Origin of the sequence: Ramlibacter cellulosilyticus, assembly GCF_014297465.1 — a bacterium.
Taxonomy (GTDB): Bacteria; Pseudomonadota; Gammaproteobacteria; order Burkholderiales; family Burkholderiaceae_C; genus Ramlibacter; species Ramlibacter cellulosilyticus.
The window spans coordinates 1,045,306-1,098,480 of the sequence record NZ_JACORT010000001.1; the positions used below are offsets into that span (position 1 = coordinate 1,045,306).

General features: G+C 70.6%; 60 protein-coding genes and 1 pseudogene (1 of these 61 only partly in view). 32 read left to right on the forward strand and 29 right to left on the reverse strand.

Translation table 11 applies throughout. From position 1 onward, the window contains the following. The first annotated feature begins 42 nt into the window (after window positions 1-42). The 4 genes from H8N03_RS05230 to H8N03_RS05245 all read left to right on the forward strand — a co-directional run bounded on the left by H8N03_RS05230 (window position 43) and on the right by H8N03_RS05245 (window position 4,141). Window positions 43-1,017, forward strand: a complete 975-nt coding sequence (locus H8N03_RS05230) for a pentapeptide repeat-containing protein (RefSeq protein WP_187075037.1) — start codon at window positions 43-45, stop codon at window positions 1,015-1,017. Between the two features lie 153 nt (window positions 1,018-1,170). Continuing rightward, entirely contained in the window at window positions 1,171-1,650 is a 480-nt protein-coding gene (locus H8N03_RS05235; RefSeq protein ID WP_187075038.1) for a VOC family protein, read from the forward strand. 20 nt (window positions 1,651-1,670) lie between these two features. Continuing rightward, a complete protein-coding gene (locus H8N03_RS05240) occupies window positions 1,671-2,066 on the forward strand; it encodes a YciI family protein (protein ID WP_187075039.1) in 396 nt (131 codons plus the stop codon). A gap of 62 nt (window positions 2,067-2,128) precedes the next feature. Further along, window positions 2,129-4,141 (forward strand): hypothetical protein, encoded by a 2,013-nt coding sequence (locus tag H8N03_RS05245; protein WP_187075040.1) that lies wholly within the window; start codon window positions 2,129-2,131, stop codon window positions 4,139-4,141. 6 nt (window positions 4,142-4,147) lie between these two features. On the opposite strand, the gene yghU is transcribed toward H8N03_RS05245, so the two are convergent. Further along, complete coding sequence (gene yghU, locus H8N03_RS05250) at window positions 4,148-5,014, reverse strand: glutathione-dependent disulfide-bond oxidoreductase (RefSeq protein WP_187075041.1); 867 nt, start codon at window positions 5,012-5,014, stop codon at window positions 4,148-4,150. 33 nt (window positions 5,015-5,047) lie between these two features. Between yghU and H8N03_RS05255 the strand changes: the two genes are divergently transcribed. Then, a complete protein-coding gene (locus H8N03_RS05255; protein ID WP_187075042.1) occupies window positions 5,048-6,436 on the forward strand; it encodes an FAD-dependent oxidoreductase in 1,389 nt (462 codons plus the stop codon). 13 nt (window positions 6,437-6,449) lie between these two features. On the opposite strand, the gene H8N03_RS05260 is transcribed toward H8N03_RS05255, so the two are convergent. The 3 genes from H8N03_RS05260 to H8N03_RS05270 all read right to left on the reverse strand — a co-directional run bounded on the left by H8N03_RS05260 (window position 6,450) and on the right by H8N03_RS05270 (window position 11,446). Beyond that, on the reverse strand, window positions 6,450-8,606 hold the full coding sequence (locus tag H8N03_RS05260) for a DUF6351 family protein (protein ID WP_187075043.1): 2,157 nt from the start codon (window positions 8,604-8,606) through the stop codon (window positions 6,450-6,452). A gap of 448 nt (window positions 8,607-9,054) precedes the next feature. Then, window positions 9,055-10,116: a hypothetical protein gene (locus H8N03_RS05265; protein WP_187075044.1), complete on the reverse strand. Its 1,062-nt coding sequence runs from the start codon at window positions 10,114-10,116 to the stop codon at window positions 9,055-9,057. Window positions 10,117-10,165: 49 nt separating this feature from the next. Continuing rightward, complete coding sequence (locus H8N03_RS05270; protein WP_187075045.1) at window positions 10,166-11,446, reverse strand: M24 family metallopeptidase; 1,281 nt, start codon at window positions 11,444-11,446, stop codon at window positions 10,166-10,168. A gap of 95 nt (window positions 11,447-11,541) precedes the next feature. Here H8N03_RS05270 and H8N03_RS05275 point away from each other — a divergent pair, with 95 nt between their 5' ends. From H8N03_RS05275 to H8N03_RS05290, 4 genes are all read left to right on the forward strand, one after another. Next, window positions 11,542-12,036: a GNAT family N-acetyltransferase gene (locus H8N03_RS05275; RefSeq protein WP_187075046.1), complete on the forward strand. Its 495-nt coding sequence runs from the start codon at window positions 11,542-11,544 to the stop codon at window positions 12,034-12,036. Window positions 12,037-12,110: 74 nt separating this feature from the next. Continuing rightward, window positions 12,111-12,344 (forward strand): DUF2630 family protein, encoded by a 234-nt coding sequence (locus H8N03_RS05280; protein WP_187075047.1) that lies wholly within the window; start codon window positions 12,111-12,113, stop codon window positions 12,342-12,344. An 83-nt stretch (window positions 12,345-12,427) separates the two neighbouring features. Next, window positions 12,428-12,697 (forward strand): hypothetical protein, encoded by a 270-nt coding sequence (locus H8N03_RS05285; protein WP_187075048.1) that lies wholly within the window; start codon window positions 12,428-12,430, stop codon window positions 12,695-12,697. Window positions 12,698-12,713: 16 nt separating this feature from the next. Next, on the forward strand, window positions 12,714-13,010 hold the full coding sequence (locus tag H8N03_RS05290) for a hypothetical protein (protein ID WP_255428035.1): 297 nt from the start codon (window positions 12,714-12,716) through the stop codon (window positions 13,008-13,010). On the opposite strand, the gene H8N03_RS05295 is transcribed toward H8N03_RS05290, so the two are convergent. Then, on the reverse strand, window positions 12,944-13,147 hold the full coding sequence (locus H8N03_RS05295; RefSeq protein ID WP_187075049.1) for a hypothetical protein: 204 nt from the start codon (window positions 13,145-13,147) through the stop codon (window positions 12,944-12,946). The two genes, H8N03_RS05290 and H8N03_RS05295, sit on opposite strands and share 67 nt — an antisense overlap. A 194-nt stretch (window positions 13,148-13,341) precedes the next feature. Here H8N03_RS05295 and H8N03_RS05300 point away from each other — a divergent pair, with 194 nt between their 5' ends. Continuing rightward, a complete protein-coding gene (locus H8N03_RS05300; RefSeq protein WP_187075050.1) occupies window positions 13,342-14,280 on the forward strand; it encodes a Tim44 domain-containing protein in 939 nt (312 codons plus the stop codon). A gap of 41 nt (window positions 14,281-14,321) precedes the next feature. Beyond that, the gene (locus H8N03_RS05305) at window positions 14,322-15,233 is read left to right on the forward strand and encodes a LysR family transcriptional regulator (RefSeq protein WP_187075051.1); all 912 of its coding nucleotides are present in this window, start codon (window positions 14,322-14,324) and stop codon (window positions 15,231-15,233) included. Here the strand turns inward: H8N03_RS05305 and H8N03_RS26185 are convergent. Further along, a pseudogene (locus H8N03_RS26185) lies at window positions 15,196-15,775 on the reverse strand (ABC transporter substrate-binding protein). The gene H8N03_RS05305 and the pseudogene H8N03_RS26185 overlap by 38 nt on opposite strands. On the opposite strand from H8N03_RS26185, the gene H8N03_RS26190 reads away from it, so the two are divergent. Next, window positions 15,761-16,237 carry a hypothetical protein gene (locus H8N03_RS26190; RefSeq protein WP_255428036.1) on the forward strand — a complete coding sequence of 159 codons (477 nt, stop codon included), beginning with the start codon at window positions 15,761-15,763 and terminating at the stop codon, window positions 16,235-16,237. The pseudogene H8N03_RS26185 and the gene H8N03_RS26190 overlap by 15 nt on opposite strands. A gap of 51 nt (window positions 16,238-16,288) precedes the next feature. On the opposite strand, the gene H8N03_RS05315 is transcribed toward H8N03_RS26190, so the two are convergent. Continuing rightward, window positions 16,289-16,507 (reverse strand): DUF6494 family protein, encoded by a 219-nt coding sequence (locus tag H8N03_RS05315; RefSeq protein ID WP_187075052.1) that lies wholly within the window; start codon window positions 16,505-16,507, stop codon window positions 16,289-16,291. 179 nt (window positions 16,508-16,686) lie between these two features. On the opposite strand from H8N03_RS05315, the gene H8N03_RS05320 reads away from it, so the two are divergent. Both H8N03_RS05320 and H8N03_RS05325 read left to right on the forward strand, forming a co-directional pair. Further along, on the forward strand, window positions 16,687-17,043 hold the full coding sequence (locus tag H8N03_RS05320; RefSeq protein WP_187075053.1) for a DUF4148 domain-containing protein: 357 nt from the start codon (window positions 16,687-16,689) through the stop codon (window positions 17,041-17,043). Between the two features lie 98 nt (window positions 17,044-17,141). Further along, window positions 17,142-18,581: an NAD-dependent succinate-semialdehyde dehydrogenase gene (locus H8N03_RS05325; protein WP_187075054.1), complete on the forward strand. Its 1,440-nt coding sequence runs from the start codon at window positions 17,142-17,144 to the stop codon at window positions 18,579-18,581. Between the two features lie 153 nt (window positions 18,582-18,734). On the opposite strand, the gene H8N03_RS05330 is transcribed toward H8N03_RS05325, so the two are convergent. After that, complete coding sequence (locus H8N03_RS05330; protein ID WP_187075055.1) at window positions 18,735-19,046, reverse strand: GNAT family N-acetyltransferase; 312 nt, start codon at window positions 19,044-19,046, stop codon at window positions 18,735-18,737. Further along, window positions 19,043-19,477, reverse strand: a complete 435-nt coding sequence (locus H8N03_RS05335) for a DUF1810 domain-containing protein (protein ID WP_187075056.1) — start codon at window positions 19,475-19,477, stop codon at window positions 19,043-19,045. The genes H8N03_RS05330 and H8N03_RS05335 overlap by 4 nt, the downstream gene beginning before the upstream one ends. Before the next feature lie 149 nt (window positions 19,478-19,626). On the opposite strand from H8N03_RS05335, the gene H8N03_RS05340 reads away from it, so the two are divergent. Next, complete coding sequence (locus H8N03_RS05340) at window positions 19,627-21,843, forward strand: DUF6351 family protein (RefSeq protein ID WP_187075057.1); 2,217 nt, start codon at window positions 19,627-19,629, stop codon at window positions 21,841-21,843. A gap of 118 nt (window positions 21,844-21,961) precedes the next feature. On the opposite strand, the gene H8N03_RS05345 is transcribed toward H8N03_RS05340, so the two are convergent. The 10 genes from H8N03_RS05345 to H8N03_RS05390 form a co-directional block, all read right to left on the reverse strand. Further along, window positions 21,962-22,927, reverse strand: coding sequence for a Bug family tripartite tricarboxylate transporter substrate binding protein (locus H8N03_RS05345; RefSeq protein ID WP_187075058.1), 966 nt, complete (start codon window positions 22,925-22,927; stop codon window positions 21,962-21,964). A 34-nt stretch (window positions 22,928-22,961) separates the two neighbouring features. Then, window positions 22,962-23,363 (reverse strand): cupin domain-containing protein, encoded by a 402-nt coding sequence (locus tag H8N03_RS05350; protein WP_187075059.1) that lies wholly within the window; start codon window positions 23,361-23,363, stop codon window positions 22,962-22,964. 101 nt (window positions 23,364-23,464) lie between these two features. Continuing rightward, window positions 23,465-24,148 carry a hypothetical protein gene (locus H8N03_RS05355; RefSeq protein ID WP_187075060.1) on the reverse strand — a complete coding sequence of 228 codons (684 nt, stop codon included), beginning with the start codon at window positions 24,146-24,148 and terminating at the stop codon, window positions 23,465-23,467. Window positions 24,149-24,160: 12 nt separating this feature from the next. Then, a complete protein-coding gene (locus H8N03_RS05360; RefSeq protein ID WP_187075061.1) occupies window positions 24,161-24,397 on the reverse strand; it encodes a DUF1653 domain-containing protein in 237 nt (78 codons plus the stop codon). Then, window positions 24,394-24,891, reverse strand: a complete 498-nt coding sequence (locus H8N03_RS05365) for a hypothetical protein (protein WP_187075062.1) — start codon at window positions 24,889-24,891, stop codon at window positions 24,394-24,396. Before H8N03_RS05365 ends, H8N03_RS05360 begins: the two co-directional genes overlap by 4 nt. A gap of 111 nt (window positions 24,892-25,002) precedes the next feature. Beyond that, on the reverse strand, window positions 25,003-25,428 hold the full coding sequence (locus tag H8N03_RS05370; RefSeq protein WP_187075063.1) for a VOC family protein: 426 nt from the start codon (window positions 25,426-25,428) through the stop codon (window positions 25,003-25,005). A 119-nt stretch (window positions 25,429-25,547) separates the two neighbouring features. Further along, window positions 25,548-25,886: a GlpM family protein gene (locus H8N03_RS05375; protein ID WP_187075064.1), complete on the reverse strand. Its 339-nt coding sequence runs from the start codon at window positions 25,884-25,886 to the stop codon at window positions 25,548-25,550. Between the two features lie 28 nt (window positions 25,887-25,914). Beyond that, window positions 25,915-26,244: a hypothetical protein gene (locus H8N03_RS05380; protein WP_255428037.1), complete on the reverse strand. Its 330-nt coding sequence runs from the start codon at window positions 26,242-26,244 to the stop codon at window positions 25,915-25,917. Between the two features lie 17 nt (window positions 26,245-26,261). Continuing rightward, window positions 26,262-27,722, reverse strand: a complete 1,461-nt coding sequence (locus H8N03_RS05385; RefSeq protein ID WP_187075065.1) for an amidohydrolase family protein — start codon at window positions 27,720-27,722, stop codon at window positions 26,262-26,264. Between the two features lie 164 nt (window positions 27,723-27,886). Continuing rightward, entirely contained in the window at window positions 27,887-28,189 is a 303-nt protein-coding gene (locus H8N03_RS05390; RefSeq protein ID WP_187075066.1) for a hypothetical protein, read from the reverse strand. A gap of 119 nt (window positions 28,190-28,308) precedes the next feature. On the opposite strand from H8N03_RS05390, the gene H8N03_RS05395 reads away from it, so the two are divergent. The 4 genes from H8N03_RS05395 (at window position 28,309) to H8N03_RS05410 (ending at window position 32,806) form a co-directional block, all read left to right on the forward strand. Then, a complete protein-coding gene (locus tag H8N03_RS05395; RefSeq protein ID WP_187075067.1) occupies window positions 28,309-29,988 on the forward strand; it encodes an acyl-CoA dehydrogenase family protein in 1,680 nt (559 codons plus the stop codon). Continuing rightward, window positions 29,985-31,199 carry a CoA transferase gene (locus tag H8N03_RS05400; protein ID WP_187075068.1) on the forward strand — a complete coding sequence of 405 codons (1,215 nt, stop codon included), beginning with the start codon at window positions 29,985-29,987 and terminating at the stop codon, window positions 31,197-31,199. Before H8N03_RS05395 ends, H8N03_RS05400 begins: the two co-directional genes overlap by 4 nt. A 105-nt stretch (window positions 31,200-31,304) precedes the next feature. Further along, entirely contained in the window at window positions 31,305-31,766 is a 462-nt protein-coding gene (locus H8N03_RS05405) for a cupin domain-containing protein (RefSeq protein ID WP_187075069.1), read from the forward strand. A gap of 68 nt (window positions 31,767-31,834) precedes the next feature. Beyond that, window positions 31,835-32,806: a TRAP transporter substrate-binding protein gene (locus H8N03_RS05410; RefSeq protein WP_187075070.1), complete on the forward strand. Its 972-nt coding sequence runs from the start codon at window positions 31,835-31,837 to the stop codon at window positions 32,804-32,806. A gap of 125 nt (window positions 32,807-32,931) precedes the next feature. Here the strand turns inward: H8N03_RS05410 and H8N03_RS05415 are convergent, their stop codons facing one another. The 3 genes from H8N03_RS05415 to H8N03_RS05425 form a co-directional block, all read right to left on the reverse strand. Then, a complete protein-coding gene (locus H8N03_RS05415) occupies window positions 32,932-33,993 on the reverse strand; it encodes a lipocalin-like domain-containing protein (protein WP_187075071.1) in 1,062 nt (353 codons plus the stop codon). A 175-nt stretch (window positions 33,994-34,168) separates the two neighbouring features. Further along, a complete protein-coding gene (locus tag H8N03_RS05420; protein ID WP_187075072.1) occupies window positions 34,169-36,685 on the reverse strand; it encodes an FtsX-like permease family protein in 2,517 nt (838 codons plus the stop codon). Window positions 36,686-36,719: 34 nt separating this feature from the next. After that, complete coding sequence (locus tag H8N03_RS05425; RefSeq protein ID WP_187075073.1) at window positions 36,720-37,193, reverse strand: hemerythrin domain-containing protein; 474 nt, start codon at window positions 37,191-37,193, stop codon at window positions 36,720-36,722. 225 nt (window positions 37,194-37,418) lie between these two features. Between H8N03_RS05425 and H8N03_RS05430 the strand changes: the two genes are divergently transcribed. Genes H8N03_RS05430 through H8N03_RS05440 form a run of 3 tightly spaced genes read left to right on the forward strand, consistent with a single transcriptional unit; the run spans window position 37,419 to window position 38,705 of the window. Then, window positions 37,419-37,682, forward strand: coding sequence for a hypothetical protein (locus tag H8N03_RS05430; protein ID WP_187075074.1), 264 nt, complete (start codon window positions 37,419-37,421; stop codon window positions 37,680-37,682). Between the two features lie 49 nt (window positions 37,683-37,731). Next, window positions 37,732-38,124 carry a response regulator gene (locus H8N03_RS05435; protein ID WP_187075075.1) on the forward strand — a complete coding sequence of 131 codons (393 nt, stop codon included), beginning with the start codon at window positions 37,732-37,734 and terminating at the stop codon, window positions 38,122-38,124. Then, a complete protein-coding gene (locus H8N03_RS05440; RefSeq protein ID WP_187075076.1) occupies window positions 38,121-38,705 on the forward strand; it encodes a thioredoxin domain-containing protein in 585 nt (194 codons plus the stop codon). Before H8N03_RS05435 ends, H8N03_RS05440 begins: the two co-directional genes overlap by 4 nt. On the opposite strand, the gene H8N03_RS05445 is transcribed toward H8N03_RS05440, so the two are convergent. Both H8N03_RS05445 and miaA read right to left on the reverse strand, forming a co-directional pair. Continuing rightward, window positions 38,702-39,346, reverse strand: coding sequence for an ABC transporter ATP-binding protein (locus tag H8N03_RS05445; protein WP_187075077.1), 645 nt, complete (start codon window positions 39,344-39,346; stop codon window positions 38,702-38,704). The two genes, H8N03_RS05440 and H8N03_RS05445, sit on opposite strands and share 4 nt — an antisense overlap. Then, window positions 39,346-40,284 (reverse strand): tRNA (adenosine(37)-N6)-dimethylallyltransferase MiaA, encoded by a 939-nt coding sequence (miaA, locus tag H8N03_RS05450; RefSeq protein ID WP_187075078.1) that lies wholly within the window; start codon window positions 40,282-40,284, stop codon window positions 39,346-39,348. The genes H8N03_RS05445 and miaA overlap by 1 nt, the downstream gene beginning before the upstream one ends. A 119-nt stretch (window positions 40,285-40,403) precedes the next feature. On the opposite strand from miaA, the gene H8N03_RS05455 reads away from it, so the two are divergent. From H8N03_RS05455 to aroD, 3 genes are all read left to right on the forward strand, one after another. Further along, complete coding sequence (locus H8N03_RS05455) at window positions 40,404-40,790, forward strand: response regulator (protein WP_187075079.1); 387 nt, start codon at window positions 40,404-40,406, stop codon at window positions 40,788-40,790. Between the two features lie 158 nt (window positions 40,791-40,948). Continuing rightward, the gene (locus H8N03_RS05460) at window positions 40,949-41,101 is read left to right on the forward strand and encodes a hypothetical protein (RefSeq protein WP_187075080.1); all 153 of its coding nucleotides are present in this window, start codon (window positions 40,949-40,951) and stop codon (window positions 41,099-41,101) included. Between the two features lie 41 nt (window positions 41,102-41,142). Then, complete coding sequence (gene aroD, locus H8N03_RS05465) at window positions 41,143-41,925, forward strand: type I 3-dehydroquinate dehydratase (RefSeq protein WP_187075081.1); 783 nt, start codon at window positions 41,143-41,145, stop codon at window positions 41,923-41,925. Here the strand turns inward: aroD and H8N03_RS05470 are convergent. Beyond that, complete coding sequence (locus H8N03_RS05470; protein ID WP_187075082.1) at window positions 41,912-42,757, reverse strand: alpha/beta hydrolase; 846 nt, start codon at window positions 42,755-42,757, stop codon at window positions 41,912-41,914. The genes aroD and H8N03_RS05470 overlap by 14 nt on opposite strands. Window positions 42,758-42,907: 150 nt before the next feature. Here H8N03_RS05470 and H8N03_RS05475 point away from each other — a divergent pair, with 150 nt between their 5' ends. After that, window positions 42,908-44,902, forward strand: coding sequence for an Ig-like domain-containing protein (locus tag H8N03_RS05475; protein WP_222622805.1), 1,995 nt, complete (start codon window positions 42,908-42,910; stop codon window positions 44,900-44,902). Between the two features lie 219 nt (window positions 44,903-45,121). Here the strand turns inward: H8N03_RS05475 and mutL are convergent, their stop codons facing one another. Further along, window positions 45,122-46,954, reverse strand: a complete 1,833-nt coding sequence (gene mutL / locus H8N03_RS05480) for a DNA mismatch repair endonuclease MutL (RefSeq protein WP_187075084.1) — start codon at window positions 46,952-46,954, stop codon at window positions 45,122-45,124. Between the two features lie 46 nt (window positions 46,955-47,000). Between mutL and H8N03_RS05485 the strand changes: the two genes are divergently transcribed. Continuing rightward, the gene (locus H8N03_RS05485) at window positions 47,001-48,323 is read left to right on the forward strand and encodes an Hsp70 family protein (protein ID WP_187075085.1); all 1,323 of its coding nucleotides are present in this window, start codon (window positions 47,001-47,003) and stop codon (window positions 48,321-48,323) included. A gap of 9 nt (window positions 48,324-48,332) precedes the next feature. Further along, a complete protein-coding gene (locus H8N03_RS05490) occupies window positions 48,333-48,989 on the forward strand; it encodes a VTT domain-containing protein (protein ID WP_187075086.1) in 657 nt (218 codons plus the stop codon). Window positions 48,990-48,992: 3 nt separating this feature from the next. On the opposite strand, the gene mddA is transcribed toward H8N03_RS05490, so the two are convergent. Further along, window positions 48,993-49,772 carry a methanethiol S-methyltransferase gene (gene mddA / locus H8N03_RS05495; protein ID WP_187075087.1) on the reverse strand — a complete coding sequence of 260 codons (780 nt, stop codon included), beginning with the start codon at window positions 49,770-49,772 and terminating at the stop codon, window positions 48,993-48,995. A 117-nt stretch (window positions 49,773-49,889) separates the two neighbouring features. Between mddA and H8N03_RS05500 the strand changes: the two genes are divergently transcribed. The 4 genes from H8N03_RS05500 to H8N03_RS05515 all read left to right on the forward strand — a co-directional run bounded on the left by H8N03_RS05500 (window position 49,890) and on the right by H8N03_RS05515 (window position 52,686). Next, on the forward strand, window positions 49,890-50,597 hold the full coding sequence (locus tag H8N03_RS05500; RefSeq protein ID WP_187075088.1) for a TetR/AcrR family transcriptional regulator: 708 nt from the start codon (window positions 49,890-49,892) through the stop codon (window positions 50,595-50,597). 64 nt (window positions 50,598-50,661) lie between these two features. Beyond that, window positions 50,662-50,841, forward strand: coding sequence for a hypothetical protein (locus H8N03_RS05505; protein WP_187075089.1), 180 nt, complete (start codon window positions 50,662-50,664; stop codon window positions 50,839-50,841). Window positions 50,842-50,887: 46 nt separating this feature from the next. Further along, the gene (locus H8N03_RS05510; RefSeq protein ID WP_187075090.1) at window positions 50,888-52,213 is read left to right on the forward strand and encodes an aromatic ring-hydroxylating dioxygenase subunit alpha; all 1,326 of its coding nucleotides are present in this window, start codon (window positions 50,888-50,890) and stop codon (window positions 52,211-52,213) included. Continuing rightward, window positions 52,210-52,686 carry an aromatic-ring-hydroxylating dioxygenase subunit beta gene (locus H8N03_RS05515; RefSeq protein ID WP_187075091.1) on the forward strand — a complete coding sequence of 159 codons (477 nt, stop codon included), beginning with the start codon at window positions 52,210-52,212 and terminating at the stop codon, window positions 52,684-52,686. Before H8N03_RS05510 ends, H8N03_RS05515 begins: the two co-directional genes overlap by 4 nt. On the opposite strand, the gene H8N03_RS05520 is transcribed toward H8N03_RS05515, so the two are convergent. Further along, entirely contained in the window at window positions 52,683-52,907 is a 225-nt protein-coding gene (locus tag H8N03_RS05520; protein WP_187075092.1) for a YMGG-like glycine zipper-containing protein, read from the reverse strand. The two genes, H8N03_RS05515 and H8N03_RS05520, sit on opposite strands and share 4 nt — an antisense overlap. A gap of 252 nt (window positions 52,908-53,159) precedes the next feature. Continuing rightward, window positions 53,160-53,175: the 3' end of a YMGG-like glycine zipper-containing protein gene (locus H8N03_RS05525; protein ID WP_187075093.1), read on the reverse strand. It continues 191 nt past the right edge of the window; 16 of the gene's 207 nt are visible here — the last part of the coding sequence; the start codon falls outside the window, past its right edge; the stop codon is at window positions 53,160-53,162.

A 53,175-nucleotide genomic window follows, 5' to 3' on the forward strand; every position in this document is an offset into this window, starting at 1 on the left:
AAATCCCCAGCCTGCCTGCCCCGCCCCTCGGAGACCGCATCCATGCCAACCGACATCCCACCGGATCTCGAAGCGCGCTTCCTGGAGCAGGAGCACCGGATCGTCCGCGTGGTCCAGAACTTCTTCGACCGCACGAAGTGGCCCGCGGACGACCCGCGGCGCGCTGCCGCCAGGAACGCGTTGCTGTGGCGGGTGCTCGCGCCGGGGACCGCCGCCGTCGCTGCCGGCGGCATCGTGGCTGTTGCCACGCTCCTGGTGCTGGTGTGGCAGACCTCGCTGATTGCCGACCAGAACGAGTTCTTCAAGGAGCAGAACCAGAAGCTCCAGCAGCAGATCGATTTGCAGAGCGAGCAAGACGCCAGCCGCCGCCGCACGGAGATCATCGCGACGCTGTACGAGACGCAGATGGGAAACTTCGGCAGCCTGGTACCGCGTTCGAATCCGCGCACCCGGGCCGAAGCGGTCCTGGAGTTCGTGCAACTGGAACGATCGCGCATCGAGAAACTCAGGAAACGCGTGCCTGCATACCAGGCGGAGCTGAGCCTGACCCAAGGCAGGCTCGACGGCCTCAACCTGGACAATTCGGAGTTCCAGGGCATCGTGCTGACAGGCACGTTCCTGCAGAACACCTCGTTCAGCGGGAGCAATCTTGCGCGTGCCGATCTGCGCGCGGCGCAGTTCGACAGCACTTCGTTTCTCGGCGCTGATCTGCGCGAAGCCAACCTCGAAGGCACCAATCTCCTGCAGTCCTCGTTTGCCCGGGCGGACCTGCGCAACGCGAACCTCGGGTCCGCGAGCGTCAGGGGGTGCGAGTTCCTCGGCGCCGACCTGCGGGGCGCTCTGCTGACCGGGCTTCGCCACATCGGGCAGTCGGCTGGCTTTCGCTACGCGAACGTGGCAAAGGCGAAGGGCCTGACGGAGGCCGCCAGGAGCCAGTTGCTGGCGGCCGGCGCGGTCGAGATCGAACTGGATTCCGAATGGGCCGCATTCAAGAGCGCCAGGCTCCCGTCCAGGTAGGAGCCCCCTGTCCAGGGCTGCTTCCGGCCAGGCATCGGGGATCGAGGGAAAACCCTCCACTCCCCGTGTCGATTTCCTGGGACCTCCTTCGTCGTCATGACGGGCGAGCACACCGCCCGCATGCCCATGAATGACCCCCTTGGAGAAACCCCCATGCCCAGCAAGAACACCATCTGCCTCTGGTACAACCGCGACGCGCTGGAAGCCGCGCAGTTCTACGCGAAGACCTTTCCCGACAGTTCCGTCGGCGCCGTGTACCGGGCGCCGGGCGACTTCCCCTCGGGGAAGGAGGGCGACCTCCTGACGGTGGAGTTCACCGTCATGGGCGTTCCCTGCATCGGGCTCAACGGCGGGCCGGTGTTCCAGCACAACGAGGCGTTCTCGTTCCAGGTGGCGACCGACGACCAGGCGGAGACCGATCGGCTGTGGAACGCGATCGTCGGCAACGGCGGGCAGGAGAGCGCCTGCGGCTGGTGCAAGGACAAGTGGGGCGTGTCGTGGCAGATCACGCCGCGCGCACTCACGGCGGCCATCGCCGATCCCGATCGCGCCGCGGCGAAGCGTGCGTTCGAGGCCATGATGGAGATGACCAAGATCGACATCGCCCGGATCGAGGCCGCCCGCAGGGGCTGAGGACAGGAGGACGAACCAGGATGCCGACGACTTCTTCCACCAACGAATACCTGCTGCTGTCGCGGGGGCAGTGGGACGCCGGCAAGTCGTCCGCCGAAGTGCAGGCGGCCATCGACGCCTTCTATGCGTGGCACGCGGGGCTGGTCGCGCAAGGGAAGTTCCGGCCCGGCCAGCGCCTGGCCAAGGGCGCGAAGCTCGTCACGCGCACGGGGATCATGGACGGGCCATTCACCGAAGCCAAGGAGGTGATCGGCGGGTACTGGTTCATCCTGGCGGGCAGCCTCGAAGAGGCCGCGCGGATCGCGGCGGACAATCCCTGCCTCGCCTGCGGCCTGGTCTTCGAGATCCGCCCGATCGAGCCTGAGCAGGCGAGTGCCTGGCGCGAAGGGAACGAGACGCCGCCGACCTGGGGCTGAGCGCTTCGACGCACCGCAACACGTGCGTCGAGCGGGGCGGCTGCAGCAACTACAGTACCCCGATGCACCGATTTCCGGCCGCCCTCCTGCTCGCACTCTCCCTCGCCGCCCCTGCGGGCGCGCAACCGCAGGACCGGCCTCCCTTGCCGGAGCTGCTGCAGCGCGCTGGCGTCGCCCCCGGCAGCCGCGGCGCGCCCGACTTGTCCAGCCTCGACGCCTCCCCCACCCGCGACCAGCAACTCCCCTTGTTCCGCGCCGTGATGGCCGCGCCGCTCGATGCCCCGTACCGCGTCGGCATGCTTGCAGATTCCTTCCGCGGCGCGGTCGGTTCGCCGCGCGAACTGGTGGGCTGGGCGGGCGCACTCGGGGGCGTGCGCGTGGAGCGTCCGCCATTGGCCGCGATCGACGCTCGCCTGCGCGCCGCGCCCGACCCGCTGGCGGTCGGCCTGGCGTGGATGTCTGCGACGAAGACCGGCGCCGGCTGGGTTCCCGCATTGCCCGACCACGCACAACTGCCGAATCCCCTGCGTTACGAGCTCGCGCGCGTGCTCGCCGCCATGGCGCAGTCGCACGGCTTCCTGCAACGCGCGTTCGAGCGCCTGCCTCCGGGCGTGACGCCGCAGCTGCTGCGCCGGCAGGCCCTGCAAGGCCGGTTCGCGGAGTTCGAGACGCCGGACTACCGGAAGCTGGTGCCGCTCGTCGAGCGCGAAGCCCTTCTCGCCGGCATGCTCGATCTGGCGGGCGCGGTCGACCGCCTGCAGCGCTTCGTGAAGGGCGAGCCGGCGCTGCCCCGCGTCGCATGGTCGTTGCAGACGCCGTTCGGCGCGATCGTCGTCGACACGACCGGCCGCAACAACCGCCACCAGCTGAAGGACCCGCTGCTGGTGCTGGATGTGGGCGGCGACGACGAGTACGAATTCGAGGCGCCCAGCGACTCGCACACCATCAGCGTGCTCCTGGACCATCGCGGCAACGACAGGTATGCGACGGCCGCCTCCGGTGCGGACCCCTCGAGCACGACGCTCGGCTACGGCATCCTCTGGGATACCGAAGGCGACGACCGCTACCAGGGGACCGAACAGGCGCAGGCATCCGCGCTCTTCGGCGCGGCCTTGCTGGTCGACGGCGGCGGCAGCAACCGATTCGTCGCCAGCAGCCATTCGCAGGCCCAGGCGATTGCCGGCTTCGCGGTGCTGGCCAGTGCCGGCGGCGGCGACGACGCGTTCACCGCGCAGACCCACTCGCAGGCGACGGGCGGGCCGCGCGGTGTCGCGGTGCTGGTCGACGCCGGGGGCAACGATCGCTACACGCTGGACAACGCGCCGCTGGTGCGGCCTTCACCGCAGCTGCGCGATCGCAACACGTCGATGGGGCAGGGCGCCGGCTGGGGCATGCGCGGAGTGTTCTTCGACGGCCGCTCCACCGCCGGAGGCATCGGCCTGTTGCTGGACCTCGCGGGGAACGACCGCTACGAAGCGCAGGTCTTCGCGCAGGGCGTCGGCTACTACGAAGGCCTCGGCATGTTGCTGGACGACGGCGGCAACGACCGCTTCGAAGCGGCCTGGTACGCGATGGGCTCCGGCGTCCACGGCGCCGCGGGCATCCTGCTCAAGCGAGGCGCCGGCAACGACGCCTATCGCTCGACGCACGAGATGGTGCTCGGCTCCGGGAACGACCTGTCGGTCGGCGTGTTCGTGGACGAGGGCGGCGACGACGACTACACCGTCGGCCAGTTGAGCCTGGGCTCCGCGCACGGCAACAGCACCGGCCTCTTCGTCGACGGCGCGGGGAACGATCGCTACACCGTCGGGTCGCCCACATGCCGCGCGCTGGGCGTCGCGTACATGGCGGATTGGGGCAACGCGCGCGAGACCTTGCCCAGCCTCGGCCTCTTCATGGACCTGGGTGGTGGCGACATCTATCCGACGCATTGCGCGCGCGTGGCGAACGACAGCTTCTGGGCCGGCCCGCGCACGTGGCCCCAGCTCGACCTGCGCAGCGAGGCGGCAGCCGGCGCCGACGGTGAATGGCCGCTCCCCTTCGCGCTGCGGCTGCTCACGCGCCCCCTCAAGTGAGGGCGATCACGCGCCGGTCTTGTCCTGCGTCTTCGTCTCGAAGTCGCTGGCCGCGTGCCGCTCGTGCAGCTGGCTCGCGGGCTCGCCCCAGGTGCGGTTGACCATGCGGCCGCGCTGCGCACCCGGCCGCTGCGCGATCTCGTCCGTCCACCGCAGCACGTGGCGGTACTCCTGCACCTGCAGGAACTCGCCGGCGCCATAGAGCTGGCCCTTGGCGAGCGCGCCGTACCAAGGCCAGATCGCCATGTCGGCGATCGTGTATTCGTCGCCGGCGACGTACCGCGCTTCGGCCAGCCGCCGGTCCAGCACGTCCATCTGGCGCTTCACTTCCATCGCGTAGCGGTCGATCGCGTACTCGATCTTGCTGGGCGCGTATGCATAGAAGTGCCCGAAGCCCCCGCCGAGGAAAGGCGCGCTGCCCACCTGCCAGAACAGCCACGACAGGCACTCCGCGCGCGCCGCCGCGTCGCGCGGCAGGAAGGCGCCGAACTTCTCCGCGAGGTACACGAGGATGGCGCCGGACTCGAAGATGCGCACCGGCTGCGCACCGCTGCGGTCCATCATCGCGGGGATCTTGGAGTTCGGGTTCACCTCCACGAAGCCGCTGCCGAACTGCGCGCCTTCGCTGATCGGGATGAGCCAGGCGTCGTACTCGGCGCCGGCGTGTCCCAGCGCCAGCAGTTCCTCCAGCATCACCGTCACCTTCACGCCGTTGGGCGTGCCCAGCGAATACAGCTGCAGCGGGTGCCGCCCCACGGGCAGGTCCTTTTCGTGCGTCGGGCCGGCGACGGGACGGTTGATGCTGGCGAACTTTCCGCCGCTTTCCTTGTTCCAGGTCCAGACGGCGGGCGGGGTGTAGGCGGCTTCGGTCATGGCGGGCCAGTATAGGCACGCGATACTCGGCCCATGGGTGCATCCACGAAATCATTGGCGGCCGACGTGCTGGTGCTCGGCGGCGGCATGTCGGGCCTGTGCGCTGCACTGGCGGCCGCGGAGCAGGGCGCACGCGTGCTCGTGCTGGAAAAGGGCAATCGCTTCGGCGGGTCCATGGCCTTGTCGAACGGGATCGTCTGGTCGTTCAGTCGCAGCGAGGACGTGCGCGAGCGCCTGGCCGAAGGCGATGCGGCCCTGCAGGACCTCGTGGTGGAGCAACTGCCTTCCGGCCTGGACTGGCTGGTGGCGCACGGCGTGCAGCTGCAACCCACGCAGTACTACTTCGGCTACGGCCACGGGCGGCCGGCGAGCGGCCCGCAGATGGCCGCAGCGCTATGCGACGCGATCCGTGCGCGCGGTGGCGTGCTGGTGTCGTCGGCGGGCGTGCAGCAATTGCTCGTGCGGGATGGCGACGTCATCGGCGCACGCGCGTTCGGCGCGGAGGGCGTGATCGAGGCGACGTCGCGCTCGGTGGTGCTCGCCACCGGTGGCTTCCAGGGCAATGCCGAACTGCTGGCGCGCCACGTCAGCCCGCACGCGGAGCACATGTACCTGCGCGCCAACCCGTGGAGCACGGGCGACGGGCTGCTCGCGGCGCTGGACGCCGGCGCGGCGACCACGTCGGCGCTCGACACCTTCTACGGCCATGCCATGACGGCGCCGCCCGCACGCTTCGGCGCGGACCGGTTCCAGGAGATGAGCCACAAGTACGGGCCCATGGCGGTCGCGATCAACCTGCACGGGCGCCGCTTCGCGGACGAATCGGCCGGCACCGGCGAAGAGACGCTCAACATCGCCATCGCCCGCCAGCAGGACGCGACGGCGGCGTACGTGTTCGATGCCGCGACGGCGGACCGGCCGTACGAGGCGGGGCCGCTCGCGCGCGTGATCGTGGAACGTGCGCGCCAGGCGGGCGGCCCCGTGGTGCAGGCCGACACCCTGGAAGCACTTGCCGCACGGATGCAGGAGTGGGGCTTCCCGCCGCGCGAGGTGCTGCGCACCTTGCGCGAGTTCAATGCCGCCATGGAAGCCGGCGAAGGCGCGCTGCTGCATCCGCCGCGCCGTGGCGAGCCTTACGCGGTGACGAAGCCGCCGTTCACCGCGGCGCTGGTGCGCGCCGCGATCACCTTCACGTGCGGCGGGCTCAGCGTGGACCTCGACATGCGCGTCCTGCGCCGCGCCGCCTCGGTCTCGATGCTCCCGCTGGTGAAGGCGCCGGCCGACGAGCTGCAGGTGTCCGCCATCCCCGGCCTCTTCGCCGCTGGTTGCGACATCGGCGGCGTCTCCGGCCGGTCCTACATGGGCGGACTCGCGCAGGCGCTCGTCACGGGCCGCGTCGCAGGGACGCAGGCCGCGCGCTGAGCGCCTCGCGGTCTCATACGCCCGGCGCCCGCCCCTCGTCCGGCCGGCGGTAGTCGCACACGCCTTCCGGGAAGATCTTCGCCAGCCAGGCCTTCTGCGCCTCGGTGAAGGCCGTCGTGCCGTAGGTGCCGTCATGCAGGGCGGCGGGCAGCGGCTTCAGCGCGCACTTGAACATGTCGCCACGAAAGGAGTCCCCGGCCACCATGCGCGGGCTGGAGAGGATGGGGTAAGCCTGCGCGCAGGCGCCTTTCGCGCCGTCGTCGAGCACGCCCGCCCAGACGTCGTCACCCGCGGCGATGCGCGCACCGCCGGCGCCGAAGCACTGGTCCACGAAGCCGATGGCGGCGCGCTGCGCGTCCGTCTTCGGTGCGTCGGAGAGGTACTTGTCGAGGACGGCGAACGCCTCGTTCACGCGCGCGGGCAGGTCCTGCGGCGTATCGGCGAACCAGACCACCTGCCGCTTCCACGCGTGGCCGCCGTTGGCCTGCAGGCGCGCCCGCACGGAGAACGACTGGCGCGAGTTGTGCATGTCGAGCTTCGCCTCGAGGTAGGGCCGCAGGTCGATCATCGGGATGTCCAGCGTCTTGCCGGTGAAGACGTGGCCCGAGCTGTACGCGGCCCGCATCGCCCCGATGTCGCCGGACCGGCGCGGCGCCGGCGCATGCATGTCGGTGCGGCAGGTGGCGCTGCGGCGCATGTTGCGCGCGTCGAAGGGATCGTTGCGCGTGTCCCATTGCACGAAGTCGGGCTGCTCCTTCCAGCTGCCGGCGCACGCGTTGATGCGCAGGAACTCGTCGGCGGCGATCGCACCGCTGCGCAGCGCCGCCAGTCCGTACTGCACGCCCACGTTGTCCCAGGGGATGGGCGCGTAGCCTTGCGCGTCCGTGCCGTAGATGTTGGCCAAGTCGTTCCAGTGCGTCCACTTCACGCTGGCGAACGCGGCCAGGTTCCACCCGTAGCCGGCGGCGACCTGGAAGAAGCGCGGGTCGGTGAACATCGGGTTCAGCACCAGCGGCGCGGCGCTGCCCCAGCCCTTGATGCATTCGGACGAGCCTGGCGTGCGCGTGAGCGGGTTGATCTCCGTGTCGCTCGTCGCCAGCCCTTCGATCAACGAGCGGCGGCTCCACGTCGTCCAGGGCGATGCGGGATTGGCGCGCACGTCGTCCAGGAAGTACTGTTCCAGCAGGTTGCAGTCCGCGACGTAGATCGCCTGCGTGATCATGTCGGGATAGGACTGGATGGGAATGCCCGCATCGAACAGCCCCGGGTGGTTCTGCGAGTAGACGTACTGCTGCACGGCGCCGCCCGAGCCGCCGAGCGACACCGTGTACTTCGGCGCGCCGTAGGTCTGGACGAAGTGCTCCTTGACCTTCACCGCGGTCTCGCCCCCGAGCTGCAGGTTGTAGTGCACGCCGGTCTCGTTGCCGGAGGAGGCGGCCACCGCGTAGCCCTGCGCCAGCAGCGCCGGCACGATCACCTTCTCCTCGCTCCACAGGCCGCCGGTGAACATGGCCGTGCCCTGCTGGTGGCCGATGCCCACGCCGCCGCGCATGTAGTAGACGAGCTTGCGGTTCCAGGCCGTGTTGTCCAGGTCCTGCGGGGTCGCCGTCGTTTCCGGCTGCGGCGCGAGCATCGCGACGGCGTAGGCGAAGCGGTTGATCGTGCCCGCCTCGACGCGGATCACGAAAGGCCTGGCGACGCCGCCGACGCTGGTCATCTTCAGGTCCGCCGGGGGCGAAGTGAATTGCGTGGCCGGGTCGAAGCGCTTGAAGTCGCTGCCGTTCCAGTAGAAGTAGGCGAGCTGCGTCTTCACGCTGCACTGGCTGCTGTAGCCGACGACGCGGCTGTTGATGTTGCCCGGGATCTCGAACACCGGCTGGCCGATGCCGTCCTGGTTGTCCACCTCGGGCTGGCCGAGGTTGGATTCGAGCGTGCGGCAGATGAAGGGCTGCTGCTGCGGGCCGCTGTACGCGGTGGGCCCCGACGGCCCTTGTTCGCCCACCCAGAACTTCAGGCCTTCCAGCGAAACCTGTGGCTGGTGGCCGCGGCCACGCGCCTCGAGGGTGCTCGGCGCGCCGCTCGCAGCCGGAGGGGACGAACCGCCGCCGCAGGCGGCGAGCAGGGCGGAAAGGGCGAGCGGCCAGGCCGTCGCAAGGGAACGGATGCGCATCGAAGATCTCCTCCTGCGGCCGCTAGGGGGCGGCGCTGGGGCGGGATGTTGCGGGCCGCGTGCCGCGCTCGCAAAGGTGGATACCCGTAGAGCAGGGGCTGGGGGCCATCCGCCATCCGGACGAGGGCGCTGTGGCGGGATGGATGCTGCTCGGTGGGGTTCGCTGGCGCTCACCGGCCGCGGCTTCGCCGCGCCACCCTACACGCACCGGCCGCGGCTTCGCTGCGCCACCGCACACTCACGGGCCGCGGCTGCGCCGCGCCGCCCCACACTCACGGGCCGCGGCTTCGCCGCGCCACCCTACACGCACGGGCCGCGGCTTCGCCGCGCCACCCCACACTCACGGGCCGCGGCTTCGCCGCGCCACCCTGCACACACTTGAACGGCTTTGTAGGGTGGACGGCGGAACGCCGTGCCGGTGAGCGCCAGCGAACCCCACCGGGCAGCGTCAACCGAGATGCAGCGCCGACAGCTTCAAGGCCGGCACCGTCACCGCCAGCCGCAACTGCGTCCCTTCCACGAACACCCGCAGCGTCACGTCGCCCGCCACCTCGCGGCACCGTCCCTTCAACGCCCCGACGCGCGCCACCACGTTGCGCACCGACAGCCCCGCGATCTCCACGGTCAGCTCGCGCCCGACCGCCTTCGAGTGCAGCCGCACGGTGTTGCGACCCTCGCTGCTTCCTCCCATTTCCGCCTCCACCCCGGGCAGGGTGAGGTGCCCGTCCCCCAGCTGCACGTGCCCGGACACGGACGTGCGATCGAACAGCTGGCGTGCCGGGTCGGTCAGCCCCGCGGTGCCGTGGCCGCGGCCCTGGCGCAGCAGCCCTTCGAGGAAGGGCTGCAACTGCAGCTTGCCGCGCTGCGTCACCGCCCACGGGCCGAGCAGCGCGCCGCGTCGCTCGTATTCCACGCCCGCCACCGGCGTCGATGGGAACTGGTACAGGTAGCTGCGGCCGTTGGGCGCATCGACGTACACGCCCATGCGGCTCACGCCCATGCGCGAATCCGGCCCGACGTGCTCCACGCTCGCCTCGTTGAAGTCCACGCCCCCGTGGCGGATCGGGACCTTCACGTTCGCGTCGAACAGCAGGTGCGCGTCGACGATCTCGGCGCGGAGGGTGCCTTCAGCCGCGGCGAGCGGTGCGAGCGTCCATGCACAGGGATCCGCTTGGACGGCCGCTCTGGCAGCGGCGTCCGGCAGCGGGCCATCGACCTTCACGCCGGAGAGTTCGGCGCTGGCGGCCTCCACCCGTTCGATGCGGGGCCGGCCGCCTTCCACCCGCACCAGCAGCGCGACCTGGTGCAGCGCCAGCTGGCCCACCTCCACCACGAGCGGCCCGGACGCGATGCGCAGCGACGCCGCCTCCACCTTGCGGATCGCGATGCCGAGCGCGCCATCGTCCGTGAAGCGTGACGACAGGCCCTCGAACGTGACGCGATTGGCCGCGTCCCCTCCGGCCGATCCGAGGACGAAGTTCAGGAGGGAAGCGGCGAGCGCGGCGGCCATGGCGTCGCGGCCAATCTACCGCACATCGCGCGCGCCGGGGGGCGCTGCTTCAGGCGCGCGGGCCGCCGCCGATGCCGGACGCGCGTGTCTCGACGTGCACGCCGTGGATGGGGCCGGAGCGCATGCCCAGCGCGCGGCTCACGATGGCCGCCCGCACGCGATGCTTCAGCGAGTGCGTGCGCAAGGTGAGCGCCGCCAGCGAATCGGGCGCGGACGTGAGCGGCTGCACGCCGTCGTTCGTCACCAGGAAGGTGTCCGAGTGCCGGTAGCCGCCGACGCCCGTCTGGTACAGGCCCGGCTCGATGGAGATCACCATGTTCGCCGCGAGCACGTCCGTGCTGCCTTCCGCGATCCACGGCGGCTCGTGGTTGCCCAGGCCGAAGCCATGCCCGGTGCGGTGCAGCCGCAGCGACGGCGTCCAGCCCTTTTCCGCCAGGAAGCGGTTCACCTGCGCGTCGATGTCGTGGCAGGACGCGCCGGGGCGCGCGAGGCGCATCGCCAGCTGGCGCGCAGCCTGCATCAGTTCGAACCGTCCCTTCTCCTCCGCCGACGGCGGCGCCGTGAAGAAGGTGCGCTCGCATTCCGCGGCGTAGCCGTTCACGCGCGTCAGGGCGAGGGCCACGTGCGGGCCGCGCTCCAGCTTCATGCGCAGCGGCGGCACCGAATGCGGCTCCGCGGACAGCGGCGCCGGCCAGGGCGCGAAGATGCATTTGGTCGCGAGGGCGTCGAAGTCCGGCACTTCGCGGATCACCTTGCGTTGCCAGCCGGTCGTCGCGGCGAACACCTCCGCCACGCTGGCGCCGTCGTACGCCGCTTCGAGCATGCGGGCGATGCCCCAGTCCGCGTAGCGGGCCGCGCGCTTGATCTGCTCGATCTCCCACGGCGACTTGACCAGGCGGATCGGGCCGAGCACGTCCGCCAGCCTGCCCTTGGAACGGGTGAAGAGGTCCGCCACTTCGAAAGGGATGCCGGGTTCGAAGAGGAAGGAGCGATCGTCCAGCAGGGGCAGGATGCGGTCGGCCCAGCCTTCGCCGGCGGGCGCAGGGTATTCCCGGTAGGTGTGGATGCCGGCCGGCCGCACGCCCCAGGCTTTCTCCAGGTGCGTGCGCTCCAGCAGGGGAACGAGCAGGCGGTAGTCGGGGAGCACCGCGTCGACGATCAGGAAGACGGGTCGTTCGAGCGGCTCGTAGGTGGCGCCCGTGAGGTAGTAGATCGCTTCGGTCGACGAGAGCACCAGCCTGCGCACGCCCTTCTCGTGCAGGACCTGCTGCACGGCGGCGCGGCGGCGCGAGAACTCGTCCCCGTTCTCCTCGGGCCAGATGGAATGCATCGTGTCTACCCCCCTGTGGGCGCCCATGCTAGGGCAAGCAGGGCGCGGAGGGAAGACGCCCGATGGCCCGGGCTCCTAAACTCGCACTCGCCACCATGACCGATCCCGCCATCCACATCCGCCCCGCGACCGAGGAAGACGTCCCGCTGATCCTGGGCTTCATCCGCGAGCTCGCGATCTACGAGAAGGCCGAAAGCGAAGTGGTGGCCACCGAGGCGCACATCCGGAACTCGCTGTTCGGCGCGAACGCCGTGCCGCGCGCGCTGATCTGCCGCGTGGGCGAGGTCGACGCCGGCTTCGCGGTCTACTTCTTCAACTATTCGACCTGGCAGGGCCGGCGGGGCCTGTACCTGGAGGACCTGTACGTCTCCCCCGCGCACCGCCATGCCGGCGCCGGCAAGGCGATGCTGCGGCACCTGGCGCGCGTCGCCGTGGCCAACGGCTGCGGCCGCTTCGAATGGAGCGTGCTCGACTGGAACGAGCCGGCGATCCGCTTCTACCGCTCCATCGGCGCGGTGCCGCTGGACGAGTGGGTGCGGTACCGGCTCACCGGGGACGCGCTGGCGCAGTTCGCGGCCGGGTCGGAATGATGCGAAGCGCGTAGGCTGGGTTGCGTGAAGCGCACCCCGGCGCCAGAATGAACCGGCGAACTCCGGAGCCGGCCATGAACGACAAGGGCATCCTCGACCACATCAACGCGCTCATCGACGAGGAGCACAAGCTCCGCTCGGGGGCCGGCACGGCGCCCGAGCAGGCCACGCGGCTGAAGCACGTGGAAGAGGAGCTCGACCAGTGCTGGGACCTGCTGCGCCAGCGCCGCGCGAAGCGCGAATTCGGGCAGGACCCCGAGGGCGCGCAGCCGCGGGACATCGGCACGGTGGAGAACTACACCGGCTGAGCCGACGCATCGCGGCGCCCTCCTACGGCCGCGGCGTCTGCGCATCCTTAGATTGGCGGGTCACTTCCAGGAGGACCGAACGCATGCCCAACCCGAGAGACCGCATCAAGCAGACCGGCGACACCCACCTGCCCGACGTGGGCGAGGAGGGCGGCGGCGACGAAGACGTGTTGCGCTTCGAGCCCGCCGACACCAGCGAGACGCAGGAACAAGCGCGCGAGGCGGCCGCGCCCGCCATGGAAGCGGTTTCGTCCGCCGGCTACGTCGAAGCGGCACGCGAGCAGATCCGGCAACGGCCGGTGGTCGCCCTCGCGAGCGCCTTCGTGCTCGGCTACCTGTTCGCGCGGATCTGAAGTCCGCGCGCCGGACATGTCCGGAACCCTCGAGCCCCTGATCGTCGACCTGCTCGCGTGGGTCGCGCGGGGGCGACCGTACGCCGAGGTGATGGACGCCTGGCGCACCTCCTGCCCCCGCCTCCCGGTGTGGGAGGAGGCGAACCTGCGGGGCTTCCTGGACTGCGGCCAGGATGCGCAGGGCGTCCTGCAGGTGACGCTGACGGCCCGGGGCGCCGAACACCTGCGCGCTTCGGGCTTTCGTGGTCAGTGCAGCACCACCGCCCGCACCACCGGCCACGCGAACTCGTGGCCCACGACCACCCGCGCGTAGAGGTAGTTCAGGCGTGCCTGCTCCGGCAGCCCGTCCAGGTCGACGTGCCCTTCGGCATCGCAAGGGAAGCTGAGGGCGCGGCCCTGCAGGTGCAGGGCCTGGAACAGCAGTTCGTAGGCGGGTGGCGTGGCGTTCATGGCGGCCCTCCGTTCTGGTTTCCACAATGGCCGCGCGCGACCCCTGCGTCATCGGCCGATCGGAATACGCCGAGGGCGCAGGCGGTCCGGACTTCGGTTTTTCGGGAAGGACCGGCAGGAATCGTCTGCTTTTTCTTGGGGCTCGCCGCTGGTACCTTGCCCGGTCTGAACAAGACACCCTTCGAAGGATCACCATGAAACGAGCACTCGCCCTCCTGGCCGTCGTCGTGACGCTGGGGATGGCCGTCACCCTGGACGCGGAAGCCAAGCGCCTGGGCGGCGGCAAATCCAGCGGGATGCAGCGCCAGTCCGTCACCGCCCCGCCGAATTCGCCCGCGGGTGGCACCGCCACGCAAGGCGTTCCCGGCCAGGCCGCGCCCGCTGCAACGAGCGCCGCGACGGCCGGCGCCGCTGCCGCCGCCGCGCCCAAGCGCAGCTGGATGGGCCCGGTCGCCGGCCTCGCCGCGGGTCTCGGCATCGCCGCGCTCGCGTCGCACTTCGGCTTCGGCGAGGCGCTGGCCAACATGCTGACCATCGCGCTCGTCGTGATGGCCGTGCTGATGGTCGTCGGCTTCATCATGCGCAAGCGCGCGCAAGGCCAGGGCCCCGCGATGGCGGGTGCCGGCATGCCGCGCGGCGCGCAGGACGCGGGCATGTTCCGCAGCCCGCTGCAGCAGCAGCCGGCGCCGCAGTCCGGGTCGCTGATCGGCTCGCGCATCGGCGGCGGCATCGCCCCGGCCGCGACGGGCACCGGCACGGTCCCTGCGGACTTCGACACGGCCGCCTTCGTGCGCAACGCGAAATCGCAGTTCCTCGCGCTGCAATCCGCCAACGATGCGCAGGACCTCGACCGCCTGCGTGACTACCTCACGCCGGAGATGTTCGAAGCCGTGCGCTCGGAGATCGGCGAGCGCGATGCCGCCCCGCAGCAGACCGAAGTGTTCGGCCTCGAAGCGCAGGTGCTGGACGTCGCGGAAGAAGCGGATCGCTACATCGTCAGCGTGCGCTTCACCGGCAGCGTGCGCGACCAGCACGGCGCCGTGCCGGAAGACCTGGACGAGATCTGGCACCTGACGAAGCCGCGCACCGGCTTCGGCGGCTGGGTCGTCGCGGGCATCCAGCAGGCGTCCTGAGCGCCGGGGAGCTGTCAGGCACTGGAGGCACACTCCCGCCCATGGCAGCTCCCATCAACTACCGCCACCTGTATTACTTCTGGGTGGTGGCCAAGGAAGGCGGCATGGCGCGCGCCGCCGCCCGGCTGGACATGGCCGTGCAGACCGTGAGCGCGCAGGTGCGCGCCCTGGAGCAGTCGCTCGGCTACGCCTTGTTCCGCCCCGCCGGCCGCGGCATGGCGCTCACCGAAGCGGGTGTCGCCGCGATGGCGCAGGCCGACCAGATCTTCCAGCTCGGCGAACAGTTGCCCGCCCTGGTCCGCGAAGCGGCCACGGGGCAGGGGCTGCGGCTCGCGGTCGGCATGTCCGACGGACTGCCGAAGCTGGTCGTGCGCCACCTCCTGCAGCCCGTGGTCGACGAGACCGGCGTGCGGCTGCTGTGCCACGAAGACGAATTCGACCGCCTGCTCGGCGACCTGGCGCTGCACCGGCTCGACGCCGTGCTCTCCGATCGCGCCGCGCCGCCCAACCCCAACCTGCGCCTGTACAGCCATCCGCTCGGCGAAGCGCCGCTTGCGTGGTTCGCGCCCGCCGCGCTGGCGAAGAAGTGCACGAAGGATTTCCCGGCCTGCCTGGCCGACATGCCGGTGCTGCTGCCCACCGGCCACGCGGCCGTGCGGCCGCGGCTGGACCAGTGGTTCGAGCGCCAGGGCCTGCGCCCGCACGTGGCGGGCGAGTTCGAGGACAGCGCCTTGCTCGCGACCTTCGGCCGCAGCGGCATGGGCGCCTTCCCCGCGTCGCGCTGGTCGCGCGAGGAGCTGCTCGCCGACAAGGGCCTGCGCCTGCTGGGCGACACGCCGGAACTCGTCGAGCACTTCTACCTGATCTCGGCGGAGCGGCGCATCCAGCACCCGCTGCTGCAGAAGCTGCTGGCACCTACTGGATCGGCGTCCGCTGCCCGCCGCGGTAGCTGAAGAGCGTCGTCGCGGGGTTCTTCAGTTCCCCGTTCGGCTGGAACTGGATGCGGGCGGTCACGCCCTGGTAGTCCGTGCCGGCGAGCTGCGCCACGTAGTCTTTCGGGTCCGTGGAGCTGGCGCGCTTCATCGCGTCCACCAGCGGCCTTGTCGTTGGTGAACTGCGCGTCCACCACCTGCAGGCCTTTCGCCTGCGCCGTCTTGCGGAATACGTCCGCGACGCCTTGCCCGTAAGCGGTGCGGTCGTCGACCTCGGTGCCGGGGTCGCGGTGTACGCAGCCGAGACGCTGAAGCTGAAGACCGTAGCCATCGGCCTCGGCGGCGATCTCGAAGCGCACCGGCTTGCCGCCGATCTGCAGGTTCTGCGCATTGAGCTCGTCGATTGCCAGGCGCACGCCGTTCTCGTTGTCCTTGCCGTAGTGCGCCTGCGGGCCGGAGAGCGGCGCGACGTGGCCGATGCGCACGACCGTCGCGCCTGCCGGTGCAGGGTCGTCGCGCCGGCGCCGACTTTCTGCAATAGTCACCGCATGCTTCGCTGGCACCCGCTCGCCAACGCCGTGCTCGCGGCCGTCGCGCTCGGCGTGCTCGCTTCGCAATGCACGAGCACGCCGGACAGCGGCGCCCAGGCTGCGGGCCTGTCGTTCAGCACCGAGCAGACGGCCGAACTGCTGCCCGGCACCTGGCTGCGCGAATACGCGGAGCAGGGCGTGCGCGTGCGCCGGCTGCTCACGCTGGAGCCGAAAGGGGCGTTCCACGAGGAGGCGCGCGTGACCGATGCCAGCGGGCAGGTCACCCGCTTCGTGCACGAAGGCACGTGGCTCTACGACGGCACGAACCTCAAGCGCCGCTACACCCTCATGAACGGCAAGCCGCCGTCGCGGCTGAACGTGCCGTTCGCGACGTTCGAGATCGCGTTCGAGTCCAGCAACGCGTTCACGGGCGTGGACCACATCCACGCGCGGACCGTGCATTACCGGCGGGTGCCGGCGGGGACGGAGCCCTGACGGGCCCGGTGGGGTTCGCTGCGCTCACCTGCCCGGCTTGCGCCGGCCACCCTACGGCTCGCGGTCCTCCAGCCGGATCTCCCCATGGAAATGCGTGCGCAGGTTCAGCTGCGGGATCTCCAGCGTCATCGTGGCGGGAAAGGTCTCGGTGCCGGCGATGGCCCCTTCCTGCAGCGCGCGCGCGACCGCCTGCTCGATCTCGCGCTGCGAGCTCACTCCCACCATCTTCAGGAACTTGCGCAGGCTGATGTTGAACACTTCGTCGTTCATGGCGTGACTCCCGTTTCGTGGACGCGGATGCCCGCATTGTCCTCCCGCGGGCGGCTCATTCGCAGCTAAGGGAACCCTCAGAGTCGCCTAAACGGCGCTTCCTACAGTGCATGCACGGACGGCGCAGGAGCACCGCCCGGAACCGAAACCCCCGGACGCACCCACGAAAGGAAACCGCCATGAACGCCAAGCTGACCCTCTCCGCCCTGCTGCTCGCCGCCTTCGCCGGCAACGCGCTGGCCGACGACCCCACCGTCGTGAACGAGCACTTTGCCGGCACGAAGACCCGCGCGGAAGTGAACGCGGAACTCGCCACCTACAAGGCCATCGGCGTGAACCCCTGGTCCATGTCGTACCAGCCGCTGAAGTATTTCCAGAGCGCCACCACGCGCGAAGCCGTCGTCGCCGACTACCTGGCCTCCCGCGGCGAAGTCGGCGCGCTGACCGGCGAGGACAGCGGCTCCGCGTACCTGGCGCAGGCCCGCACCGTGATGCCCGTGCGCACGCTCGCCGGCACGCCGGCCAACGCGCAGTGACGCGCCAGGGGACGGGCCGCGAGGCTTCGTCCCCCTCCCGGAGCAGCGGGTTCCGGGCCATCGCATAATCCCTGCTGCTTTCCGCACAAGGGACCGCCATGACTTACCCCAACACGCAGCTCTTCATCAACGGCCAGTGGCAGGACGCCGCCGATGGCCGCTCGCTCGCCGTCTTCAATCCCGCCACCGGCAAGGAAATCGGCCGCGTTGCGCAGGCCTCCAAGGCCGACCTCGACAAGGCCCTGGAAGCCGCCCGGAAAGGCTTCGAGGTCTGGCGCGACATGGTTCCCGTGGAACGCGCGAAGATCATGCGCAAGGCCGCCGCGCTGATCCGCGAGCGGGCCGCCGAGATCGCGCCGCTGCTCACGCAGGAGCAGGGCAAGCCGCTGGTGGAAGCCAAGGGCGAGACCCTCGCGGCCGCCGACATGATCGAGTGGTACGCCGACGAAGGCCAGCGCGTCTACGGCCGCCTCGTGCCCTCGCGCTTCAAGCCCGAGATGCGCCAGATGGTGGTGAAGGACCCCGTGGGTCCGGTCGCCGCCTTCACGCCCTGGAACTTCCCGATCAACCAGGTGGTCCGCAAGGTCGGTCCCGCGCTGGCTGCCGGCTGCTCCATGCTGGTGAAGGCCGCCGAGGAAACCCCCGCCGGCCCCGCCGCCTTCATCAAGGCCTTCGCCGATGCGGGCCTGCCGCCCGGCGTGCTGGGCCTGGTGTACGGCAACCCCGCCGAGATCTCCGGCTACCTCATCCCGCATCCCGTGATCCGCAAGGTGACGTTCACCGGCTCCACCCCGGTGGGCAAGCAGCTCGCCGCGCTGGCGGGCCAGCACATGAAGCGCGTCACCATGGAACTGGGGGGCCACGCCCCGGTGATCGTCTGCGAGGACGCCGACATCCAGCTGGCGGTGAAGTCCGCCGGCGCGGCGAAGTTCCGCAACGCGGGCCAGGTCTGCATCTCGCCCACGCGCTTCCTGGTGCACGAGAGCATCAAGAACGAATTCGCGCAGGCGCTCGCGAAGTACGCGCAGGGCCTGAAGGTCGGCGACGGCCTGGCCGAAGGCACGCAGATGGGCCCGCTCGCGAACCCGCGCCGCGTGACGGCGATGGCCGAGCTCCACGAGGACGCGGTGAAGAAGGGCGCCACCGTGCTCACGGGCGGCAAGCGCATCGGCGACGCGGGCAACTTCTGGGAGCCCACCGTGCTGGTGGACGTGCCGCTGGAAGCCAGGGTGTTCAACGACGAGCCCTTCGGGCCGGTCGCGGGCATCCGCAGCTTCACCGACCTGAACGACGCGATCCAGGAAGCCAACCGCCTGTCCTTCGGCCTGGCCGGCTATGCGTTCACGAAGTCGCTGAAGAATGCCGACCTGCTGACGCGCCGCATCGAAGTCGGCATGCTGTGGATGAACATGCCCGCGATGCCGAACGCCGAGATGCCCTTCGGCGGCATCAAGGATTCGGGCTACGGCTCCGAGGGCGGCCCCGAGTCGCTGGAGGCGTACCTGAACGTGCGCTCGGTCGCGATCATGAACGTTTGAGGCGTTCGCGGTTCGAGGAAGAAGGCCCGGCTTGCCGGGCCTTTTTCGTGGGGGGCTTGCTGGGGTGCGCTTCGCGCAACCCAGCCTACGGGCGGTGGCGCAGACGGGTTCGTAGGCTGGGTTGCGCGAAGCGCACCCCAGCATTCCAGTCACTCACCGCACCACCAACTCCCCATACTCCTTCTCATGCCGCGCGACATACCCCGCCATGAACCGGCAACTGGGGATGACCTTGCTGCCGCGCGACTTCAGGTCGTCGAGGACGAAGGCCGCGAGCCGCGATCCCAATCCTTGCCCCTCGTACTTCGGATCCACCTCGGTGTGCGTCAGCCGCACCGCGTTGCCTTCCTTGCGGTACTGCGCCTGCCCGGCGAGCTCGTTGCCCACGCGCAGCTCGTAGCGCGCGTTGTCCTCGTCGTGCACGAAATGCGGCGTGCCACCCGCTGCCTGTTCCTGCTGTTTCATGCGCCCATGGTGCCGCAAAGCGCCACGGTGCGGGGGTCCGGCGCGCCGCCGTAGAAACGGTCGAGGCACTGCCGGAACAAGGGTTCGCCGGGATCCGCGAGCGAGAAGAGGGTGAGGCAGGAGCGTAACTTCAGGTCGTCGGGCGAGCCGAGGATGGCGTGCGCGGACCGTTGCGGCACCTGCAGCACCAGGCCGCAGCATTCCTTCAACCGGGGGCCCAGCACCGGGTGCGCGAGGTAGGCACGGGCTTCGTCCAGCGACGCGATGCCGAAGTGCTGCGCCGTGGCGCTCATGCCCAGCCCGCGCAGTTGCGGGAACACGAACCACATCCAGTGCGTGCGCTTGCGGCCCGCACGCAGTTCCGCGAGCACCTCATGCATCACGGGGGCTTGCGCGTCGACGAAGCGTGCGAGAGCGAAGGGATCGTCCATGCACCGCCAGCGTACGCCATGGCGTTCTGCCGTACAGATTGTTGCTCCACGGCTCAGCCTGCGGCCTCATCGCTTCGCCGCAGAATGGCCGCGGCTGCGCGAGGGCGTGCGATGTCGCCTTTCGCGGCCGCACCAACAAGGAGACATCCATGGACATCTTGCACTCCAGCGGAGGGCGCGCGCGGCTGCGCTCCCTGCAGGCCCTGCTCGCGCTCTCGTCGGCCGCCGTGCTGACCGCCTGCGGCGGCGGTGGCGGCGGCAACGACCCTGGCCCGCTCGTGCTCTCGGTGTTGTCGTCCCGGCCCGAATGGGTGAGCGGCGGCGATGCACTGCTGCAGGTGCGGAACGTGCAGGGGCAGGTCACGCCCAAGCTGCTCGTCAACGGCAAGCCGGTGGATGCGACCTTCATGCAGCAAGCCCGCGGTGACTTCCTCGTGCTGGCCACCGGCCTCGCCAACGGCAAGAACACGGTCACCATCGAGGCGCAGCCCGGCCAGTCCTTCCGGCCGTTCACGGTGTCGCAGGAGGTCACCAACCACCCACGCACGGGCCCGATGTTCAGCGGGCCGTGGGAGCAGCCCTTCATCTGCCAGACGGATACCTTCCGCCTGTATCCCGGCGGGCCGTTCCTCGGCGCAGCGACGGATGCGAACTGCTCGGCGGCCACCCGCGTCGACTACGTGTACCGCAACGCGGCAGGTGCCTTCGTCTCGCTGCCGTCGGCAAGCGCGGTGCCCGCGGACGCCGCGACCACCACCACGACGGAAGGCAAGACCGTCCCGTACATCGTGCGCATCGAGACCGGCACGGTGAACCGCTCGATCTACCAGGTCGCGATGCTGCACAACCCGTCGGCGGAAGCCACGCCCAACCCGGTCACCAAGCCGGCCGGCTGGAACGGCAAGCTGGTCTACACCTTCGGCGGCGGCTGCACGGGCGGCTGGTACCGCCAGGGCAACACCACCGGCGGCGTGCTCGACGACAACATCCTGAAGCAGGGCTACGCCATGGCTTCGTCCACGCTGAACGTCTACGGCAACAACTGCCAGGACGTGACGCCGGCCGAGTCGATGGCGATGGTGAAGGAGCGCTTCATCGAAGCCTTCGGCCCGCCGCGCTACACCATCGGCTGGGGCTGCTCCGGCGGCTCCTACCAGCAGCACCAGATCGCCGACAACTATCCCGGCCTGCTCGATGGCATCCTGCCCGGCTGCAGCTTCCCGGAGGTGATGTTCGCCACGGTCTACTCGATCACGGACATGCGCCTGCTGGGCAACTACTTCCGCAACAAGGCGCCGGGCACGTTCACGGACGAACAGCAGCGGCAGGTGGCGGGCATCCAGCTGCTCGACACGATGTACACGGACACGGTGTACAACGGTGCCATGCGCATCGCGCCGAACAAGTGGACGGCGCTGGACGGCAGCACGCGCACGTACTGCCCGGCGGTGCTGCCGGAGGCGCAGCGCTATGACCCGGTGACGAACCCGACCGGCGCGCGCTGCGACGTCTACGACCACGCGGTGAACATCCTCGGGCGCGACCCCGCCACCGGTTTCGCCCGCCGGCCGCTGGACAACGTCGGCGTGCAGTACGGGCTGCTCGCGGTCAACACCGGCATGATCAGCGTGGACCAGTTCCTCGACCTGAACGCGGGCGTGGGCGGCTACACCATCGACGGCGCCTTCATGGCCAACCGCAACGCGGCCGACGTGGCGGCCGTGCGGCAGTCGTATCGCACCGGCCGGCTCACCAACGGCGGCGGCGGGCTCGCCAACGTGCCCATCATCGACTACCGCGCGTATGCGGACATGAACGCGGGCGGCGACATCCACCTGCGCTTCCATTCCTTCTCGATGCGCGACCGCCTGGTCAAGGCGAACGGCGACGCCGGCAACCAGGTGATGCTGGTCGAGGACTTCCGCTACGGCTACTACTCGAGCGCCAGCCCGCTGCTGATGCGCGCGCTCGCCGAGATGGACAAGTGGATCGCGGCCATCCAGGCGGACAACGCCGCCGGCACGCAGCACCAGAAGGTGGTGCGCAACAAGCCCGCGACGCTGCAGGAAGGCTGCAACACGCGCGACGCCACGCCGACGTTCATCGCGGAAACGCAGAACCGCACCACCGGCCAGTGCGCCGCGCTGTACCCGGTGCCGCCGGCACCGCGCGCCATGGCGGGGGGGCCGCTGGGCAACGACAACATCAAGTGCCAGCTGAAGGCGCCGGTGGCGAGCGACTACGCAGTGCCGTTCACGCCAGCGCAGTTCTCGCGCCTGCAGTCCATCTTCGCGGGCGGTGTCTGCAACTACGCCGTGCCGGGCGTGGAGCAGCAGGGGCTGGCGGGGACGTGGTTGTCGTTCTAGCGAGCAAGCGCTGGCATGTCATCCCGGGCTTGACCCGGGATCCATGAGGCGTCCCCAGCGGGCGCCCCATGGATTGCGGGTCAAGCCCGCAATGACATGGCTCGGGGAGGCGGCTTGCCTACTCCGCCTTGATGTCGAGCCGCTTCACCACCGGCTCCCATCGCGCGGCCTCGGCCTTCATCGCGCCTTCCGCATCCTTCATCGTGCTGCCGATGGACACGAGGTCCGAGGCCTGCAGCTTCGCGCGCACCTCGGGCTTCTTCATGATGTCCATCGCCGCGCGTTCCAGTTCGGCCAGCACGGGCGCGGGCGTGGCCTTCGGTGCCTGCAGCACCAGCTTGAAGCTGATGTCCACGTCCGGCCGGTTCAGCGCCTTTGCCAGCGTGGGCACGTCGGGGGCCAGCGGGGAGGGCTCGGCGGAGGACACCGCCAGCGCGTTCAGCTTGCCGGCCTTGACGTGCGGCAGCACGGTCGGCGTCGCGAGGAAACCGCAATCGACTTCGCCGGAGAGCACGGCGAGCGTCGCGGGCGCCGGCCCCTTGTACGGCACGTGCTCCATCTTCACGCCGGCGGTCTGCAGGAACATCTCCGCCGCCAGGTGGCCGGGCACGCCGGGACCGCCCGACGCATAGTTCATGCGGCCGGCCTTCGCCTTCGCGACGAGCTCCGGCACGGTCCGCACGCCCTTGCCGGCGTTGCACACCAGCATCTGCGTGAAGGCCGCCAGCACCGAGACGTTGGCGAGCTCGGTGCGCGCGTCGAAATTGAGCTTGGTGTAGACCAGCGGATTCACCGTGACGACGGTGTCCGGGCTGATCACGAGCGTGTAGCCGTCCGGCTCGCCCTTGGCCACCACGCCGGCGGCGAGGCTGTTGCCCACGCCCGGGCGGTTCTCCACCACCACCGGCTGCTTGAGCCGCTGGCTGAGCTGTTCGCCGAAGACGCGCGTCGTGATGTCCGAAGGACCGCCCGGCGGCGAGCCGACGAGGATGCGGATCGGCTTCGCGGGCCAGGCCTGCGCATGCGAGAGGGCGGGGGCGATCAGCAGCGCGCCGGCCGCCAGGGCGATGAGGGTCTTGTGCATGGGGAGTCTCCTCCCCGCATCCTAGCGGCTCCGCTCAGGGCTTCAGCGGCGTGTCCTTGTCGAGCGCGCGGCGGTGGCCGGTGCCGCCCTGGCTGCCCGCGTCGCCGCCGTTGAGGATCAGCGTGACGAGCACGGCCGCGACCTGGTCGCGCGCGCGCAGGGAATGCCGCTCCTTGGCCGGCAGCAGGACCAGGTTGCCCGCGCGGAGTTGCCGCACGCCCGCCCCGGTGACCACCTCCACGATGCCTTCGAGGCAGTGGATCGTGCATTCCTCGTCCACGTGGTGCTGCGGCACGTCCTGCTTGGGCGCGAGGACCATGTGCAGCAGCTGCATGCGGTCGGTCTTGATCAGGCTGGTGCTCACCTGGCCATCCAGCTCCTCGCCGAACGGGCCCACGTTGATCACGTCCATGGGTTTGGCATGCGGCAGTGCCATCGTCGTTCACCTCGCGTCGTTGTGGGGCCATCATGGTCGCCGCGCGCGCCGGGGCTTGTAGGACGGTTCCGCCGCCGGGCCGAGGCGTGCCCGGCAGGCGGTCACATGGGCGCGACGGTCGAGGGCGCGGAGGCCGGTGCCGAACCGGCGCGGTGCAGCCGCATGATGCCCGCGGTGTGCGCGTTGCGCTGCCAGTTGCGGTTGGTCCAGTACAGGCCGTCGAGCACGCGGCCGGAGCGGGCCTGGCGCACGTCGATGAAGCCGGCGCCCTGGTACACCGCGGGGTCGCCCGGCAGCGGGCCCGGCGTGCGCGCCTCGTAGATGTACCAGAGGCGTTGCCGCCGCGTGGCGACGTCGCGCTCGGGCCAGACGGTGATCGTGTGCGAATCGGTGCGGCGCGCGTTGGACGTGAAGGTGATCGCGAGCTGGAAGAAGTCCTGCTCGATGTGCACCTCCACCTTGTCGCCGGGTGCGCGCGTGCCGGACTGCGCCGCGGCGGCGCTCTGCAGCACGCCCTCCCAGTCGCCGGACACGTCCGCGAACACGGCGTCGGAGAACCAGCGCGTGGACGCGAGCGGCGTCCACAGGAACTTGCCCGCGAGGATCGTCACGAGCGTGAAGACGGTGACGGTCGTCCACAGCGTCGCGAAGAGCTTGAACAGGCCCTTGCCGCCCTTCTTCAGGTAGTTGGGCTGGCCCTGCATCCACCAGATCAGCAGGAACACCAGCACCAGCCCGAACAGGAAGTAGTACACCAGCCACTGGAAGGGGAGCACGCGCCACATGTCCGCGCTCCTTCAGGCCGCGACCCGGGCGAAGCGGGGCTGCCGCACGCCGTCGATGACGACTTCCTCGAAGAACATCGCGTGCGGGCGCACCCACCAGCCCGAGTCGTTGTACAGCGGGCGGTAGACCACGAGGGGCTCGTGCGTCTCGCTGTGGCGCGCGACGCCGATCACTTCGTATTCGCCGCCCTTGTAGTGCCGGTAGCGGCCGAGCGGCGTGGACGGCAGCGGCGCGAGTTCGTCGCTCATCGCTCCGCCCAGCGCACCAGCGCCTCGAGCTGGTCGTACTGCGGGAGCTTGGACGAGATGTCCAGCGCGCCGGAATCGAGCAGCGTGATCACGCGCATGCAGGCATCCTCCTTGCGGCCCTGCATCAGCGTGCGCAGGCTGTTCTCGCCGTTGGCCTGGACGACGGCGCGGATCTCGGCCAGCGCGGATACGCGGCGAGCCGTGCCGCCGGTGGCCTCGGCTTCCTGCAGCCTCAGGTCGAGGTACTTGGCGGAGGCGTCGACGAAGCGCGCGTTGCGCTCCCGCCAGGCCGCCACCAGCTTCTCGGGCGTCTCGGGGCGGCCGATCACGTCGAGGCATTCGCGCCCCAGCCGTCCCACGACGTAGCTGCCCTGGGCGACGAAGACGGCGGCGCCATCGCGCTCCGGCGTGGCGAGGACGGCGCCTTGCTGCGCCGGCGCGGCGGCCGCGACGCAGGCGGCGGCGAGGAAAAGCAGGGTGCGGTGCAAGCGCATGCAGGGATTGTCGGCGCCGCCGGTGGGAGCGTCCACGGCGGGGCCGGGAAAGTTGTCACGCAAGCTTGCAGCGGGGCGCGCGGCGTTGCGCACACGGCACGCCCGCCCGGCTCAGGACTCCTGCGGCAGCAGTTCCGGGTTGAACGCCACCTCCCAGAGGTGCCCGTCCGGGTCCTGGAAGTAGCCGGCGTAGCCACCCCAGAAGGTGGCCTGCGCCGGCTTCACGATCGTGGCGCCGGCGCGCTGCGCCTCGCCCAGGACGGTGTCGACTTCCTCGCGCGAGGCCACGTTGTGCGCGACGCAGAATTCCGTGGCGCTGCGCGGACCGACCGGCAACTGCGCGTCGTGCGCCAGGCTGGCCCTCGGCCAGAGCGCGAGGCGCAGGCCGGAGGCGAGGTCGAAGAAGGCGACCGCGCCGTGCTCGAACTGCTGGCCGACGATGCCCGGCGTCTGCAGGCCGAGCCCGTCGCGGTAGAAGCGCACCGCGCGCTCGAGGTCGTCGACGCAGAGGGTGAGGAGGGTGATGCGGGGCTGCATGCGCCATCGTCGCGCGAAACGGCTCTTGGCGGAAGTGGTCCCTTCGCTCGTAGGGTGGCGCGGCGAAGCCGCGGAAGGTGAGCGGCCAGCGAACCCCACCGATGGGCCTGCCCCAGCGCTCATCCCCGCGTCCAAAGCAGCAACACTGCCCCCGCCACCACGCACCACCCGGCGGTGGCCAGCGCCAGCGTCGCCACCAGCCCCATCCTCACGCTCAGGAAATACACGATGCCGAGGTACACCGCATACGGCACCAGGGCCCACATCCCGAACAGGGCCGTCTGCCGCAGGTCCGCCCCCGACCGCTCCGTGCCGACGATGTAGTGCGCGATCAGGGCGAACGTGGGGAACAGCGGCACCATCCCGGCGATGTAGAAGCTCCTGGACCGGGAGAGCAAGGCGATGAGCAGCACGACGACGGCGCCGAGCGCGGCCTTGAGGAAGAGGGAGAAGGTCATTCCCCGAGCATAGGCCAGCCCCCCCGCGTCAGCAGCGGGCCTGCCCGGGCCTCGCACTCCGCAAGTTGTTCGCGGCGGCGCGACGCGAGGTCATGCCGAACGACTGCGCCGTGCGCGGCGCGTCCGGCGCCTGTTCGTCCAGCGAGCGCCGGTACCGCACGCAGCCTTCCATGAACTGCGGCCAGGCCGGCACGGCGGGGACGGGATCCGTCCTTTCCGGCAGCAGTCCCCAGAGGGCCGGGTGGTGCCAGCACAGGTCCTGGCCCGTCGTGTCGCGGTGCGCGCGGATGCCCTCGCGCAGCTTGCGCACTTCGGCCACGAGCTGCTCGCGGGACATGGCGTCGAGGTCTTCGTCCATGGCGTTCCTTTCCGGCGTCAACGCGCCGCTTCGAGCTCCGCCGGGTCGAGTCGGCGCCCGCCGATCCACACGGCACGCACCGTGTCGTAGGCCTCCACGGATTCGAGCGGAGACCGCCCCAGGAGCAGCAGGTTGGCGCGCTTGCCGGGCTCGATGGTGCCGACGCGATCGGCCAGCCCGAAGGCCTTCGCGTTGTTCAGCGTCGCTGCCTCCAGCAGCTGCCGCAGGCTCACGCCCGCCGCCACCAGGCGCTGCATCTCGAGGTAGCCGTTCAGGCCGGGGAGGTTGCCCGGCGTGGGACCCGATGGCGTGTCGGTGCCGAAGAGGAAGAACGCGCGCTTCTGCGCGAGGTAGCGCGTGGACTCCGCGCCGCGCTGCAGCGTCTCGCCCAGCCGCGCGCGCATCAGTTCGTCGGAGGCGCCGCCGGCCAGGTCGTCCTTGAACCAGCGGCCCGCGGGCGATCGGTACCACTCCAGCATCGACGGCGGCACGACGCGGCGCACCGCCGGCAGGTCGAAGTAGCCGGGTTCGAAGAGCACGCGCAGCCCGCCGATCACCTGCAGCGTGGGCATGTAGCCGATCTTCTTCCCGGCGACGCGATCGAGGACTTCGCGCGCGGGCTGCGGCAGGGTGGGGGACGCGTTCGCATCGCCCCAGTTCCACAGGCCGTGCGCGAAGATGTCCGTGCCGCCTTCCACGCCGAAGCGTTGCGCCTCGATCGACGAGGCATGCAGCAGCACGGGCATGCCGGCGGCGCGGGCGGACTTCATGAGGGCGCCGAACAACTCCGCGCTCGGCACCGGCAGGTTGCGGTCCCGTCCGAAGCCGCGCTCGAAGAAGGTCTTGATGCAGATCGCGCCGCCTTTCCTGACGCGCTCGACGACGGCTTGCGGCGCGTGGTCGGCATCCGCCGCGCCAGGCTCCACGACATAGTCCGGGAAGATGCGTTTGCGCACCACGCCGGGCGCGAAGTGGCTGGGATACCCGTCCTGCACCGGCAGGGCGCCGCAGTGGTGCACGTCGGGATGTGCCGGTGCCGCGAGGAACGCGTCGACCACGGCGCGATCCGTGGGGATGAGGTCGATGACGGTGGTGTAGCCGTAGCGCAGGAAGGACCGCGGCAGCTGCGCGCGGTACTCGCGCGCGAGCAGGGGATGCCGGTACTCCATCACGGGCGAGAAGCCGGGGATGGTGGCGAGGTGGACGTGGCTGTCGATCAGCCCCGGCAGCAGGTACAGCCCCGTCGCGTCGAAGACGGGCGCGTCGCGGGCGGTGCCTGGCGGCTGCGCGGGAACCACGGAGGCGATGCGGTCGCCTTCCACCAGGACGTCCATCCGCTGCCCGTCGTCCGCGCGTTCCGGGGAGATCACCGTGGCGCCGACGATCCACGTTCGCGCGTCGGCGGCGGCAGCGGGGATCGAGAGGAGTGCGCCCAGGGCGAGCGCGGCGACGGCGAGGCGGCGGCGGGTGGGCTTCACGCGCCGGATGCTAGGGCAGGGCGGCGGAACGGCCAAGGGGGCGTGCTCCCGGACCCGCGGCTATTCCGCGACGAGATCCGCGGGGGTGACGGCGGCGGCAACTCGCAAGCAGTGCCGAGCGACGCGGCGACTTCCGTGCTCTCCCGGCTGATCGGGCTGTGAGCTCACTCCCGGTTCAAGTGCCATGCGATCCAGGCCACCACCCAGTACAGGGGAATGGCGAAGAACGACTGGAACCAGTAGCTCATGTTCCCGTCGCCGCGATAGGTGCAGTACCTCGCATCCACGCAGAGGCCGTGCACCAGGACCTGGCCGAACGTCAGGAGGACACCGATGACGATGGCCACGCCGAGTGATGCCAGGGCGATCGAACTCGTATCGGAAGAAGCCCGCCGCGCCCCGTACCACCCGGAGAGGACAAGGCCGGCGACCGGGACGCTCAGCGCGACGAGGAGTGATAGGTCCATGAGATGTGGATGGGAGGATGCCCGCAGGTTGCGGCGCATCTTAGGGGGCAGTGCGTTCGACGACAAGAGCAAGGCGCGGGTGCCGCTTGCCGCAGAATCCCCCCAGGAGACCCTCACCCATGCCTCGCCCACTTCCCGATCTCGCCACTGCACACCACGTCCTGTCCGTCCTCCGTTCCAGCGTCGACCAGGCGGCCGCTGCGCTGGCGGCGCAATGCACGGTGAGCGGCAAGCTCGATGCGCGCAAACTCGACGCGCTCCAGGTCCCGTCCTTCGAACTCGCCTGGGCCGCCGCCGAACTCCTCGCCGCCGAGAACGCGATCTCGCTGCTCCGCCCCGATAGCCGCGACCTCGACCGGCAACTCGCACTCCTCTTCGCCGTCGACGCCGCCACCTCGGTGCTCGCCCGCCTCGACGCGATCGCCCTCGACGTGGACCTTCCCGGCGACGCACTGCGCGAGCTCCGCGACGACCCTCGCTGGCACGAGCTCCGCAGGGCCGCCTCCGATTCCAGGGCCCTCGACGCTGCGGGCGATGCGGTCCTGGCCTCGCGCGGCGACCTCGGCATCCTCCCCCTCGACGAACCCCACGCGCTCGCGCAGGACAGCTTCCGCCGCTTCTCCGAAGAAGTCGTCGCACCGCTGGCCGAGGAGATCCACCGCGAGAACCTGACCGTGCCCGAGGCGCTGCTGCAGCCGCTGCGCGAGATGGGCGTGTTCGGGCTCTCGGTTCCCGAGCCCTACGGCGGCAGCGCGCCCGAGGACAAGGAAGACGCGCTGCTGATGGTCCTGGTCACCGAGGCGCTCTCCGAGGGCTCGCTCGCCGCCGCGGGCAGCCTGATCACGCGTCCCGAGATCCTCACCCGTGCCCTCCTGGCTGGTGGCGACACGCAGCAGCAGGCGCATTGGCTCCCCAAGCTCGCGGCCGGCGATCCTCTGTGCGCCATCGCGATCACGGAGCCGGACCACGGCTCCGACGTCGCCGGCCTCACGCTGCGTGCCACGCGCGTCCCCGGCGGCTGGAAGCTCGATGGCGCCAAGACCTGGTGCACCTTTGCCGGCAAGGCGGGCGTGCTGATGGTGGTGGCGCGTACCGACCCCGATCGCTCCCTCGGCCACAAGGGCCTGAGCGTGCTGCTCGTGGAGAAGCCTTCGTACGACGGCCATGCATTCGTGTTCCGGCAGGAGCAGGGCGGCACGCTCACCGGCCGCGCCATCCCCACGATCGGCTACCGCGGCATGCACTCCTTCGACCTCGCGTTCGAAGGCTTCTTCGTTCCGGATGCCAACGTCGTCGGCGGTGCGCAAGGCGTCGGCAAGGGCTTCTACTACACGATGGCCGGCATGGTCGGCGGCCGCATGCAGACCGCGGCGCGCGCCTGCGGCGTCATGCGCGCGGCGCTGCGCGCCGCGATCCGCTACAGCGAGGATCGCAAGGTGTTCGGCCAGCCGCTTGCCGGATTCCCGCTCACGCGCGCGAAGCTCGCCCGCATGGGCGCGCGGCTCGCCGCGTGCCGGCAACTGGCGTTCCACGTCGCGGGACTCGTCGACCAGGGCGAGGGCCGCATGGAGGCGAGCCTCGTCAAGCTGCTCGCCTGCCGCTCCGCCGAGATGGTCACGCGCGAGGCGCTGCAGCTGCACGGCGGCATGGGCTACGCCGAGGAATCCGCGGTGAGCCGCTACTTCGTCGATGCGCGCGTGCTCTCCATCTTCGAAGGCGCCGAGGAGACGCTCGCGCTCAAGGTCGTCGCGCGCAGCCTCATGGAACGCGCCCTCGGCGTGCAGGGGAGCGCGGCATGAGCGGCATCCTCTCCGGCATGCGCGTGGTCGAAGCGGCGGCCTTCGTCGCGGCGCCGCTCGGCGGCATGACGCTCGCGCAGATGGGCGCGGACGTGATCCGCATCGATGCCCTCGGCGGCGGGCTCGACTACCGCCGCTGGCCCGCCACCGAGGACAACACCAGCCTCTTCTGGTGCGGCCTCAACAAGTCCAAGCGCTCGGTGGCGCTCGACCTCTCCTCGCCGCAGGGCCGCGAGATCGCGATGGCGCTCGTGTGCGCGCCGGGCGAGGACGCGGGCCTGTTCCTCACCAACTTCCCGCCCCGCGGCTGGCTGGACCACGACAAGCTGCGCGCGCGCCGCGCGGGCCTGATCCAGCTCACGCTCATGGGCGACCGGCACGGCGGCTCCGCGGTCGACTACACGGTGAATGCACGGGTCGGCGTCCCGTACTTCACGGGCGAGCCCGGCACCGAAGGCGCGGTCAACCACGTGCTGCCCGCGTGGGATCTCGTCACCGGGCAGATGGTGGCCGTGGGCCTGCTCGCGGCCGAACGCCACCGCCGCCTCACCGGCGAGGGCCAGCACGTGAAGCTCGCGTTGCAGGACGTGGGCCTCGCGGTGATGAACCACCTCGGCTTCCTCGAGGAGGCGCGGCGCGGCCAGCCGCGGCAGCGGCACGGCAACGAGCTGTTCGGCGCCTTCGGCCGCGACTTCGTCACGGCGGATGGCGTGCGCGTGATGGTCGTGGGCCTCACGCTCAAGCAATGGCGCACGCTGTGCGAGGCGCTGGACCTGCAGGCCGGCGTCGACCAGCTCGCGGCCCGCCTCGGGCTGGACCTGGACCAGGAAGGCAACCGCTTCCGCGCGCGCAAGGAGCTCGCCGCGCTCGTGGGCCCGCGCATCGCCGCACGCAGCTACGCCGACATCGAGCAGGCGTTCAACCGCCTCGGCGTGTGCTGGGACCGCTACCAGGACATCGCGCAGCTCGTGGCCGACGACCCCGAGTGCTCGCCGGCCAACCCGATGTTCTCCACCATCGAGCAGCCGGGCGTCGGCACGATGCTGGCCGCGGGCCTGCCGCTCGACTTCTCCGCGCGCGGCCGCATTCCGGCCGCGCCCGCACCGCGCCTCGGGGAGCACACGGAGCAGGTGCTGCACGAACTGCTCGGGATGCCGCAGGCGGAATTCGGCCGCCTGCACGATGCGGGCGTGGTCGGCCAGGCCCGCTAGCGCGAAGGTTGTAGGGCGCAACCCGTCCTACAGGGAAAGTCCTGAACGCGCCGCGCCGGGGCGGCCCCTACCGTGGGCGCTTTGCAGTGCACAGGAGCCTTCCCGATGTCGATCACGGCCTTCACCCCGCAAGCGAAGAACCACCAGGGCCTCGGCCCGCTCGCCTCGCGCGTGGTGCATGCGAACGAAATGGAGTGGGAGCCGATCCGCTATCCCGGCTGCAAGGTCAAGACGCTGATGGTCGACCCCAAGCTGGGGCTGCTGACGGTGCTGCTGAAGATGGAGCCGGGCGCGCAGCTGCCGGACCACGAGCATGCGCTGATGGAGCAGACCTACATGCTCGAAGGGCGGCTCGTCGACCTCGAAGGTCCCGAGAAGGGGCTGGAGGTCGGCCCCGGCGAATTCGTCTACCGCCCCGCGGGCAGCCGCCACGCCGCCTACACGCCCGAAGGCGGCCTCATGGTCGCCATCTTCCAGGTTCCCAACAAGTTTTTCGAGCAGGACGGCAAGGTCGTCGACCTGATCGGGAACGAGTGGGGGCAGAAGTGGGGCCACGTGATCGGCTGATTCGCGCATTCGTAGGCTGGGTTGCGCGCAGCGCACCCCAGCATCGCCTTTCACCAGCAGGAGACAACATGCAGTTCAAACTGGCCGCCGTCGCGGCGCTCACCCTTGCCCTGTCCGCGCCCCTGGCTTTCGCCCAGAAGGTCAAGTGGGACCTCCCCGCCGGCTACGCCGAGAACAACTTCCACACGCAGAACCTGCGCTGGTTCGCCGACGAGGTGAAGAAGGCGACGAAGGGCGACGTGGAGATCACGGTGCACGCCAATGCTTCGCTGTACAAGCTGCCCGAGATCAAGCGGGCGGTGCAGGGCGGGCAGGTCCCCATCGGCGAGATCCTGCTGTCCAACCACGGCAACGAGGACGCGCTGTTCGAGGCGGACATGATCCCCTTCCTCGCGGCCGGCTTCGACAAGTCGTGGAAGCTGTACACCGTGCAGAAGCCGCTGCTGCAGGACAAGCTCGCCAAGCAGGGCATGCGCATGCTGTACTCCGTGGCCTGGCCGGGCAACGGCATCTTCAGCAAGGCGCCGATGGAGTCGCTCGCGTCCTTCAAGGGCGCCAAGTTCCGCGCGTACAACCGCATCACCGCGCGCTTCGCCGAGGAGCTCGGTGCGCAGCCCACGACGATCCAGGCCGCGGAGCTGGCGCAGGCGTTCACGATGAACATGGCGACCACCATGATCGCGTCGCCGCAGATCGGCGTGGACACGAAGGCCTGGGAATTCCTGACCTCCTTCTACGACACCAACGCCATGCACCCGCGCAATGCGGTGATCGTCAACGAGCGCGAGTTCGCGAAGCTGTCGCCCGAGAACCAGCAGGCGATCGCGCGCGTCGCGGCGCAGGCGGAGGCGCGTGGCTGGGAGCAGGCGCGTGCCGCGGCGAAGGCGTCGACGGATGCGCTCGCGAAGAACGGCCTGAAGGTCCACGAGCCCTCGCCGGCGATGCGGACGGACTTCGAGCGCGTGAGCCAGGTGCTGATCCAGGAGTGGAGCAAGCGCGCGGGACCGGACGGGGAGAAGATCGTGAAGGGGATGCAGTAGCGAGCCCGTCATCCCCGCGGAGGCGGGGAACCAGGGCATTGAAAATGCGGCCCGCGGGCCGCTTTCGTTCGGGGAGCCCTGGGTTCCCGCCTTCGCGGGAATGACGAAAGGGCGGGAATGACGGATCACATCTTCAACCGCGTCGCGTACCCGGTCATCTCCAGGTACCCGCGCCCGACCCGCCTGCCATTGCTGTCCAGCAGGTCCGACAAGCCTTCCCAGTAGATCGCGCCCGTCGACCCGCGGCTGTCCAGTTCCTGGTTGTCGATGAGCGCGCGCACGGTGTAGAAGTCCGCCGGCGTGCGCAGTCCCCACTCCACCGGGTAGCTCGCGCCGGACGCGGGGCTGGTCCACCGCCGATGGGCGCGGAACTCCGTCTCGCCGCGGCTCGCGATGTAGACGTCGCCGCGCGCGCTGCGGAAGGCGCCGCCGTCCCAGTACGTGCTGCCGTCGGGGCGGCGGATGCGGAAGGCCATCAGCGCGCTGCCGTCGTCCAGGTTCATCCCCACCCAGTCCCAGCCCGCGGCCTCGGGCGCCAGGTACTCGTCGCTCCACTCGTGGTCCATCCAAGCGCGGCCCGTCACCTCGAACTTGCGACCCTGCAGCGTCATCGCACCGCTGACCGCGAGCTGCGGTTCGCTGTAGTAGTAGCTGGCCTGCTGCGCGAGCGGCCCCTTGCGCGAAAGGCCCGCGTCGCCCTGCAGCAGCACGGGCTGCGTGGGGGCGCAACGCAGGTCGAGCGCGAAGCCGGTTGCCGGCACCACGGCGTGCCAGGTGCCGCCGTCCTCGCGCACGAGCGACCAGTCGCGCAGCCGCAGGCGCGCATTGCCGGTGGCTGCGTCCGCGATGCCGAAGCCGGCACGGGCGATGCGCTGGTCGTGCAGCAGCTTCGCGCCCTGCACGTCGGTGACCGCGGCATGCGCGAAGAGCAGCTGCTTCGCCGCGAAGCGCGATTGCATCTGCTGCGTCGCATCCACGCGCGAGCGGAAGAAGGTCACCTGGAAGCCGAAGGTGCGGCCGCCGGACTGCGCCTGGCCCGTGATGTACCACCACTCGGTGCGCAGGTCGGGGTGCGCGCCGTGGTCGCCGGGAAAGGCCATGCGGCGCGGCGGCAGCGCCCAGGCGGCGCGCGCCAGGGCCAGCGCGGGCAGCGCGGCGAGCAGCGGACGGCGGCGGATCGGGGGCATGGTCAAGGGTTTCCTACCACAGCGCGATGACGGGACTTCCCACAGGTCTTGTGAACAGGCCTGTGGAAAAGCCTGTGCAGGTCGCCGCAAGCCCGCGCCAGTGCTTGCTCCGGACGCGCTGCCGTTTTGACAGGCAGGTGCCCGCCAGGACGTGACCGTCTGTCGCCTCGATGCATCACCAGTCCTCTTTCACGGCCAGCACGGCGTCGCGGCCGGCCGCCGCGCGCCCGGCGATCCAGGCCGTCAGCGTCCCGGCGGCCACCACCGCGAAGCACAGGCCGAGCAGGCGGCCCCAGGGCAGCAGCAGGTCCATCGTCCAGTGGAAGCTTTGCGGGTTCACCACGTGCACCAGCACCACCGCCACGGCGAGGCCGAGCGCCAGGCCGGCGGCCGCGCCGATCACGGTCCACGCCGCGCCTTCGCCCGCCACGACGGCCAGGATCTGGCGGCGCGTGAGGCCCAGGTGCGCGAGCAGCCCGAACTCCTTGCGGCGCGCGAGCACCTGTGCGCTGAAGCTCGCCGCCACGCCGAAGAGGCCGATGGCGATCGCCACCGCCTGCAGCCAGTAGGTCACCGCGAAGCTGCGGTCGAAGATGCGCAGGGACACGTTGCGCACGTCCGAAGCGGAGGCGAAGTCCACCAGGTCCGGCTGCGCGGCTTCGCGCGCGACGAGTGCCCGCAGGTGCTGCAGCACGTCCTGCTGCGAGGCGCCGGGCGCCAGCCAGAGCTGCGCGTCGTTGATGCGCGTGTCGCCGGTCAGGCGCAGGTAGTCGCGCTGGTCCATGACGAGCGAGCCGGTCTGGCGTACGTAATCGCGCCACACGCCGGCGACGACGAAGGCGCCGGCGCCGAGCGCGGGCTCCAGGATGCGCAGGGGCTCGCCGCGCCGCGCGCCGTACAGGTCCACCATGGCCTCGCTCACGTACACCGGCGTGGCGCCCGCGGGCACGGGGACGGTGCCGCCCACGAGCGGGAGGTCGCGCGCGGGGTCGGGCAGGGCGCGCGCGAGCAGCGCCACGGGGGGACGCGCCGGGTCGAGCAGCAATTGGCGCACGCGTTGCGTGCCGACGCGCGCCACGCCGGGCACCTGCGCGAGGCCTTGCACGAGGCGCGGCTCCAGGAAGGCGGTATCGCCCGCAGCGGTGCTGTTGCTGGTGCGCAGGTAGAGGTCCGCCGGCAGCAGCACGTCCAGCCAGTCCGTCACGGACTGGCGGAAGCTCGCGACCATCACCGTCAGCGCCACGGCGAGGCTGAGCGCCGCCACGACGCCGCTCACGGCCACGGCAGCACTCTCGCGCACGCGGCGGGCTCGCTCCACCGCGAGCAGGGGCAGCAGGCGATGCGCGACGCGCGGCGCGATGCGGTCGTACAGCGCCCCCACGGCGCCGGGCAGCACCGAGATGCCGCCCACCAGCAGCAGGCCCACGGAGAGGTAGGCCGCGAGCGGCACGCCCGCGATCGGCGGCACCATCGCCAGTCCCACGGCCGCGAGCAGCGCGATCCAGCCGGCCGCGTGGCGGCGCGCGCGCGGCAGCCGGGTGCCGAGGCCCTTGAGCGTCTGCGCGAGCGGCAGGGCGGCCGCATGGCGCGCGGGCAGCCATCCGCCGACCAGCGCCGCGACGACGCCCAGCACGCCGTAGCCCAGCGCCGCTCCCGTGTTCCACTGCAGCCGTGGCTGCACGCCGGGGAAGTAGCCGCCGCCCAGGTCGCCGCCCAGCAGATTCATGGCCGCGGCCGCGAGCGCGGCGCCGAGCGCCACCCCGAGCACGCTGCCGATCGTGCCCAGCACCGCGGATTCCGCGAGCACCAGGTGCAGCCGCTGGCGTGCCGTGAGCCCCAGCACGCCGAGCAGCGCGAACTGCTGCGCGCGGCGCGCGACGCTGAGCGCGAGCACCGAGAACACGAGGAAGGCGCCCGTGAACAGCGCGACGAGCGCCAGCACCGTGAGGTTCACGCGGTACGCGCGCGAGAGCTGGCTCACGCGCTGGCCTGCATCGCCCGGCTCGCCGGCCTGCACTTGCGCGGGCAACTGCATGCGGCGCAGCCACGCGTCGTGCGTGACGCCCGGCCGCAGCTTGACGTCGATGCGCGTGAGCTGCCCGCCGCGGCCGAAGAGGTCCTGCGCCGCGGCGATGTCCATCACGGCGAGCGGCCCGCCGCCGGCGGAGGTCGTGCCTGCCACGGCCACGTCCCGCAGCGCCAGCCCCGCCTGCAGCCGCACGCGTTCCGCGGGCAGCACGCGTTGCGCGGCAGCGTTCAGGAACACCTGGCCGGGCGACAGCACCGCGAGCCGGTCGACGCCCGCGGCCGGCGAGGGCATCAGGCCGGGCGCGACCGCGGCGACGACGAGCGCGTCGACCCCGAGCACGCGCACGCTGCTGCGGCTGCCGTCGCGGGCGATGGCGAAGGTCTGGAGTTCCAGCACGGGGCTGGCGACGGCCACCTCGGCGTCGCCCGCGACGCGCGCGTACAGCGCCTCGTCCATGGCCCCCTGCGCGGCGCGCAATTCCAGGTCCGGCTGGCCGCCGGCGGAGCGCGCGGCGCTGGAGAACTCGGCGAGGGCCGAGGCGTTGATCAGGTGGACGGAAAACGCGAGCGCCACGCCGAGCATGACCGCGAGGACCGCGGTCGCGCTGCGCCAGGCGTGGTGCCGGACTTCCTGCCAGGAATAGGTCGCGAGGAGCGCGAGCATGCAGGCATTGTGCCGCCCGCGCTCGGGAGGGCCGTCAGGCCATCTCGCCCATGAGTTCTTCCTTGCGCGCCATCAACTCGTCGCGCATCGCGACGAGGTCCAGCTTGCGGGCCGAGCGTGCCTTCGGGAAGATCTCGTTGCGCTCTTCCTTCACGTGGTGGTCGATGTACTCGCCCAGCACCGTCACCTTGGCGTCGAACATCTCGTCGGCTTCGCCCATGCCTTCGATCTGGGCGATCAGGTCCTTCGCGGACTGGTGCTCCACCTCGGCCTCGGCCAGCATGTCCGTGTCCTTCAGCACGGCGCGCAGCGCGGGATAGAAGATCTCTTCCTCGATCTGCGCGTGCACGGTCAGCTCGTGGCAGATCTGGCGCGCGAGGTCCATCTTCTTCTGCCCGACGGTGCGGCCGCGCGAGTTGGTGAGTTCCTCGTACTCCTTGAACATCTTCTTCACGGCCCGGTGGTCGGCATCCAGCAGGTCGCAGGCGTCTTTCTCACGGGTTGCCATTGCTCGTTCTCCTTGGTGGGTAAAGTTTCACGATGATCGCCAGCCTCTGCCGCAAGGCATGTAGGAGAACGGCGGTACGTTCGCCTGCGGTGCACCGACGCGCGGCCTGCTTCCTGCCCGGCGTGCATGCGCGCTGATCCGATGGACGCGCGGGCCGATGGATGACGGTTGAGCCTTTGCCGCGCCCCTAACCTGCGGCCAGCGATTCGGAAGAAAGGAACACGCATGAGTCAGGTGCCGTCCCATCCCGCCATCGAGCAAGCGCGCAGCAAGACCGACCAGGTGCAGCGCGACCTGGAAGTCGCCAGTGCGGAGCTCGGCTTGACGCACGGCGCGCTCGAGCGCGAGCTGCCTCCCGACGTGAAGCAGGGCGACGTGGCCTGGGCCCTCCACCAGAACAAGGTGCTGGAACGCAAGGTCCAGCAGGCGGCCGAGGAACTGGAGGAAGTGACCGAGCTCCTCGAGCAGGTGAAGGGCGACGGGGCCTGAGGCGCGCGCGCCCTATAGAATCCCTGCAGCCCTAGAACACGAAAGGCCCATGACGGTCCGCGTCTTCCTCGTCGAGGACATGAAGCAGGTGCAGGTCGTCCTGTCCGACCTGCTCACCGGCCTCGGCGACTTCCGCCTGCTGCACGCCACCGCCACGGAGGCGGAGGCGAAGCTGTGGCTGTCGGAACACCGCGGCGGATGGGACCTCGCCGTCGTCGACCTGGTCCTGGACCAGGGCAGCGGCATGGGCGTGATCCCCGCCGCGCGCGCGAGCGCGGGCGAGGGCGGCACGGTCGTCGTGTTCAGCGACTACGCCAGCGACGGCATCCGGGCGCATTGCCTGCGGCTCGGGGCCGACGCCGTCTTCCTCAAGTCCCAGATGCACGATTTCATGGAATTCTGCGCCGAACTCGGCGGCCTGGCGGCCGCCCCCGCGGCATGAAGCGCCGCGCTTGCCTCGCAGCGGCCTCCGCCACCGTCTTCCTCGCCGCCTGCGGCAAGCAGGAAGCTTCCGCGCCGGGCGCCGCGCCGGCCGCGAGCGTGCCGGTGTCGCTGGAGAAGATCGCCTCCGACGCGAAGGGCTTCAGCGTCGGGTCGACGATGAGCACCCGCGTCGTCTACGTGTTCTTCGACGCGCAGTGCCCGCACTGCGCGGTGCTGTGGGAAGCCGCCAAGCCGCTGAAGTCGCAGGCACGCTTCGTGTGGATCCCCGTGGGCCTGCTGGGCGACAAGAGCATCGCGCAGGGCGCGGCCATCCTGGCATCGTCCGATCCCGTCGCCACGATGGAGCAGAACGAAGCCTCGGTGCAGGCCAAGAGCGGCGGCATCTCGGCGATGAACGTGGACGACGCGCAGAAGGAAGTCGTGCGGCGCAACACGCAGCTGCTCACGGCCTTCGGCTTCGGCGGCGTGCCCACGGTCGTCGGCAAGCACGCGACCACGGGCGAGCTGGTGACCATCGACGGCGCCGTGCCCACCGGCCCGCTCGCGCAGCGCCTGGGGCTCAACGCTCCCGCCTCCTAACCCCGGATCCCGTCCGCCTGCAGGTGCAGCACGCGGTCCGCCTGGCCCGCGGCGGCGGACGAGTGCGTCACCAGCACCAGCGCGGCACCGCTGCTGCGCGCCTGCGCCCGCAGCACGTCCAGCACCCGCGCGGCCGTCGCGGGATCGAGGTTGCCCGTCGGCTCGTCGGCGAGCAGCAGCCTCGGCCCGTGCACGAGCGCGCGCGCGATGGCCACGCGCTGCAGCTGGCCGCCACTGAGCTCCTGCGGCAGGCGCTCGCCGAGGCCGGCCAGTCCTACCGCGTCCAGCATCGCGGCTACGCGTGTCGCATCCGGCCGCTGCAGCAGCAGGAGGGGCAGGCCGACGTTCTGCGCGACGTCGAGGTGCGGCAGGACGTGGAAGGCCTGGAACACGAAGCCGAGCTTCTCGCGCCGCAGGAGCGCGCGGCCTTGGTCGTCGAGCGTTGCCAGGTCGGTGCCGGCCACGAGGATGCGGCCTTCGTCCCAGGTGTCCAGGCCCGCCATGCAATTGAGCAGCGTGGACTTGCCGACGCCGGACTCGCCGACGATCGCGACGAACTCGCCCGGTGCCACGGCGAGGCTCACGTCGCGGAACACGGGCACGTCGCCATAGCACTTGGCGAGGCCCTGCACTTCGAGCATCACGCGTCGACCCCGCAGGCGCGCAGCACCTGCTGCAGCGCGTCCGGCGCGTCGCAGGCGATCACCTGCCGCTGCGGCATGCCGCGCAGCCAGGTGAGCTGGCGCTTCGCCAGCTGGCGCGTCGCGGCGATGCCGCGCTCGCGCACGCCCTCCAGCGGGACGAGCCCGTCCAGCGCTTCCCAGGCCTGGCGATAGCCCACGGCGCGCATGCTGGGCATCTGCGCGTGCAGGTCGCCGCGCGCGCGCAGGCGCCGCACTTCGTCGAGGAAGCCGGCGGCGAGCATGGCGTCGAAGCGCTGCGCGATGCGTTCGTGCAGCCAGGCACGGTCGGCGGGCTCGAGCGACAGGAAGCGGTCGGGGCGCAGGCCTTCACCGCGCGGCGTGCCTTCGTGGAAGCGCGAAAGCGGCATGCCGGTGAGGCGGAACACCTCCAGCGCGCGCTGGATGCGCTGCGCATCGTTGGGCGCCAGGCGTGCTGCAGTCAGGGCGTCGACCTGCGCGAGCTGCGCGTGCAAGGCAGGCCACCCCGCGGTCACGGCCTGCGCTTCGATCTCGGCACGCAGCTCCGGGTCGGCCGGCGGCATCTCGGCCAGCCCCTCGAACAGCGCCTTGAAGTACAGCATGGTGCCGCCGGCGAGCACCACGGCCCGGCCCCGCGCGCGGATGGCGCGCACCAGCTGCTGCGCGTCGGCGGCGAACTCGGCTGCGCTGTAGGTTTCGGCGGGGTCGCGGATGTCGACGAGGTGGTGCGGTACCCGGGCGCGCTCTTCGGCCGTGGGCTTCGCCGTGCCGATGTCCATGCCGCGGTAGACCAGCGCCGAGTCGACGCTGACGATCTCGGCATCGAGCCGCTGCGCCAGGGCGAGGGCGGCCGCGCTCTTGCCGGAAGCCGTGGGCCCGGCGAGCGCCACGACGGCGGGCTGCGCGTGGGGAGGCATCCGGTCGAGGTTAGCAGAAGCCGTAGGACGAACCGCTTGTACGCAATTGGTTGCAGCGGGCACCGCTGCGCGGCGGGAGCACCGACAATGCCGGCAAGTATGTTTCGATGGAGACAGGCGTGGAACTGAGAGTGTTCCTCGTCGAAGACCTGCAACGCATGCGTGGCCTGCTGGCCGACCTGTTCTCTTCGATGGGCGGCCTGCGGGTGGTCGGATCGGCAAGCACCGAGGCGGAAGCCCGGTTGTGGCTGGACGAGCACCGCAACGAGTGGGACGTGGTCGTGGTCGACCTCGTCCTGGAGCAGGGCTCCGGCATGGAAGTGATCCGCAGCAGCAAGGCGCTGCCCGGCGCGGGCAAGGTCGTGGTCTTCAGCAGCTACGCGACCCCGGGCGTGCGCCAGCACTGCCTCGAACTGGGAGCGGAGGCCGTGTTCGACAAGAGCGACACGGAAGGCTTCATCACCTGGTTGAACGACATCGCCTCCCGGGAGAATTCCGGCCCCTGAGCGAGCCGTGGCTGTCAGCGCCTTCGTACAGCAACTCACCCGGGGCACCGACAGCATTGGCTCGGCCATGCCCTACATTTCGCAGCATGAACAACATTGGATCTGGCCGCGGACCAGACGACGGTGAGACGGGCTCGTGGACGTCGGAAACGCTCCCGATGCACGTGCGCAGGGAGTTGCTGGAACGCGAATTGAAGAAGCTGGGCTTCCGCAAGGCCGGCCAGGCTTCGCACGACAACCCCGTGGGGCAGCAGCAGCAGCAGCCCCAGGGCGGCACCGACCATCCCACTGCTGCAAGCCCAAAAGGCTGAGCTTCGTACAATGCCGCCGCGCGCCCGACGGTGCGTGGAGCATGACTTTGCAGGCCCTTCCCATCCTCTTGCGCGGCCAGCCCCTGGCGGGCGGCCGCTTGCCCGCGGTGTGCGCCCCGCTGGTGGCGCGCACGCGCGATGCCCTCGTCCAGGAAGCCGCCGCGGTCGCCGCCCTGCGGCCCGACCTGCTGGAGTGGCGCGCGGACTTCTTCTCGGCCCTGGCCGACACCGCCGAGGTGCTGGCCGCGGCGCACGCGGTGCGCCAGGCCGCCGGCGGCATCCCCGTCCTCTTCACCCGCCGCTCGCAGCGCGAAGGCGGGCAGCCGATCGCGCTGGACGAGCCGGGCGTGCTGGCGCTCTACGAGGCCGTCGCGGCGAGCGGCACGGTGGACGCCATGGACTTCGAGATGGGCAACGAGGCCGCGCACGTGGCGCAGGTGCGGGCCCTCACGCGCCGCCACGGTCTGGCGCTGGTCCTGTCCTTCCACGACTTCCAGCGCACGCCGGCGGACGCCGAGCTCGATGCGAGGTTCGCGCAGGCGCAGCGCCTGGAAGCGGACGTCGCGAAGGTCGCGGTGATGCCGCAGTCCATGGACGACGTGCACCGCCTGCTGGGTGCCACGCTGCGCGCGAGCACCGCTCTGCCCATTCCCGTGGTCAGCATGGCCATGGGCGGCCTGGGTGCCGTCACGCGGCTGGCGGGGGGCGCCTTCGGTTCGGCGCTCACGTTCGCGGTGGGCTCGGCGCCGTCGGCGCCGGGGCAGATCCCGATCGCGGACGTGCGCGGCACGCTCGCGGTGCTGCAGCGCGCTACTTCAGGCTGAAGAAGTTCGCCAGCGCCTGCCGGTACTGCGTGACGCCCACGGCCATCGTGCTGTAGTGCGTACCGCCGTCCACCAGCAGGAAGTGCTTGCGGCCCTGCGCGGCGTCGTACAGGCGCTGGCCCAGGCTGCTCGGGATCAACGCGTCCTCGGCGCCGTGCACCACCAGCAGGGGCGAGTGCACCTGCGCCACCTTCTTGACCGACTCGAAGCGCTGCGTGATCAGCGGCCCCACGGGCAGCCAGCCCCACTTCATCGAGCTCGCGACGTCCGGGATGGACGTGAAGGTGCCTTCGACGATGACGCCCTGTTCGTCCTCCACGCGCGAGGCGAGGTCGATCGCGATCGCGCCGCCGAGCGAATGGCCGAACACGTAGCGCGCGCGGCCCGGATGCTGCGTGGCGATCCATCGCCACGCAGCGCGCGCATCCTCGTACGCCATCTCCTCCGAGGGCAGCTCGCGCGTGGACTTGCCAAAGCCGCGGTAGTCGATGGCGAGCACGGAGAAACCGAGTTGCTGCATGCGCCGGATGCGCGGGGCGGAGCCGCTGACGTTCCAGCGCGCGCCATGCAGGTACAGCAGCACGGGCCCCGTCTGCGGCTGGCGCTCCGCGGGCAGCCACAGCGCGTGCAGGCGCGACGTCTTGCCGGTCACTTCGGAGCGGAATTCGATCCACTGGTCTTCCATGCCTTCGGCGAGGCTGGCGCTGCCGCCCCAGCTGCGGTCGCCGGGCTGGAAGATCCATTCGCGCTGGCGCTCGTCCAGCGTCGCACAGCCGACGGACAACGCCGCGGCCACCGCGCCAATCCCAAGAACCAACCACGAGCGACGCATCCGATCCCCTATCCACGCGAACCCATCCGGAGGATGTGACAGGAAGCAACCGCGATTTACAAATCGGGCCTCTCTTCCTGAAGGAGGCATCTTATGCAGATTGCACTGTCCCGTTGCCTTGCGGTCGCGATGACCGCAGGAACTTTACTGTTGACCGCATGCGGCGGTGGCGGAGGCGGCGGCGTGGAGCCTCCGGCGCCCACCACCGCGACCCTGTCGGGGACGGCCGCGACCGGCGCCCCCTTCGCCGGCGCCACGGTCAAGGTGTACGACCGCAGCGGAGCCCTGGTGGGGACGGCGACCGCCGGCGCGGACGGCACGTACACCGTGACGATCCCGGCCACCACGCCCGCACCCCTCGTGCTGGAAGCGACGAAGGACGACCAGATGCTCGTGAGCACCTTCGCCGAGACGCGCACCACGCGGGTGAACATCACGCCGCTCACCAACCTCATCGCCGCGCGCCTGGCGCCGGACGGCAACCCGCGCAGCCTGCGCACCAACGCCGCCGTGGTCACGCCCGCGAAGCTCGAGGCGAAGGTGGCCGAGGTGATCACCATCCTGAAACCGCTGCTCGACACCATCGGCGACAAGGCGAACCCGCTCACCGGCGAGTTCAGCGCCAACGGCACGGGCCACGACAAGGTGCTCGACTCCGTGAGCGTGGACATCCGCCTGGCCGGCGCGAAGTCGAACATCGAGCTCACGGTGCGTGCCGCGAGCTCCGAGCCGATCCGCACCGCGTTCACCAGCGACGCGACGGGCACGCCGCCGCCGCTGCCCTCCGGCCAGATCACGAAGGACAACCTGCCGCCGGACAACGTCGCCGCCATGATCGCGGACCTCACGGCGCGCATGACGGCCTGCTACGCGCTGCCGCTGTCCGAGCGCATCAGTGGCGTGCCCAGCGGCGCCACGGCGGTGACGGGCACGGCGGCCTCGGTCGTCGCGCCGGCCTGCCGCACGATGTTCCTGGACGATGACCCGGCCACCTTCTTCTCCAACGGCGGCCGCGTGGGCCGCGACAGCAACGGCAACGGCGCCTTCAACAGCCTGTTCCGCTCCAACGCCACCGGCGTGAAGTTCGAGCTGGGGCAGCTGGAGTTCCTGCGCAACAACGCCACCCACGACGTCGTCTTCAGCTACCGCACCACCGATGCCAGCGGCAACGTCAACTACGACACCATCCCCGCGCGCACCGTGAACGGCAAGCTGAAGCTGGTTGGCAACGGCTACGTGTACTCGGCGAGCGTGCGCGCGTTCGGGCAGGACCGCGACTACCTCAACCAGCCGAAGGCGAGCTACTGGTCGACCGGCTACGACGTGAACATCGCCAACCGCGTGGACGGCAGCGGCAACCCGGTGTTCGACCGGGTCGAGGTGACGGCGCCGAACGGCGACAAGCTCACGTACAAGCCCGTGGGCGGCCGCGGCGCGCTGTCGGTGGTGTACCCCAATGGGACGATCTCCGGGACCAGCGTGGTCCGCCTGACCGGCCGCTTCAAGGATCCGGCCGCGACCGGCCGGCCGTCTTCGCTGACCGGTGACGGCCTGTTCTGGACGAGCCACGACTACAGCGACGACGACATCCGCGCGCTGCCGGAGCAGGGCGTCTGGCGCCTGGAGTTCTTCCACAGCGACAGCAGCCAGGCCAACGTGGTCCAGAGCTACCGCACGGTGTCCCGCGCCGCGACCATCGACGAACTGAAGGCCACCCCGATCGCGGACCTGACGGCGGCCGCCAAGACGGAGATCCGCACCATGAGCTCCGCGACGGGCGTCATCACCTTCGGCCCGCCCAGCGCCAGCGATCCCAACATCGCCGACCTGAGCACCGACGGCGGCGGCGACTTCTGGACGGTGCCGGCCGGCGCGATCGCGCCCACCTCCGTCACGATCTTCGGCCGCGGCCCGGGACCGGCGCGCGTGCCTTACGACGACGCGGTGAACGTGGCGAGCACGGCGCGCAAGACGGTCATCCGCTGCTCCGTCCAGAGCAACGCCGACCCGCACTGCGACAACAGCACGGGCGTGCTGCAGTACGCGAACGGGTCCGACGTGACCAGCCTGCAGCTGTTCGCGGTGACGCCGCGCATCGCGGGCATCGGCAAGATGAACGCCACCTACTATCCGCTGCCGCGGTAACGGCAAGCCAGGGAGGAAGGAAGGCGGGCTGCGGCCCGCCTTTTTTCTGCCGGTGCAGGGTGGGTTTCGCGCGGTTCTCGTACTCTTCGTAGGCTGGGTTTCGCGCAGCGAACCCCAGCTTTCCCACGCGGACGAAATCGCTGGGGTCGCTTCGCGAACCCAGCCTACGGGGCCTGCGCGAACCCAGCCTACCGGGCCTGCGCGAACCCCGCCTGCGGTTCAGCGACCCCGCAGGAACAGCGCGTCGAGTTCGCGCAGCGTGAGCTGCCGCCAGGTGGGGCGGCCGTGGTTGCACTGGTCGGAGCGCTCGGTCTCCTCCATCTGGCGCAGCAGGGCGTTCATCTCCTCCAGCGTCAGCTTGCGGTTGGCGCGCACGGCGCCGTGGCAGGCCATCGTGGCCAGCAGCTCGTTGCGCGCGCGTTCCACGACGCTGCTGGCGTCGTGCTGCGCCAGTTCGGCGAGCACGCTGCGCGCGAGTTCCACCGGGTCGCCCTGCGCCAGCGTGGCGGGCACGGCGCGCACGGCGAGGGTCTTCGGCGTGAACGGGGTGACCTGCAGCCCGAGCATCTCCAGCGTGGCCTGCGACGCTTCGGCCGTGGCGACTTCCGCGGGCGTGGCGGGGAAGGTCGCGGGGATCAGCAGCGGCTGGCTGCGGATCGCCTGCGCGTCCATCTGCGTCTTGAGGCGCTCGTAGACGATGCGCTCGTGGGCCGCGTGCATGTCGACGACGACGAGGCCCTGGGCGTTCTCGGCGAGGATGTAGATGCCCTGGAGCTGGGCGATGGCGCGGCCGAGGGGCCAGGCGCCCTCGGGCAGTGGCGTGGAGGGCGGGCCGCCTTCGGCGGGGCGGTGGGGTTCGCTGCGCTCACCTTCCGCGGCTTCGCCGCGCCACCCTACAGCCGTCGCCTGCGGCTTGGCCCACAGGGCGCCGATGTCCTGTACGCGTTCGCCGGCAAAGGGGATCGCCGGCTGCCGCCACGCCGGCATCGCCGGTGCGGGCTCCGGCGCGACGGGAAGGACCGCCTGCGGATTCGCCGCCTGCGCCGCGCGCGGCGCGGACAGGGCGGACTCCACCGCGTGCCGCACCGCCTGGTGCACCTCGCGGCTGTCGCGGAAGCGGACCTCGATCTTCGTGGGGTGCACGTTGACGTCGACGCGCGTGGGGTCGATCTCCACGTACAGCACGTACACCGGCTGGCGCTGGCCGTGCAGCAGGTCTTCGTAGGCGCTGCGGGCCGCGTGCGTGATCACCTTGTCGCGCACGAAGCGGCCGTTGACGTAGGCGAACTGCCAGTCGGCGCGCGAACGCGCCGCGTCGGGAATGCCCGCACGGCCGGTCACGCGCAGCGGGCCCACGGTGCGCTCCACGGCCACGCTGTCGGCGAGGAAGTCTTCGCCGAGCACGTCCGACAGCCGCTGTTCGCGCGTGCCGGCGCGCCACTGCTCGCACAGCTTGCCTTCGTGCCACACCGTGAAGCCGACGTCCGGGCGCGCGAGCGCATGGCGGCGCACGGCTTCGAGACAGTGAGCCAGCTCGGTCGCATCGGTCTTGAGGAACTTGCGGCGCGCCGGCGTGCTGAAGAACAGCTCCTTCACTTCGACCGTGGTCCCGGTCGAACGCGCGGCCGGCCGCAGCTCGCCGCTCGACGCGTCCAGCAGGAAGGCGTTCGGCTGGCCTGCGGTGCGCGAGAGCAGGTGCAGTTCGGACACGGAGGCGATCGCCGCCAGCGCCTCGCCGCGGAAGCCCATGGTTCCCACGGATTCCAGGTCCGCCAGTGAGCCGATCTTGCTCGTCGCGTGGCGCTTCAGGGCCAGCGGCAACTGCTCGCGCTCGATGCCGCAGCCGTCGTCCTCGATGGAGATCAGCCGCACGCCGCCGGCGAGCAGCCGCACGGTGACCTGCGTGGCGCCGGCGTCCAGGGCGTTGTCGACGAGCTCGCGCACGACCGAAGCCGGCCGCTCCACCACCTCGCCCGCGGCGATCTGGCTCACCAGTTCGTCGGGCAGTTCCCGGATCGGGCGGCGGGGCGGCGGGGACAGGACGGCGTTCATCTGGCGCCCATTCTAGGAGGCTGCGGGAACTACAATCCGCGCCCCCATGACCGCAGCAGCAAGCCCGGGCGCCTTCTGCGCCATCGATTTCGGCACCTCGAACTCCGCCATCGCCGTCCCGTCCGCCGCCGGTGCCATGGCCCTCGTCCCCGTCGAGGACGGTCAGCCCACCATGCCCACCGCGGTCTTCTACCAGGTGGAAGGCCGCGCCGCCCACGAGCCGCCGCTGCGCCTCTACGGGCGCGCGGCCCTGGCCGCCTATACCGAAGGCCACGAGGGCCGGCTCATGCGCTCGATGAAGAGCGTGCTGGGCTCCACCCTGGCCGACCAGCAGACCGAGGTCGGTGCCGGCCACGCCGTGCGCTACCTCGACGTGGTGGGCGGCTACCTCCAGCACCTGAAGGCGCTGGCCGAGGCCGCGGTCGGCGCGCCCCTCGCGCGGGCCGTGCTGGGCCGGCCCGTGTACTTCGTCGACGACGACCCCGCGCGCGACGCGCAGGCCCAGGCCGCGCTGGAAGCCGCCGCGCGCAGCACCGGCTTCACCGAGGTGAGCTTCCAGTACGAGCCCATCGCCGCCGCGCTGGACTACGAGCAGCACCTGGCCCGCGAGGAACTGGTGCTGGTCGCCGACATCGGCGGCGGCACCTCCGACTTCTCGCTCGTGCGCGTCGGCCCCGAGCGCCGCGCGCGCCTGGACCGGCGCGAGGACATCCTCGCCAACCACGGCGTGCACGTCGCCGGCACCGACTTCGACCGTCAGGTGGACCTCGCCGCGATCCTGCCGTTCTGCGGCTACCGCGGCCTCGGCCCGGCGCGCCCCGACGGCCCGCCGCGCGAAGTGCCCAGCCGCGTGTATTTCGACCTGGCCACGTGGCACCTGGTCAACACGCTGTACACGCGGCCGCGCGTGCACGAGTTGCGCCGCATGAAGCCGTTCTACGGCGACCCGCGCCAGCATGCGCGCCTGATGGACGTGGTGGAGCACCACCTCGGGCACGCGCTGCTGGCGCAGGCCGAGGCCGCGAAGATCGCGGTCGCCGAAGGCGGCAGCACGGACATCGACCTGCACCTGGTGGAGCGCGGGCTCGCGGCCCGGCTGGACGAGGGCGAGGCGGCGCGGGCGCTGGACGCGGACCTGGAGCGCATCGTCACGGCGGCGCGGGAGACCCTGCGCGCAGCCGGCGTCGCGCCGGACGGCGTCGACGTGCTGTACCTCACCGGTGGCTCGACGGGCTTCCTGCCGCTCGTGCAGCGCATCGCGGCGGCCGTGCCGCGCGCCCGCCCGGTGACGGGAGACCGGCACGCCAGCGTCGCGCAGGGCCTGGGCGTGCATGCGCAGCGCCTGTACGCGGCGTCCGGCCGGGGATAATCCCCGGCCATGGACGCCATCATGCTGCTCGTCGACTTCATCCTGCACGTCGACCGCTACCTCGAAGCCTTCGTGACGAACTACGGCAACTGGGTCTACGCCCTGTTGTTCCTGATCATCTTCGTCGAGACCGGCGTCGTCGTGATGCCTTTCCTGCCGGGAGACTCCCTGTTGTTCGTCGTCGGCGCGCTGTGCGGCGTGGGGCTGATGGACTATTCGCTGTCGATCGCGCTGCTGCTCACCGCGGCGGTGCTGGGCAACCAGAGCAACTACACGATCGGGCGCTACATCGGGCCACGGGTGTTCCAGTGGGAGCAGTCGCGCTTCTTCAACAAGCGCGCCTTCGAGCAGGCGCATGCCTTCTACGAGAAGTACGGCGGCATCACCATCGTGCTGGCGCGCTTCATGCCGTTCCTGCGCACCTTCGCGCCCTTCGTGGCCGGAGTGGCCCAGATGACGCGCAGCAAGTTCACCTTCTACGACGTGACCGGCGGCGCGCTGTGGGTGGGGGGCATCATCACCGCCGGCTACTTCTTCGGCAGCATTCCCTGGGTCAAGGAGAACCTGGACAAGATCATCTGGGCGATGATCCTCATCCCCGGCGTGCTGGTGCTGGCCGGCGCCTGGAAGGCGCGCCGCAACGCGGCCGTCGGCGCCGGCTCCTGAGCCTCAGCGTCCGGGCTGCAGCTCCGTCGGCTCCGGCGTGACGGGCAGGTCGCTGCGCGCACCGGGCAACCCGGGCACGAAGGCCGGCGTGCGGCGCCGGTAGTCCACGTAGTCGCGGCCGAGGCTGCGCACGAGGTCGCGCTCTTCGTGGTGCACGCCGACCAGGATGTAGACCGTCATCGCCGCGGCGAACAGCAGGTGGCCCGCCGTCATCAGCGGGATGGCCCAGAACGCCAGCAGGAAGCCCAGCATGATCGGGTGCCGGACGACGCGGTACAGCAGCGTCGTGCGGAAGGCGAGCGGCTCCAGCGCCCGCTGCCGCAGGTGCACCCAGGTCTGGCGCAGGCCGAACAGGTCGAAGTGGTTGATCAGGAAGGTGGAGAGCAGCACGGTGCCCCACCCGAGGCCGAACACGATCCAGAGCAGGACCGCGACGCCGCCTTCCGCGTGCCACACCGTGGCCGGCAGCGGCCGCCATTGCCAGAACAGCAGCGCCAGCACCAGCGAAGCAAGCAGCACGAACGTGCTGCGCTCCACCGGCGCGGGCAGCGAGCGCGTGATCCAGCGCTTGAACGCCGGGCGCGCCATCACCGAGTGCTGCAGGCCGAAGAGGGCGACCAGCAGCAGGTCGAGGGCGACCGCGGTCGCCGTGTCCGTCGCAGGGCCGGCGTCGACCGAGCGCGGCACGCCCAGGTTGCCGACGAAGGCGATGAGGTAGAGGAACACGCCCAGGAAGAGGGCGTAGGCCGCCAGGCTGTAGAGGAAGAGCAGGACGCGTCGCATGGGGGGCTCCTGATTTGAACGGGTGTTCAAATTAGGCGGCGGGACCCCGCTTGTCAAATCCGCCGAACGGGTGAGGGGCGCTTGACAGCGCATCGGCGCGCCGCGACACTCGCCGCGTTGAACAAACGTTCAAGAGCCACCACCGGGGACGATCCTGCCGCAGGCGCGCCGGCGCCGGCGCGGCGCGACACGCGCCAGCGCATCCTCGAAGCCGCGTACCAGCGGCTGGCGCGCGAAGGCTACGCGGCCCTCAGCGTGCGCGAGATCGCACGCGACGCGGGCGTGAACTTCGCGCTGATCAACTATCACTTCGAGAGCAAGGACAAGCTGGTCATCGCCGTCCTCGACGAGGCGAACCGCCGCCTGCTCGATCGGCAGGAGCGCATGTACCGCGCGCCCGGCGGCTATGCGGACAAGTGGGCGCAGGCGCGCCGCTTCTTCGAGAACGACCTCGCCTCCGGCTTCGTGCGCGTGCTCATGGAGCTCTACGCCGCGAGCATGTCCAACGAAGCGCTGCGCAACGAGTTCCGCCCGCGCCTCACCGCCTGGTACGAAGTGGTGGCGCAGGCCACGCGCGAGGCGGTCGCGCAGCACCGGCCCGACCTGCCGGTGGACGCGGAGGTGATCGCCTGCTGGATCTGCAACTTCTGGATCGGGATGGAGATGGCGATGCTCACCGGCATGCTGGCCCCCGAAGTGCACGCGCGCGCGCTCGACGGCATGGAACTGCTGCTGCGCAAGCTCGACGCGGGCACGCCGGCCAGGGCGGACGAAGCGCCGGCCCCGCGCAAGCCGCGCGCGCGCAGCCCGCGGCGCGGCGCATAGGCGGGGCCTTCCTACACCGCGCGTGCCGCGGCCGTCCTAGATTGGCGGGAACAAGGAGAGTCCCATGCCCGAGCAGAACAAGCCCGACGCCACCCACAACCCGCCCGGCGAGCGCAGCGAAGCGAGCGAGCAGAAGAACCCGAAGGTCCCCGGCGAGCCGTCTCCCGGCCTGAAGGACAAGGACGCGCCCACGAGCGACAGCTACGGGAACACGCGCGATTCCGGCGACCCGGCGAGCCGCTAGACCCCAGACCCTAAGCATGCATATCATCGGGGCAGGAGACGCCCCGATGAACGCCCCCGACACCCTGTCCCGCTGGAGCCGGCCCGGTTCCAGCCGCGTGCCCTTCTGGGCCTACACCGATCCCCAGCTCTACGCCCGCGAGCTGGAGAAGATCTTCTACGGCCCGCACTGGTGCTACGTCGGCCTGGAGGTCGAGGTGCCGAACGTCGGGGACTACCGCCTCACCTGGGTGGGCGAGCGCCAGGTGATCCTGGTGCGGGACCGCGTCGCGCCGAAGGACCGCGCCACCGACCACGGGATCCGCGTCGTGGAGAACCGCTGCGCGCACCGCGGCGTGCGCTTCTGCCAGCAGCCGCACGGCAACGCGCGCAGCTTCGTGTGCCCGTACCACCAGTGGACGTACAAGCTCAATGGCGAGCTCGCGGGGCTGCCGTTCAAGGATGGCGTGCAGGCGGTCGACGCGCAGGGCCAGCCCTGCGTGCACGGCGGCATGCCGGCGGACTTCGACGTGAAGCAGCACGGGCTCACGAAGCTGCGCGTCGCGGTGATGCACGGGCTCGTCTTCGCCACCTTCAGCGAGGACGCGGAGCCGCTGGAGGACTACCTCGGCCCGCAGGTCCTGCCCTGGCTGGACCGCATCTTCTCCGGCCGCAAGCTCTCGCTGCTCGGATACAACCGCCAGCGCATCCCGGGCAACTGGAAGCTGATGATGGAGAACATCAAGGACCCGTACCACCCGGGCCTGCTCCACACCTGGTTCGTCACCTTCGGGCTGTGGCGCGCCGACCAGAAGAGCCGCATGGTGATGGACGCGCACGGAAGGCACGCGGTGATGATCTCCCGCCGCAACGACGGCGGCGAGAACAAGGCGGTGACGCAGGGCGTGACCAGCTTCAAGGCCGACATGGCGCTGAACGACACGCGCCTGCTGGACGTGGTGCCCGAGCCGTGGTGGAAGGTCGACGACCCGTCCAACCCCGGCACGGAGATCATGCCCTCGGTCACCATGATCACGCTGTTTCCGAGCCTCATCATCCAGCAGCAGGTGAACTCGCTGTCCACGCGCCACATCGTGCCGCGCGGCGAAGGCGAGTTCGACTTCGTGTGGACGCACTTCGGCTTCGCCGACGACAGCGAGGAGATGACGCGCCGGCGGCTGCGCCAGGCCAACCTGTTCGGCCCCGCGGGCTTCGTGAGCGCCGACGACGGCGAGGTGATCCAGTTCAGCCAGGACGGCTTCCGCCAGTGGGGCGGGGACGGCGAGACGCTGTGCGAGCTCGGAGGCACGGACACGCAGGGCACCGAGCACATGGTCACGGAGACCCTGATCCGCAGCATGTACGCCTACTGGCGCAAGGTGATGGGCGCATGATGGAGAAGCTGATGCTGCAGCTGGAGGTCGACCAGCTGAATGCCGCCTATGCCGCCGCGCTCGACGAACGCCGCTTCGACGAGTGGCCCGCGTTCTTCCTCGAAGACGGCCACTACAAGGTGCAGGCGCGCGAGAACTTCGACCGCGGCCTGCCGCTGGCGCTCATCGCGCTGGAGAGCCAGGGCATGATGAAGGACCGCGTGTACGGCGTCACGCAGACGATCTACCACGGCCCGTACTACACGCGGCACGTGGTCGGCCCGGCGCTGGTGCTGGGCGAGCAGGACGGCCGCATCCGCGCGCAGGCGAACTACGCCGTGTTCCGCACGCGTCCCGGCGATGCGAGCGAGGTCTACAACGTGGGCCGCTACATCGACGAGATCGTGCGCACGCCGGCCGGCCTGAAACTGGCCAGCCGCACGTGCGTCTACGACAGCGAGATGGTGCTCAACTCGCTGATCTACCCGATTTAACGATTCAGGGCCGCGCCCGGCTTCGTCAGCTGGTTCCCCAGCAGGGCGCCGGCGCCGGCCCCCAGGATCGTCGCGCCGGTGCCGCCCACGGCGTTGCCGACGACGCCACCCACCACCGCGCCACCCACGGTGCCGACGGTCTGGCGGTCCATCGTGGCGCAGCCACCGAGGCCAACGAGCGAAGCGGCGAGGACGGCCGCGGACAGGATCTTGGTCTTCATGAACTTCTCCGAATGCGTTTGCGACATGCCGCGAAGGGCCGCGGCGACCTGTGCCTTTCACTCTAGGAACCGGGGCTCTGCGGAACTGTAGGAAGCGCCTGCGTATGGCTGTCGTCCCTGCCGTCACTGCTTGCAGGCGCATGCTCCGTCGCTGAGGCACGCAAGGAAAAGGGCCGGAACTCGCGTTCCGGCCCTCTCGTTTTCGACTCCGATCGGAAGGCTGCCGCTAGCGGCCGCGCCTCCGGAACGTCATCAGCGCTTCGCGGCC

Coding starts and splice junctions, on each gene's coding strand:
- H8N03_RS05285 (WP_187075048.1), top strand. CDS start 12,428: ATGCCCAACCCGAGAGACCGCATCAAGCAGACCGGCGACACCCACCTG.
- aroD (WP_187075081.1), top strand. CDS start 41,143: ATGACTTTGCAGGCCCTTCCCATCCTCTTGCGCGGCCAGCCCCTGGCG.
- H8N03_RS05230 (WP_187075037.1), top strand. CDS start 43: ATGCCAACCGACATCCCACCGGATCTCGAAGCGCGCTTCCTGGAGCAG.
- H8N03_RS05410 (WP_187075070.1), top strand. CDS start 31,835: ATGCAGTTCAAACTGGCCGCCGTCGCGGCGCTCACCCTTGCCCTGTCC.
- H8N03_RS05380 (WP_255428037.1), bottom strand. CDS start 26,244: ATGGACGAAGACCTCGACGCCATGTCCCGCGAGCAGCTCGTGGCCGAA.
- H8N03_RS05520 (WP_187075092.1), bottom strand. CDS start 52,907: ATGAAGACCAAGATCCTGTCCGCGGCCGTCCTCGCCGCTTCGCTCGTT.
- H8N03_RS05290 (WP_255428035.1), top strand. CDS start 12,714: ATGTCCGGAACCCTCGAGCCCCTGATCGTCGACCTGCTCGCGTGGGTC.
- H8N03_RS05270 (WP_187075045.1), bottom strand. CDS start 11,446: ATGCATTCCATCTGGCCCGAGGAGAACGGGGACGAGTTCTCGCGCCGC.
- H8N03_RS05345 (WP_187075058.1), bottom strand. CDS start 22,927: ATGCACAAGACCCTCATCGCCCTGGCGGCCGGCGCGCTGCTGATCGCC.
- H8N03_RS05415 (WP_187075071.1), bottom strand. CDS start 33,993: ATGCCCCCGATCCGCCGCCGTCCGCTGCTCGCCGCGCTGCCCGCGCTG.
- H8N03_RS05405 (WP_187075069.1), top strand. CDS start 31,305: ATGTCGATCACGGCCTTCACCCCGCAAGCGAAGAACCACCAGGGCCTC.
- H8N03_RS05300 (WP_187075050.1), top strand. CDS start 13,342: ATGAAACGAGCACTCGCCCTCCTGGCCGTCGTCGTGACGCTGGGGATG.
- H8N03_RS05435 (WP_187075075.1), top strand. CDS start 37,732: ATGACGGTCCGCGTCTTCCTCGTCGAGGACATGAAGCAGGTGCAGGTC.
- H8N03_RS05420 (WP_187075072.1), bottom strand. CDS start 36,685: ATGCTCGCGCTCCTCGCGACCTATTCCTGGCAGGAAGTCCGGCACCAC.
- H8N03_RS05390 (WP_187075066.1), bottom strand. CDS start 28,189: ATGGACCTATCACTCCTCGTCGCGCTGAGCGTCCCGGTCGCCGGCCTT.
- H8N03_RS26190 (WP_255428036.1), top strand. CDS start 15,761: ATGCTTCGCTGGCACCCGCTCGCCAACGCCGTGCTCGCGGCCGTCGCG.
- H8N03_RS05360 (WP_187075061.1), bottom strand. CDS start 24,397: ATGAGCGACGAACTCGCGCCGCTGCCGTCCACGCCGCTCGGCCGCTAC.
- H8N03_RS05430 (WP_187075074.1), top strand. CDS start 37,419: ATGAGTCAGGTGCCGTCCCATCCCGCCATCGAGCAAGCGCGCAGCAAG.
- H8N03_RS05245 (WP_187075040.1), top strand. CDS start 2,129: ATGCACCGATTTCCGGCCGCCCTCCTGCTCGCACTCTCCCTCGCCGCC.
- H8N03_RS05335 (WP_187075056.1), bottom strand. CDS start 19,477: ATGGACGATCCCTTCGCTCTCGCACGCTTCGTCGACGCGCAAGCCCCC.
- H8N03_RS05395 (WP_187075067.1), top strand. CDS start 28,309: ATGCCTCGCCCACTTCCCGATCTCGCCACTGCACACCACGTCCTGTCC.
- H8N03_RS05305 (WP_187075051.1), top strand. CDS start 14,322: ATGGCAGCTCCCATCAACTACCGCCACCTGTATTACTTCTGGGTGGTG.
- H8N03_RS05370 (WP_187075063.1), bottom strand. CDS start 25,428: ATGCAGCCCCGCATCACCCTCCTCACCCTCTGCGTCGACGACCTCGAG.
- H8N03_RS05340 (WP_187075057.1), top strand. CDS start 19,627: ATGGACATCTTGCACTCCAGCGGAGGGCGCGCGCGGCTGCGCTCCCTG.
- H8N03_RS05280 (WP_187075047.1), top strand. CDS start 12,111: ATGAACGACAAGGGCATCCTCGACCACATCAACGCGCTCATCGACGAG.
- miaA (WP_187075078.1), bottom strand. CDS start 40,284: ATGCCTCCCCACGCGCAGCCCGCCGTCGTGGCGCTCGCCGGGCCCACG.
- H8N03_RS05470 (WP_187075082.1), bottom strand. CDS start 42,757: ATGCGTCGCTCGTGGTTGGTTCTTGGGATTGGCGCGGTGGCCGCGGCG.
- H8N03_RS05365 (WP_187075062.1), bottom strand. CDS start 24,891: ATGCGCTTGCACCGCACCCTGCTTTTCCTCGCCGCCGCCTGCGTCGCG.
- mutL (WP_187075084.1), bottom strand. CDS start 46,954: ATGAACGCCGTCCTGTCCCCGCCGCCCCGCCGCCCGATCCGGGAACTG.
- H8N03_RS05275 (WP_187075046.1), top strand. CDS start 11,542: ATGACCGATCCCGCCATCCACATCCGCCCCGCGACCGAGGAAGACGTC.
- H8N03_RS05440 (WP_187075076.1), top strand. CDS start 38,121: ATGAAGCGCCGCGCTTGCCTCGCAGCGGCCTCCGCCACCGTCTTCCTC.
- H8N03_RS05315 (WP_187075052.1), bottom strand. CDS start 16,507: ATGAACGACGAAGTGTTCAACATCAGCCTGCGCAAGTTCCTGAAGATG.
- H8N03_RS05320 (WP_187075053.1), top strand. CDS start 16,687: ATGAACGCCAAGCTGACCCTCTCCGCCCTGCTGCTCGCCGCCTTCGCC.
- H8N03_RS05510 (WP_187075090.1), top strand. CDS start 50,888: ATGAACGCCCCCGACACCCTGTCCCGCTGGAGCCGGCCCGGTTCCAGC.
- H8N03_RS05515 (WP_187075091.1), top strand. CDS start 52,210: ATGATGGAGAAGCTGATGCTGCAGCTGGAGGTCGACCAGCTGAATGCC.
- H8N03_RS05460 (WP_187075080.1), top strand. CDS start 40,949: ATGCACGTGCGCAGGGAGTTGCTGGAACGCGAATTGAAGAAGCTGGGC.
- H8N03_RS05265 (WP_187075044.1), bottom strand. CDS start 10,116: ATGGCCGCCGCGCTCGCCGCTTCCCTCCTGAACTTCGTCCTCGGATCG.
- H8N03_RS05330 (WP_187075055.1), bottom strand. CDS start 19,046: ATGAAACAGCAGGAACAGGCAGCGGGTGGCACGCCGCATTTCGTGCAC.
- H8N03_RS05355 (WP_187075060.1), bottom strand. CDS start 24,148: ATGTGGCGCGTGCTCCCCTTCCAGTGGCTGGTGTACTACTTCCTGTTC.
- mddA (WP_187075087.1), bottom strand. CDS start 49,772: ATGCGACGCGTCCTGCTCTTCCTCTACAGCCTGGCGGCCTACGCCCTC.
- H8N03_RS05485 (WP_187075085.1), top strand. CDS start 47,001: ATGACCGCAGCAGCAAGCCCGGGCGCCTTCTGCGCCATCGATTTCGGC.
- H8N03_RS05490 (WP_187075086.1), top strand. CDS start 48,333: ATGGACGCCATCATGCTGCTCGTCGACTTCATCCTGCACGTCGACCGC.
- H8N03_RS05295 (WP_187075049.1), bottom strand. CDS start 13,147: ATGAACGCCACGCCACCCGCCTACGAACTGCTGTTCCAGGCCCTGCAC.
- H8N03_RS05375 (WP_187075064.1), bottom strand. CDS start 25,886: ATGACCTTCTCCCTCTTCCTCAAGGCCGCGCTCGGCGCCGTCGTCGTG.
- H8N03_RS05445 (WP_187075077.1), bottom strand. CDS start 39,346: ATGCTCGAAGTGCAGGGCCTCGCCAAGTGCTATGGCGACGTGCCCGTG.
- H8N03_RS05325 (WP_187075054.1), top strand. CDS start 17,142: ATGACTTACCCCAACACGCAGCTCTTCATCAACGGCCAGTGGCAGGAC.
- yghU (WP_187075041.1), bottom strand. CDS start 5,014: ATGACCGAAGCCGCCTACACCCCGCCCGCCGTCTGGACCTGGAACAAG.
- H8N03_RS05505 (WP_187075089.1), top strand. CDS start 50,662: ATGCCCGAGCAGAACAAGCCCGACGCCACCCACAACCCGCCCGGCGAG.
- H8N03_RS05235 (WP_187075038.1), top strand. CDS start 1,171: ATGCCCAGCAAGAACACCATCTGCCTCTGGTACAACCGCGACGCGCTG.
- H8N03_RS05255 (WP_187075042.1), top strand. CDS start 5,048: ATGGGTGCATCCACGAAATCATTGGCGGCCGACGTGCTGGTGCTCGGC.
- H8N03_RS05400 (WP_187075068.1), top strand. CDS start 29,985: ATGAGCGGCATCCTCTCCGGCATGCGCGTGGTCGAAGCGGCGGCCTTC.
- H8N03_RS05350 (WP_187075059.1), bottom strand. CDS start 23,363: ATGGCACTGCCGCATGCCAAACCCATGGACGTGATCAACGTGGGCCCG.
- H8N03_RS05240 (WP_187075039.1), top strand. CDS start 1,671: ATGCCGACGACTTCTTCCACCAACGAATACCTGCTGCTGTCGCGGGGG.
- H8N03_RS05425 (WP_187075073.1), bottom strand. CDS start 37,193: ATGGCAACCCGTGAGAAAGACGCCTGCGACCTGCTGGATGCCGACCAC.
- H8N03_RS05260 (WP_187075043.1), bottom strand. CDS start 8,606: ATGCGCATCCGTTCCCTTGCGACGGCCTGGCCGCTCGCCCTTTCCGCC.